The sequence below is a fragment of the Carboxylicivirga linearis genome (assembly GCF_018271995.1).
In the GTDB taxonomy this organism is placed as follows: domain Bacteria; phylum Bacteroidota; class Bacteroidia; order Bacteroidales; family Marinilabiliaceae; genus Carboxylicivirga; species Carboxylicivirga linearis.
The window spans coordinates 403,701-461,371 of sequence record NZ_JAGUCO010000003.1; the positions used below are offsets into that span (position 1 = coordinate 403,701).

At 36.5% G+C, this 57,671-nt stretch carries 32 protein-coding genes and 2 tRNA genes (2 of these 34 cut by a window edge); 10 read left to right on the forward strand and 24 right to left on the reverse strand.

All coding sequences use genetic code 11. The annotated features are described in order from the left end of the window. Positions 1 to 1,297: the 3' portion of an acetyl-CoA carboxylase biotin carboxylase subunit gene (locus KEM10_RS07160; protein WP_244825615.1), read on the forward strand. Its footprint begins 194 nt before the window's first position; only the last 1,297 of its 1,491 coding nucleotides appear in the window; its start codon lies beyond the left edge, outside the window; its stop codon occupies positions 1,295 to 1,297. A gap of 3 nt (positions 1,298 to 1,300) precedes the next feature. Next, positions 1,301 to 1,816, forward strand: coding sequence for a biotin/lipoyl-containing protein (locus KEM10_RS07165; RefSeq protein WP_212215296.1), 516 nt, complete (start codon positions 1,301 to 1,303; stop codon positions 1,814 to 1,816). Between the two features lie 813 nt (positions 1,817 to 2,629). On the opposite strand, the gene KEM10_RS07170 is transcribed toward KEM10_RS07165, so the two are convergent. Together KEM10_RS07170 and KEM10_RS07175 are read right to left on the reverse strand one after the other, a co-directional pair. Further along, positions 2,630 to 2,702, reverse strand: a tRNA-Lys gene (locus KEM10_RS07170). A gap of 53 nt (positions 2,703 to 2,755) precedes the next feature. After that, a tRNA-Lys gene (locus tag KEM10_RS07175) sits at positions 2,756 to 2,828 on the reverse strand. 213 nt (positions 2,829 to 3,041) lie between these two features. Between KEM10_RS07175 and amrB the strand changes: the two genes are divergently transcribed. From amrB to KEM10_RS07190, 3 genes are all read left to right on the forward strand, one after another. Then, positions 3,042 to 4,463 (forward strand): AmmeMemoRadiSam system protein B, encoded by a 1,422-nt coding sequence (amrB, locus tag KEM10_RS07180; RefSeq protein ID WP_212215297.1) that lies wholly within the window; start codon positions 3,042 to 3,044, stop codon positions 4,461 to 4,463. Between the two features lies 1 nt (position 4,464). Next, positions 4,465 to 5,472: an AmmeMemoRadiSam system radical SAM enzyme gene (gene amrS / locus KEM10_RS07185; protein WP_212215298.1), complete on the forward strand. Its 1,008-nt coding sequence runs from the start codon at positions 4,465 to 4,467 to the stop codon at positions 5,470 to 5,472. Positions 5,473 to 5,683: 211 nt separating this feature from the next. Next, on the forward strand, positions 5,684 to 6,775 hold the full coding sequence (locus KEM10_RS07190) for a MaoC family dehydratase (protein ID WP_212215299.1): 1,092 nt from the start codon (positions 5,684 to 5,686) through the stop codon (positions 6,773 to 6,775). A gap of 156 nt (positions 6,776 to 6,931) precedes the next feature. Here KEM10_RS07190 and KEM10_RS07195 read toward each other — a convergent pair whose 3' ends face one another. Genes KEM10_RS07195 through KEM10_RS07205 form a run of 3 tightly spaced genes read right to left on the reverse strand, consistent with a single transcriptional unit; the run spans position 6,932 to position 10,905 of the window. Then, entirely contained in the window at positions 6,932 to 7,258 is a 327-nt protein-coding gene (locus KEM10_RS07195) for a hypothetical protein (protein WP_212215300.1), read from the reverse strand. A gap of 12 nt (positions 7,259 to 7,270) precedes the next feature. Continuing rightward, a complete protein-coding gene (locus KEM10_RS07200; RefSeq protein WP_212215301.1) occupies positions 7,271 to 7,903 on the reverse strand; it encodes a DsbA family protein in 633 nt (210 codons plus the stop codon). 2 nt (positions 7,904 to 7,905) lie between these two features. Then, positions 7,906 to 10,905, reverse strand: a complete 3,000-nt coding sequence (locus tag KEM10_RS07205) for an AsmA family protein (RefSeq protein WP_212215302.1) — start codon at positions 10,903 to 10,905, stop codon at positions 7,906 to 7,908. Positions 10,906 to 11,319: 414 nt separating this feature from the next. Between KEM10_RS07205 and KEM10_RS07210 the strand changes: the two genes are divergently transcribed. Next, positions 11,320 to 12,942 (forward strand): hypothetical protein, encoded by a 1,623-nt coding sequence (locus tag KEM10_RS07210; protein WP_212215303.1) that lies wholly within the window; start codon positions 11,320 to 11,322, stop codon positions 12,940 to 12,942. A gap of 18 nt (positions 12,943 to 12,960) precedes the next feature. Here the strand turns inward: KEM10_RS07210 and KEM10_RS07215 are convergent, their stop codons facing one another. The 8 genes from KEM10_RS07215 to KEM10_RS07250 all read right to left on the reverse strand — a co-directional run bounded on the left by KEM10_RS07215 (position 12,961) and on the right by KEM10_RS07250 (position 21,202). Next, positions 12,961 to 13,299, reverse strand: coding sequence for a hypothetical protein (locus KEM10_RS07215; RefSeq protein ID WP_212215304.1), 339 nt, complete (start codon positions 13,297 to 13,299; stop codon positions 12,961 to 12,963). A 433-nt stretch (positions 13,300 to 13,732) separates the two neighbouring features. Beyond that, the gene (locus tag KEM10_RS07220; RefSeq protein WP_212215305.1) at positions 13,733 to 16,222 is read right to left on the reverse strand and encodes an endonuclease MutS2; all 2,490 of its coding nucleotides are present in this window, start codon (positions 16,220 to 16,222) and stop codon (positions 13,733 to 13,735) included. 328 nt (positions 16,223 to 16,550) lie between these two features. Continuing rightward, positions 16,551 to 16,931 (reverse strand): hypothetical protein, encoded by a 381-nt coding sequence (locus KEM10_RS07225; protein WP_212215306.1) that lies wholly within the window; start codon positions 16,929 to 16,931, stop codon positions 16,551 to 16,553. 168 nt (positions 16,932 to 17,099) lie between these two features. Beyond that, a complete protein-coding gene (locus KEM10_RS07230) occupies positions 17,100 to 17,720 on the reverse strand; it encodes a response regulator transcription factor (RefSeq protein ID WP_212215307.1) in 621 nt (206 codons plus the stop codon). Next, positions 17,717 to 19,441, reverse strand: coding sequence for an ATP-binding protein (locus KEM10_RS07235; RefSeq protein WP_212215308.1), 1,725 nt, complete (start codon positions 19,439 to 19,441; stop codon positions 17,717 to 17,719). The genes KEM10_RS07230 and KEM10_RS07235 overlap by 4 nt, the downstream gene beginning before the upstream one ends. A 90-nt stretch (positions 19,442 to 19,531) precedes the next feature. Beyond that, on the reverse strand, positions 19,532 to 20,101 hold the full coding sequence (locus KEM10_RS07240) for a hypothetical protein (RefSeq protein WP_212215309.1): 570 nt from the start codon (positions 20,099 to 20,101) through the stop codon (positions 19,532 to 19,534). A 95-nt stretch (positions 20,102 to 20,196) separates the two neighbouring features. Then, a complete protein-coding gene (locus KEM10_RS07245) occupies positions 20,197 to 20,616 on the reverse strand; it encodes a hypothetical protein (protein WP_212215310.1) in 420 nt (139 codons plus the stop codon). A gap of 10 nt (positions 20,617 to 20,626) precedes the next feature. Continuing rightward, positions 20,627 to 21,202 (reverse strand): RNA polymerase sigma factor, encoded by a 576-nt coding sequence (locus KEM10_RS07250; protein ID WP_212215311.1) that lies wholly within the window; start codon positions 21,200 to 21,202, stop codon positions 20,627 to 20,629. A 225-nt stretch (positions 21,203 to 21,427) separates the two neighbouring features. Between KEM10_RS07250 and KEM10_RS07255 the strand changes: the two genes are divergently transcribed. Both KEM10_RS07255 and KEM10_RS07260 read left to right on the forward strand, forming a co-directional pair. Beyond that, positions 21,428 to 21,769, forward strand: coding sequence for a DUF6249 domain-containing protein (locus KEM10_RS07255; protein WP_212215312.1), 342 nt, complete (start codon positions 21,428 to 21,430; stop codon positions 21,767 to 21,769). Positions 21,770 to 21,895: 126 nt separating this feature from the next. Further along, positions 21,896 to 22,711: a hypothetical protein gene (locus KEM10_RS07260; RefSeq protein WP_212215313.1), complete on the forward strand. Its 816-nt coding sequence runs from the start codon at positions 21,896 to 21,898 to the stop codon at positions 22,709 to 22,711. Between the two features lie 68 nt (positions 22,712 to 22,779). Here the strand turns inward: KEM10_RS07260 and KEM10_RS07265 are convergent, their stop codons facing one another. Beyond that, a complete protein-coding gene (locus KEM10_RS07265; RefSeq protein ID WP_212215314.1) occupies positions 22,780 to 23,739 on the reverse strand; it encodes a glycoside hydrolase family 43 protein in 960 nt (319 codons plus the stop codon). 178 nt (positions 23,740 to 23,917) lie between these two features. Between KEM10_RS07265 and KEM10_RS07270 the strand changes: the two genes are divergently transcribed. Together KEM10_RS07270 and KEM10_RS07275 are read left to right on the forward strand one after the other, a co-directional pair. Further along, positions 23,918 to 28,264 carry a hybrid sensor histidine kinase/response regulator gene (locus tag KEM10_RS07270; RefSeq protein ID WP_212215315.1) on the forward strand — a complete coding sequence of 1,449 codons (4,347 nt, stop codon included), beginning with the start codon at positions 23,918 to 23,920 and terminating at the stop codon, positions 28,262 to 28,264. Between the two features lie 7 nt (positions 28,265 to 28,271). Beyond that, positions 28,272 to 30,755: a glycosyl hydrolase 115 family protein gene (locus KEM10_RS07275; protein WP_212215316.1), complete on the forward strand. Its 2,484-nt coding sequence runs from the start codon at positions 28,272 to 28,274 to the stop codon at positions 30,753 to 30,755. A 297-nt stretch (positions 30,756 to 31,052) separates the two neighbouring features. On the opposite strand, the gene KEM10_RS07280 is transcribed toward KEM10_RS07275, so the two are convergent. From KEM10_RS07280 to KEM10_RS07325, 10 genes are all read right to left on the reverse strand, one after another. Next, positions 31,053 to 33,875 carry a glycoside hydrolase family 2 protein gene (locus KEM10_RS07280; RefSeq protein WP_212215317.1) on the reverse strand — a complete coding sequence of 941 codons (2,823 nt, stop codon included), beginning with the start codon at positions 33,873 to 33,875 and terminating at the stop codon, positions 31,053 to 31,055. 6 nt (positions 33,876 to 33,881) lie between these two features. Beyond that, a complete protein-coding gene (locus KEM10_RS07285; protein WP_212215318.1) occupies positions 33,882 to 35,327 on the reverse strand; it encodes a glycoside hydrolase family 28 protein in 1,446 nt (481 codons plus the stop codon). An 18-nt stretch (positions 35,328 to 35,345) separates the two neighbouring features. After that, positions 35,346 to 38,126 carry an alpha-L-rhamnosidase gene (locus KEM10_RS07290; RefSeq protein ID WP_212215319.1) on the reverse strand — a complete coding sequence of 927 codons (2,781 nt, stop codon included), beginning with the start codon at positions 38,124 to 38,126 and terminating at the stop codon, positions 35,346 to 35,348. Then, on the reverse strand, positions 38,110 to 38,859 hold the full coding sequence (locus tag KEM10_RS07295; RefSeq protein WP_212215320.1) for a rhamnogalacturonan acetylesterase: 750 nt from the start codon (positions 38,857 to 38,859) through the stop codon (positions 38,110 to 38,112). The genes KEM10_RS07290 and KEM10_RS07295 overlap by 17 nt, the downstream gene beginning before the upstream one ends. A 27-nt stretch (positions 38,860 to 38,886) precedes the next feature. Then, positions 38,887 to 42,000 carry a glycoside hydrolase family 88 protein gene (locus KEM10_RS07300; protein ID WP_212215321.1) on the reverse strand — a complete coding sequence of 1,038 codons (3,114 nt, stop codon included), beginning with the start codon at positions 41,998 to 42,000 and terminating at the stop codon, positions 38,887 to 38,889. A 175-nt stretch (positions 42,001 to 42,175) separates the two neighbouring features. Next, the gene (locus tag KEM10_RS07305; protein WP_212215322.1) at positions 42,176 to 43,663 is read right to left on the reverse strand and encodes a sulfatase family protein; all 1,488 of its coding nucleotides are present in this window, start codon (positions 43,661 to 43,663) and stop codon (positions 42,176 to 42,178) included. Between the two features lie 225 nt (positions 43,664 to 43,888). Further along, complete coding sequence (locus tag KEM10_RS24725; RefSeq protein WP_212215323.1) at positions 43,889 to 48,454, reverse strand: rhamnogalacturonan lyase family protein; 4,566 nt, start codon at positions 48,452 to 48,454, stop codon at positions 43,889 to 43,891. Between the two features lie 65 nt (positions 48,455 to 48,519). Beyond that, a complete protein-coding gene (locus KEM10_RS07315; RefSeq protein ID WP_212215324.1) occupies positions 48,520 to 53,121 on the reverse strand; it encodes a rhamnogalacturonan lyase family protein in 4,602 nt (1,533 codons plus the stop codon). A 295-nt stretch (positions 53,122 to 53,416) separates the two neighbouring features. Beyond that, positions 53,417 to 56,239: a T9SS type A sorting domain-containing protein gene (locus tag KEM10_RS07320; RefSeq protein WP_212215325.1), complete on the reverse strand. Its 2,823-nt coding sequence runs from the start codon at positions 56,237 to 56,239 to the stop codon at positions 53,417 to 53,419. Between the two features lie 58 nt (positions 56,240 to 56,297). After that, positions 56,298 to 57,671, reverse strand: partial view of a RagB/SusD family nutrient uptake outer membrane protein gene (locus KEM10_RS07325; protein ID WP_212215326.1) — the 3' portion only. 372 nt of this gene lie beyond the right edge of the window; the window shows 1,374 of its 1,746 coding nt (coding positions 373-1,746); its start codon lies beyond the right edge, outside the window; its stop codon occupies positions 56,298 to 56,300.

Consider the following 57,671-nt stretch of genomic DNA (forward strand, 5'->3'; position numbering starts at 1 on the left):
AATTGTGGATGCCGCAGTCGATAATAAAATTGATGCTATCCATCCGGGTTATGGTTTTTTATCCGAAAATCCATTTCTTCCGAAAGAGTGTGAGACTAGGGGAATTATTTTTATTGGTCCATCGCATCAGCATATTGAAAAGATGGGAAATAAAGGTGTGGCGCGCGAAACAGCTAAATCGTGTGGTATACCTGTTCCTGAGGGAAGTAAAGGATTAATCAATACAGAGGAAGAAGCTCTGGAAGTGGTCGCCAATATTGGCTATCCGATAATGGTGAAAGCTGTAGCCGGAGGTGGTGGTAAAGGAATGCGTGTGGTTGAAAACGAAGAGATGTTGCCCAAAATGCTTCGTGCTGCAATGAATGAAGCACGGTCGGTATTTGGTAACGGTGCTGTTTTTATTGAAAAGTTCATTGCCCGTCCGCGACATATTGAGGTGCAGGTTTTGGCTGATAAGCACGGAAATGTTGTTCATCTTTTTGAGAGAGAGTGCAGCATTCAGCGTAAGCACCAGAAATTGATGGAAGAGGCTCCGTCACCAGCCTTGTCGCCCGACCTTAGGGAAACCATCTGTACTTATGCAGTTAATTTATGCAAGCAAACCGGTTACTTTAATGCAGGTACAGTTGAGTTTTTGTTGGATGTTGAAAACAATGTGTATTTCATGGAGATGAATACACGGATTCAGGTGGAGCATCCGGTTACCGAGGCAATCACCGGCATTGATATTGTTGAGCAGCAAATTATAATTGCTTCAGGCGGTGAATTAGACATCAAACAAGAGGATATTAAAATAAACGGAAGTGCCATCGAATTCAGAATAAATGCTGAAGATGTGCAGGCTGATTTTGCGCCATGTACCGGTATTATTGAAGATATTACAGTTCCTGAATCCAATTCATTACGTTTCGATACGGGTTATGTAGCAGGCAAAGTGGTTCCGGCTTGTTTTGATTCCATGTTAGCTAAGGCAATTGTTCATGGAGATGACAGGGCTAAAATGCTGAAAAAAGCCGGTGAAGTTTTAAAAAATTTACGTGTAAAAGGTTTGAAAACAACGTTGCCATTCTTTCGTAAAGTGCTGACAATTCCTTCGTTTTTAGAAGGTAATTACTATACTGATTTTATTGAAACCCAAATGGATCAGTTGCACTATCAGCATAAAGATGATCAGGAGGTAGCAGCATGTATTGCACTCACAGCATATCTACAGGAGGTAAGTAAGCTGGAAGAAACACAGTCGGTTGAAACATCAACAAATGCCTGGTTTTTAAAACAAAATCTTAAATCACATTAAGCCATGAAAGCTACAAAATACATATTGGTTAACGGCAAAGCAACTTCGCTTGATGTTGCCAATAATCAGATTGTTAAAATCAATAAAAAAAATGCGATTCCTCAAATTATCCGAAACGAGAATAATGAGTTTGAGGTGGAGTTAAATAATCACACTTTTACAGGTGAAATAGTTCGTTTAAAGCAAAATCAGTGTACGGTATTATTAAACGGTAATACTTACAATTTTACTATCGAAACAGAAAAATCATTTAAACGAATGAAGAAAATCGCCAAAAAGAATTTGGTTAGTAAAGTGGCTATTAATGCCATGCTTCCAGGGGTGATTTGCGATGTGATGGTTGAAAAGAATCAAGCTGTCCAGAAAGGAGAGGTTCTATTGATTTTAGAAGCCATGAAGATGCAAAATGAGATAGTTTCACCCATTGACGGGGTTGTGAGTCAAATTCATATAAAATCGGGTGATAATGTACTGAAAGATCAGATAATGATTGAGATTGATCCGAAAGTAAAAAAATAGTATGGATCATTTTAAGGAGAAATGCGAATCAACAGTTGAACCCACTTTGGGGTTCCTTTTATAATACGTTCATATTCCACGGGTTCCACCCGTGGCTATTTATATAAAATCCTTTCAGGATTTTAAAATGTCCAAAGGACATTAACAATAATAGCCTTGTGCGGAGCGCGGGGTGGCTATTTGACTAATGATACAACCCCGAAAGTGGGTTGAACTTTGCTATAAAACAATTTGAACTATTGATTCGCATGAGAAAATAAATTCAAATTAGGATCTGCCATAATCCATTTAAATAAGAACCTGTAATCAATAAAGATTGCAGGTTTTTCTGTAAAAAAGAATAATAGCATTCTTCGCTCAAGCCGCGTTCCGATCATTCGGAATTTCTTTTTTAGCAGTCAAATAAAACAAAAGTCCAACTACTACAGAACTCATCTGCCGAATTGAGCAAGGCTTCGGGAAAAATTTAAAGATTTACAGAATATATCTCAAAATCCGATAAAAAAATGATGACGAGGTGTTTTTGTTGTTACAAACGGTTGGTAAAAGTTTTGACGCCATGCTTTTTGATGAATAAAAGCACTTAACTACAAAAAAGTAAACGCTTTCTTTCGTTAAAAAGCATATGAAAAATAAAAAGCAGTCGTAAAGGTTTTTTTCGAATAGTATGTAATAAATAGTAATACTGCTAATGTTTCCGTTTTTATGATATCGAACAATTAGGTTTTTTCATCTGAACCCAAATTTTTTTAAAAAGGACAGAAGAGGAATAAAAAAAGCGACCAAAACATTGTTTTGATCGCTTGTAAGCTGTGATTCAGCTGGGGTTCGAACCCAGGACCCCATCCTTAAAAGGGATGTGCTCTACCAGCTGAGCTACTGAATCAACGCTGATAAAAAAACGATTAAAACTTTATTTTAATCGCTTGTTGGTTTGAGTGATTCAGCTGGGGTTCGAACCCAGGACCCCATCCTTAAAAGGGATGTGCTCTACCAGCTGAGCTACTGAATCATCCTTGTTTTTCTCAATTGCGGTGCAAAGATACGCGCTTTTCTTTTTATTCCAAATTCTACTACAAAAAAACTTTGCTGAATTACTTGCTTTGGTTGGTTTTTATGGGATATATGTGTCTTATCTAATTGTGTTTCAGGAGTACATTTGAGGATGTTAAAAAATCTTATTTGCGCTATATTCTTTGTATCTTTAATGAAGAACCGCATTGATATGGAAAGATTAGATATTCGAAAAGCATCGGTAGCGGGAATGTTTTATAGCGCCAATGCTGATGAATTGGAAAAGTCAATTGAAGCACTGATAAATCAAGTACCCAAAAAATCAGTTGAGAGCAACACTATAAGAGCACTGATTGTTCCTCATGCAGGATATGTTTATTCCGGACAAGTGGCTGCATCTGCCTATGCTCAATTAGATCAGGATGCTCAATATGATAGGATTGTTTTAATAGGTTCCAGTCATCACAACCGGTTTAATGGAGTGTCTGTTAACCTGCAAAACTTTTATGAAACCCCGTTAGGAAAGGTGAAAGTGGATGTTGAACTCGCAAAAGAATTAATTGCTAATTCAAAATACATTGTAAACATTCCAGAGGTGCATAAACAAGAGCATTGCCTGGAAGTACAACTTCCTTTTTTACAAAAATATTTGAACAATGATTTGACGATATTACCTATGGTAATGGGTAGTGATAGTGTGGCGGAAATAAAAGAAATTACAAAAGCTGTAAAACCATTATTTACAGAAAATAACTTGTTTATTATCAGTACAGATTTTTCACATTATCCTGATTATAATGATGCAGTAAAAGAGGATGCTTTGACGGCTGAGATGATATCAAAGAACAATCCCGAATTATTATTTGAGCATTTACAAAGGCTAAAAGAAAGAAATATACCCGGATTGGTTACCGGATTGTGTGGTTGGTCATCTGTTCTTTTATTGCAGTTTATTGTAGAAGATAAAGAAGGATTTGAATATGTTCCATTGCTTTATCAAAATTCAGGAGATAAATTATCTCATAATCATCAACGGGTGGTAGGTTATCAATCATTTGCATTGGTGACAAAGGAAGATTTAGAAATGAATGATGAAGCAAGAGAATATTTGTTGGAAATAGCAAGGCAAAGTATTTATCAATATTTTGATCAAGATTATTCAGTGCCGGACTATTCGCATGAGGGTATCGAAAAATATAGGGGTGCATTTGTGTCAGTTTACGTTAAGGGAAAGCTACGTGGTTGTATAGGTACATTTCAGCCAAATCGAAAACTTAAAGAATTAGTAAGAAAACTTGCCGTTGATGCTGCCATGCATGATTATCGCTTTAAGGTGATCACAGAAAAAGAACTGAATCATCTTTCATTGGAAATTTCGGTGCTTGGACCGTTGAAGATGATTAACTCTATTGACGCAATACAAATAGGTAAACATGGAATTTATCTGCGCAAAGGTTTTAAAACGGGTACCTTTTTACCTTTAGTCGCCATGCGAAATGGATGGGATGCTAAACAATTTGTTTTGAATTGTGCTATGAAAAAAGCTGGGATGTCTGAGCAAGAATTAAAAGATGCTGAGGTGTTTATTTATGATACGATAGTTTTTTCTGATAACCACGAAAAAAGTATGTAAGATGAAAGAAGCTGAGTATTATGTATCCCGAAACAAAGAAGTGACTTGTTTGCTATGTCCTCATGCCTGTACTTTATCCAATGGGCAAAGAGGAAAATGTCAGGTTCGGAGAAATGTAGAAGGTAAGCTTATTTCAGAATCATACGGTAATGTGTCTGCACTTCATGTTGATCCTATCGAAAAGAAACCTCTTTACCACTTTCATCCTGGGAGTAAATCGTTTTCAATAAGTACTAATGGTTGTGTGTTATCTTGTTTGAATTGTCAAAACTGGCAAATATCTCAGAGAGGCATAGATATTAAGCCAGATGAGTATTTGCATCCTGAAGGTGTGGTTAAAATGGCTGTTGATACAGATTGTAAAAGTATTGCATATACCTACACCGATCCGGTTGTTTTTTATGAGTATATGATTGATATGGCCAGAGTAGCACAGACACATGGATTAAAAAATGTATTAATATCATCGGGTTATTTAAATACAAAACCATTGAAAGAGCTCATACCTTTTATAGATGCGGCCAATATTGATTTAAAATGTTTTGATGATCAGTTGTATCGAAAGTTGAATGGAGCAACGCTTAAGCCAGTTCTGCAAGCATTAAAGAATTTAAAGCAATCAAATGTATGGCTTGAAATTACCAATCTAATTATTCCAGGTTGGACAGATGATATGGAGATGATACGTAAAATGTGTAGCTGGTTGGCTTCAGAAGGATTTAACGATGTTCCTTTACATTTTAATCGTTTTACCCCAGCATATAAATTAAATTCATTGCATATTACACCTGAATCAACATTACAGGAGGCAAAAATGATTGCAAAAGAGAATGGATTAAAGTATGTGTATATAGGGAATGTTTATGGCCACGATTATACTAGTACTTTCTGTTTTAAATGCGGAGAATTGTTGATTAAACGATTCAAAGGAGTTAGTTTGATAGGTTTGAGTGAAAATGGAGTTTGTGTAAATTGTAATGAAACGATTGTTGGTGTTTGGAATGAATGAAAAGTGTAGAAATTGTAAGAAGGGGTATTTAAATTAGGGGGATAATAAAGAAAAATACACTTTATGGTTCGTTTTGCTTTAAAATTGAAATTTAAAATAGATTTATTTGTGCATAATTGAAAGGGGAGTTGAAAAATAATGTTCTAAGTAGGATGTGAGTGTTTGATTTGGCAAGAATTACCCTATTTTTGTACATAATAAAAAGGATTTAATGCAAGATTATATCAGACCCAATAAAAAAGTTAATTATGGTCTTGATCTGAGTAAGGTTGCTGTAGGTCAGGAGATTATTAGTCAGTTTAATATTACGGTAGATGAATCGATTCATAGCTTATGGAGTGGTTTTATGCCAACCTCATCTTATACTGAGAATAGTCGTGAATTTGCTGGTATTCTGGGGTTTCATGAATTATTTCTTCCCTATGGGTTTCTATTAAATCTGACATTAAGTTTGGGGGTCGAGGACTTTGCTCATTCAAGTCTCTTGCATCTTGAGATAAGAAATGCCTTGTACTTAAATCCTGCTTTTGCTGGTGACACCTTAACATGCGAGATTACCATTAAATCTGTTCAGCCTACTTCTAATAACAGGTATTCTATTATAGTATCGGAACATGTACTGTCCAATCAAAAGGGTGAACCTGTGTTTTCTTTGGATAGAGTGACTTTATTTCCTTTTATTGAAGGATGTGGCAGTGGGATAGAAGGTAAGAGTAATTTTAAGAATCATCATTTTAAAGAAAAAATATTAGCTCGCGTTCGAGGAATTGAATTACGAAATAAGATTAGTGATTTTGAACACGGAGATTTACTCTTGCATCCTTTTGTAAGGCCAGTAGGAAAGAGTGAAAACCTTTATTGGGCAACTTACTTTAAAAATACACACCCTATTCATTATAATTACCAAAGGTATAAACCGGGTGAGATAGTTGTATCTGGAGGTATAGTTGTATCAATGGTTTTAAGTATTGCCAGCAGAGAATTTCGTCAATTACTCTCGCCAGAAATTGTCAGAGCGTTTCATGTTGTGCCTGTTGTTGCCGAAGATAGAATTGGAGCATTTAGTTTTGTGAAAGAAGTGGTGCAATTAATGCCCGGTTTCGAAGAATTAGTGCTTTTAACCTTTGGTGTAAGAAATATCGATACAGAAATGGATTTAGGAGATATCTCTTTTCCTAAAGAATTATTTGACGATGTTCAGCGTCCCTCTGAAGTAGAGAAAATATTAGAGGAAAAATGTCCATCACTACACGGAATTATCTGTTGTGTTGCTGAGTGGAAAGTGTTGAGAAAGGTTGAGTAGGAGTGCTGTATTACCTCTTTTATAAACAAAAAGACTACAAGCGGCCCCTTTACATTTATCAGATCATCTTAATGCTGTAGGTAATTACAGGTTGATAATCACAAATGTAAAGTATACAAAAAAGCAGGGGATATAAATTCCCCTACCTATTCTGTTTTATTTGCAAATAGCTGCAGAACGAGCTTCGTCTATTAATTGAGAAGTAAAAGCATCCAGCTGTATTTTAATGGAGTTAATATCTATTGTGCTGGCTGATGCACAAACTGTTGCAATATCAGTAACATCGTCATAGTTTGTTCCTTGGTAGATGTAATAGCACGAACCTTCATCGTCGCAGCAAACCGTAATATCATCTGCCGAACAAGTACCGATGTCCTGATCTGGTGTTTTACAGGATTCCGGATCATCTTCACTGCAACTATAGGTCGAAAAAGCGAATAAACTCATAATTAAGTAGGCTGATAATTTGATTTGTAGTTTCATAGCTAATTATTTTTAGTATTCTTTAATTATATTTTTTAGCTCTTCTTCAAAGAAAGAGTAGTTTTTGTATCCTATTATTTTTTTATTGTTAATTACAAAGGTAGGAGTTCCTTTTGTCTTAAGCTGCTGGAATTGGAAAATATTTTTTTTAATAGCTTCATCATCTGAATTTAAAATGCACTCTGCAACATTGGCATTTGTGTTGATGTAATCGTCAATAAGTTGTTGAAAATGTTTAGTGTATATTATTTTTGGTTCGTGTAAAAGCAATCGATGTAACTTATTAAACTGTCCAAATTTATTAATGCATATTACTGTTTGATATGCCTTTGTAGCAGCAATGTCATTTGATTTACATACAGGTCTTAATATCAGTGTTGCCAAATTCTTATCTAGAAAGTTTGATTTTAATTCAGGATAAACATTCTCAAAGAACTTGTTACAATATTTACAGTTATAATCAAAGTATAAAACAATAGTTGCTTTTGTATTAGGATTACCTAAAATTATATCATTATCATTTATTTGGATGATGGTGTTAATGAGTTCTGTATCGCCCTTTTTATTATCACTTAAAAAATAAAAGATAATTAAAGCAATAATGCCTATAGCTATTACAGAAATAGTTAGATGTATCTTTTTCATTCTTAATCTTCCTCCATGCCCGTTGAATACTTTATAATTAACGGATGAAATTGAAGTTTTAGCATAGCTTCTTTTAAATTTACATCAATTTTCATGTCAGTTCTAGCTTTTGAGCTTTCTTTTTCTAATGTGCTTTTAACTGTTTTGCCATCTTCTACTTTGTAGATGGCAAATAGAGATGTTAATCCTTTAGAGCCTTTGAAATCATTATTCTTTTTTGACTCTTTTTCTTGTTTTCTTTCTATTCGGTCTGTTTTTCCTCTTCTTAAAATCTCTTTTAGGTAAAAGCGTAAATGATATTGGCAATCAAGATCGAATGCTTGTTTGCCAAAAAGACTTATGTCGAATGTGTTTGTTTTGATGTTGGTAAGTGGGGCATAAATAACTCCTGAATAAATAAATATTTTAGTGTCGATGGTTTTAAACTGCAAACTGTCTAGGCCATCAATTTTATAATCGCGGCCCATTTCCTGTGCAATCGGATATTTATCCAATAAACCATCTTCAAGCAATAAGTCAGCACTCATCATAGTTGAATCTACAACCATTGAATCTCCTTTAAACAGGAGATAACCATTTAAGTTATCCGTACTGAATGTTCCACTTAATTGATCGTGATTGATGTAGTTATCATTTCCGTATTCTTTAAAGTCATCAAAGTCAACTAACAATTGATTGATGTCAAGACTATGAGTGCTGTTTTTAAAGTAAATTTTTCTGCTATTATCATGCATTTTTACCTTGACTGATGTGTTAGCATGTCCTTTAAAAGCATCAAATTTAAATTGATCTATTACATATTCATTATCTGTTAACTTGTACAAACTACTAATGTTTTCAATCACTGCGTTATCGTATTCAAAACGGTCAATAGCGAACTTACCTCTAATATCAAATGAGTAATTAGTTGGTTCAGCTGGAATAGTGTCAGTTAAGGCTATTTCACTTGTATCTGTAGCAGGTATTAATTTTTCCAACTCGGCATAATCAATATTGCCCAGATGAACAAATCCCAATATTTTAACTGTATCTTTCTGATTTAGAAGAACACTATTGTAAGCATTAATAATACTGGTTGAGTCAGCAGAGAAATTGATTTTATTAAAGCTACCACTAATATTTTCTAATGAAATAGAATCATTGTTCATGTATATTTCACCATTAAAAGCATCAATTTGATATAAATGATCAGGTGTATATAGAGTGATATCTTTACTGGTTAGTTGAAGTTCACTTTCCTTAAATAATATCCTCATGGCATCATCAGTGATGGAGTCCATGTTTATAGCTCCGGCTGACACAAAATCAGTAATTAGTTGGCCGCTGTAATTAGATATTAAAGTGTCAGGAATAAATGCACTCCAGTCGGTAAGGTTTATAACTGCTTTTGTTTTTGTTTTGTAATATGGTTTGGTGCCGTTTTTTAAATAAGCTGTTCCTGTTAACAAACTACTGTTTGCTTTTAGGTCAAAGGTATCAATTGAAACTGCCAAATGATCAATATCTGAAATACTTCCAATGTATTTTCCTTTAACATTGGATGGCAAAATGGATAGGTTATAATCAGGTAGTTGGCAACTTAAATTAGTAAGATCAAAACCTTGATTCTGATAAAATGCACTACCATTTAAGTTTTTAAGGTTGATAATTGAATCCATTTTAACTGAAAGATCAGTAAAAAGCAGGTTGGTTGAACTATGATTTAAAACAGTATTAATGTAGTCCATTGTAACAGAATCCGGAAGAGTTCCATTATGGTTCACATTCGCATTAATTCTTCCGCCAAGCATTGTTTTTAAATCTTTTGGAATAAGGTGGTTGAATTCATCCAACAGAATATCAGCATCAGCACTTAAAGAATATTCAGGCCTATCGAGATTAAAAATATTGACATTGGCCTTTATGCTACTGTGCTTGGTGTACAACTGTAATTTTTTAATGTCAACACCCGACGATGCCATGGTTCTTTGTTCTCCATTAGTAAAAGTAAACTCAGAACTAAACTTTTTTATTGCAGGATAATCCATCGCGGATAATTCTACGTCCTTAAAATTGATTGTTGTTGTAATTTGTGGTAGCATAATAGTGTCTAATAAATCACCATTTATATATGCTTCAGCTGAAATTAGTCCACCATTTATCAATAGTTGATAATCGTTAATTAAAGAGTCAGGGATGTATTTACTAAGTTCCTTCAAATTAAACTGGGCATCAGATATTTTTAAATCGGAAGGGAACTTTTCTTTCACTCCAATCCATCCTGAGGTACTTATTTGAATGCCATCGCTTTGTAATAGAGCTTTTTCAAGATGAAGTGTGTCGTTTAAAAATCTAGCTTTCACATCCATCTGTGTTTTATCCATCAGATTTATTTTTGTATTAGGGTAGTTAACCTTGCTAAGGGTAACAGTTCCTTCAACATTAGCAGATATTCCGGTTTGCTCTTTCAAAAAAACAGAAGATAAAGCATTTAGCATTACAGTTGCTGTTATGTTCTCATATTCATCTTTGTAATGTAGCTCAACTCCGGATATTTTAATCAATGGTGCTGAAATATCTAATGGAGTGGAAGAGGTGTCTGTTTCAACTTCTTCTTCTGATTTCGGAATTAAAAAATCAATATTTGATTTCTGGTTTTTATAAACTTGATAGTTAGCAATTCCCTTTTCTAATCTAACCTCAATAATGTTGACCTCACTATTAAGTAAAGGAATCATTTCAGCCACTACATAGAGGTCCTTTAAAACCAAAATATCGTTCAATCCAGTCGAATCACTTTTTAATTGTACATTCTGTAACTGAAGTTGAGCATTAGGAAAATCCTTTAACAGCGAAAACTCTATGTTCTCAACAATTAAATCCGCTCCTAACGATTCATTAATCTGGTTAATCGCAATTTTTGAAATTGGCTTTTCTGCAAATTCGGCTATCAAAATCAAGGTAATTATCAAAGCAAAAAATATAATTCCTAGATATTTTATGGTTTTCAAAAAGAGTTTCATCTATTTTAATTTGATGAGTTTGAGTAAAGTGTAATCAGTAAAATACGCAAATATGTCGGAAATCGATACTATGTAAGCGGCAAAATTAGTTTATTTTTCTTCTTTGGTAATAAGAAATTATCCGTATTTCTTGACATAGAAGCATTGTTTTTGTAATTTACTTTTGTCCTAGGATGTAGGCTGCGTAAGCAGGTTGGGAGCGAAAAGCTAGTGCGCCTCGCTATAATAAGGGTACGAGGATCCTGGCAAAGTTAGGCCATTTAATGGATAACGAGAGATGCAAAAGCTTTTCATCCCTTTTTACCACTATAGATAGTGGTTTTTTTATTGCCTCTTCTTTGAAACCCTAGACTAATTAAGGCGTATAGCAAGCTTAACTCTTTTTGTTATATTCGTATTTCAATCCAAAGTTTTATGATGAAGCTTAAGTATGTATGTCTTGTTGTAGTTTTGTTAATGAGTATTCATTCATTTGCTCAGTTGCAAAGCCATTACGAAGATTATCAATACTCTCCTTTTGAACGATACGTTTACCAGCCGGGTAATAATTTTCATTCTTCAGTTAGGCAATATCGGATGGATGAGTTGAATAAAATGTTTAATACCGACTCTGTTTTGTACGATGGTTTAAGAGTTCCTTCGGGTAATTTGAACTTCTGGAAACGTATATTCAATGATGATTTGATTCAATTAAAGAAGGATGATATTCATATTGTAATTAATCCATTATTTAATTTCGAATATGGAAAAGAAAATATTGAAGGTAAAACAACCTATTCGAATACTCGAGGATTATTTATAGAAGGAAATATTGGCAAACACCTTCATTTTTATACCGATTTTCTAGAAACTCAATCAGTAGTTCCGAATTATATAGATGACTTCGCCAATGAGTACAATGTTATGCCAGGCTGGGGTAAGCGCAAGAATTATGGTGAAAATGGTCATGACTTTGCAAATGTAACAGCGTACATAGCATTTGATTTTGCCAAATACTTTAGTCTGCAATTAGGAAATGGTAAGCATTTTTTTGGAGATGGACACCGTTCGATGTTATTGTCAGATGTGGCATTCAGCTATCCTTACGTAAAACTAACAGCTGACTTTTGGAAGATTAAATACACCGTTTTGTACAACAAAATGTTGGAATACGACGAAACAAAGGTGCCCAATGACTATAGATTTCCGGGTAAGTATGGAGTGTTCCAGTATCTTGATTTTAATATAGGTAAACGAGCAAGCTTAGGTTTCTTTGCCAGTGTTGTATATGCCGAACAGGACACTACTGGTTATAGAGGATTTGACTGGCATTATCTTAATCCGGTGGCTTTTATGCGACCTGTTGAGTATGCTTTAGGCTCGCCGGATAATATAACATTGGGTTTTAATGCCAAATACATTGCAGCCAAGTGGCTGACTTTTTACGGTCAGTTTGTGTTAGGTGAATTTAAAGCCGATGAAGTGTTTGGTGGGACTAAATGGTGGGCGAACAAAAATGGGTTTCAGCTTGGATTTAAGACCTTTGATTTATTTGGTATTAAAAAATTGGACGTGCAGGCCGAATATAATCAGGCGCGTCCGTATTTGTATTCGCATTATACAGGTGTTTATTCTAACTCGCATTATCAGCAACCATTGGCTCACATATTGGGAGCAAACTTTCGAGAAGGTTTTGGATTAATAAAATATCGTCACCGTCGTTGGATGTTTAAAGCTGAATTAATGACAACTATGTATGGTGAGGATTATGGCGATGGAGTAAGCTGGGGTAAAAATGTGATTGTGGGAAGTAACAATAGACCCAAGGACGAAAACGGAAGGTATATTGAGTATGGACATGTAATTGGTCAGGGATTAAAAACTTATGTTTACAATGCTGATTTTAATGTTAGCTTTTTAATTAATCCTCGAAATATGTTCAATATTGTGGCTGGAGCTCGCTTACGTAAACTCACAAATGACTTATATATTGAAGAAACCCAACACTTTTATTTTGGTGTCAGGACTTCAATAAAAAGTATCTATAACAACTTCTAAAATAACCTGGAGGATGAATTAATCATCTTCCATGTCATCCTCTTCAATTACTTCTTTCATGTAATCTACATCGGCATATTTTTCTGAGTAATCTTCTTTTGCGCTGCTTTTCAGATTTCCATCATCATTGTAGTCATCATCATCTTCAATGATTTGTTCTGCTTCAACAGTACTCATTTTTACCAGAAAATAACTATCATCTGTTTCAAAAGGAAGCGCGCTAATCATTTGGCCATCCTTGTAGGAAAATCTGATAAGATTTTCGCTGAAGCCATAAGGGTAAGTTAATTTTATTTGTTCCTTAATGGCATCGTCCAATTTTTTGTAGTCCTTTATTATTCTTGGTTTGTTGCTCATAGCTATACAATTAATCGATAAACATGTTTCTCTTTAACACTGAAAATTAATAGATTGCTCTCTTAGCTTGCCTTTCAAGCTTTTATTGTTTTACTATACTACTTTATAAAAGGTTTGTGATTTTATAAAATATTCAGGTAATCAAATCAAATTTAATTACCATTCATTTTGGGGTAAGGTTTCTAAATAAATTTAATGAATAAAAATCAGACATTAGTTAATTACAATTATGCGTTTAACTTAAAACATCACTTTCCTCTTTGAGTGAGGAAATAGTTAATCTTAATTAGTGTTTCGAACGTATTGTTGTATAGTTGTTTGACTATTACTAAAGTGTTTATTTAATATTAAATTTATCTATCAACAAGTAATAAAAAAAACCTGTAGCACCAAATAGGGCCACAGGCTTTTTTTGAAAAAATTATCAGTTTTTTTATTCTAGTTCAACAATGGTAATTCCACTTCCTCCTTCCTGAATATGGGCATCGCGGAACTTATGTACAAACGGAATGGTAGCCAATTGTTCTCTTATTAAAGTACGAAGTATACCATTACCTTTACCATGAAGTATTTTTAACTCGTGAGCTTCGCAAATGACAGCCTCGTCAATGTGATTAATAACCATTTGAATAGCCTCCTCGGCACGATATCCTCTCAGGTCAATATCGGGTTTAAAGCTAAGTTTTCGCTCCCGTACCTTGTTTGATACATTGGAAATAGTTTGATTATTGGTTTGTGAAGATGGTTTTTTGCCCGTTTTCACTTTTTTAAGGCGATTGACTTTTACCTTGGTTTGAATATTACCAAAAGCAACAGTTGCTTCTTTACCATTTACAGATAGAACCTCACCCGGAAGAGATTGGCCTTCGAGCTTTACTGTATCTCCTTTAACAATGGTTTCAACTACAATCTTTTTCGGTTTGTTGATTGGTTGTTCAGCTGCTTGTTCTTTCTCGTCTTTTCGTTTAGCCTTGCGCTTTTCGCGATCTTGTATCTGACGAATTTTCTTCTCTATTTTAGCATCATTCTCCTTTTTGTCTGATGCTTTTTCTTTAAAATCATCCAGTTTCTTACGAGCCAGCTTAGTTTTTTCTTTTTCAGCTTGAGTTTCTTTAATGGTACGGATGGTTTTTTCAATTTCTTTATTGGCATTTGACAGAAGCTGATCAGCTTCCAGTCGGGCCTTTTCCATTACATCTTTTCTTTCTTTCTTAATATTCTGAAGCTCGAGCTGGTAGCGTTCTAGAACATCGCCAAGCTTTTTTTCATTAATGCGGATGGTATTTCTCTTTTGCTCCCAATAGCGTTTGTCACGAACTATTTCACGCAAGTTTTTATCGTAATCAACATGCTCCTGACCAATTTTATCTTTGGCACTGCTAAGAATACTTTCCGGTAGTCCTATTTTACGTGCTATTTCAAAGGCAAAAGATGATCCGGGTTGAGCTATTTGTAATTTATACAACGGCATTATTCTACCGGTGTCGAAAAGCATCGCTCCATTTTCAATGCCTTCAGTTTGTGAAGCCATATGTTTCAGATTGGTGTAATGGGTTGTGATAACTCCATATACACCTTGTTGGTTCAATTGCTCCAGCACACTTTCGGCAATGGCTCCACCTAACATAGGCTCAGTACCTGTACCAAACTCATCAATCAAAATCAATGTTTCTTTTTTACTGTAACGTAAAAAATGTTTCATATTGAATAGATGAGAACTGTATGTACTTAGGTCGTTTTCAATGGATTGTTCATCGCCAATGTCGATAAAGATATCTTGAAAGAATCCCATTTTTGATCCTTCGTGCATGGGCACCAAGCAACCACATTGAAACATGTATTGAAGTAAGCCAACTGTTTGCAAACAAACTGATTTACCACCTGCGTTAGGACCAGATATTAATAGAAGACGCTGTTTGGGATCTTTTAATTCAATATCCAGCGGTATAACTTCTTTTTTTAATTCTTTAAACTGTAGATGCAGTAAAGGGTGCTTACTCTCGCGCCACTCAAAACTCTGACTATTATGAAATTCTGGTAGAGTTGCATCAATATTTAGGGCAAACCTGGCCTTTGCTCTAATGAAATCAATGGTTCCCATAAAACGGTATGATTCCAGTAGATCATTGATATAGGGACGTATCTGATCAGCTACTTCAATTAAAATACGAACAATCTCACGACGTTCGGCATATTCTAATTCACGTACTTCATTATTAATCTCTACAATTTCTGTTGGCTCAATAAAAGATGTTTTTCCGGTGGCTGATTCATCTTGTACAATCCCTCCCAGCTTTCGTTTGTTGGAAGATGGAATAGGAATAACAGAACGTCCGTCTCGAATGGCTACATTTACGTCTGCTTCAACAAGGCCATCTTTTTTTGCCTTCCGTAATATGGCACTTAATTTTCTGGAAATACTGTTCTGTTTCGAAAGAATTTCTTTTCGAATTCGAGCTAATTCGGGCGAAGCGTTATCTTTTAGCTTGCCAAACTTATTTAATAAGAAATCAATTTTATCCTGCAAAAAGGGAAAAACAGCGACATTGGCTACCAATGCTTTCAGTTCGGGATATTCTTCGTCTTCTTTTTTATTGAAAAAGCGTACAATATCGCTGATGGTTGTGAGTGATCGAAGTAAATCAAACAGTTCCGACTCTTCCATAAAGCGGCCTTCAGTGCGTATGCGAAGTAAGGGTTCGCGAACATCAATAAAGTAACTTAAGGGAAAGTTATCCTCTTCCAGACAAATTTTTCTGAATTCAAATGTTTGCAATTGATTCTGACGTGTCTCATCAAAATTGGTACTAAACTGCATTTCATCTACCACCTCTTTTCCAAGGCTACTCATGCAGTTGTTTTTGATGTACTCGCGAATGCGATTAAACTTTATCTTCTCTTCGAAATTAGCAGGATAAATCACTGTACTTATTTTTTTGCAAAAATAGAAAAATAAAACAGCGTTTAGGTAATCAATGTTTCGGCATTTAGCTGAATCAATAAAAAAGACAAAAAAATCGTATTTTTTTTGGATAAAGGTATTGACATCGCATCAGGAAGGCTTTAATTTTGATATTGCAACTTAAAAAAAAGGCTCTCCTGGTCCCCAAATATAGAAACATTCGGATGTGTGTGAGGTTTAGGTTAGAATTTTTTTCTTAGAATGTTTCTCGCCTGTCTCCCAAAGACAGGCTTTTTTTATGTCTAAATTTTAGTTTAGAGCAAAAAAAAAAGGCCCGAAGGCCTTTCTATTAGTCAATTAATATTTCGTTTTGCTGATTTGTTGAATCGCTGTTTTCAACCAGATTTTGTTCCAGCATCTCATCCAAATTAATGGTTTTCTTTTGATAAGGTTTGTAGTTTTTAGCATTCGGACCTTTCAAAGCCATCTTGTTTTCATCGGCTGAAACTTTTACAGTTTCTGATTCATTGTAATTCTTTGCCCAAACCTGGTTGTTCTTTGCTTTTCCGCCGGTTACTGTTTCATTATTATTGGTAACTACCTCACTTTTGTTTGATTTATTAATCCATACTTTTTCGTTTTTGGCCTTAGGACCATATACTCTGTTTTGATTCTGAGCAAAAGATAAAGATGCGATGCTTAATAAAGCTACTACTAAAATACTTTTCATATCTACTTATTTTTTATTGTTATTTTCTGATGTAAAAGTAGATGTATAAGGTGCGCACATCAATTCCACCTTTTTGGTATATTTTAATACGCGTAAGTCTGTAGGGAATTATCCGTATTTATACTGAGTTTAATTGTTGGGTGTATTTTAAGTGACAGATAATGAGTGTTATAATAATCCTAGTTGCGTAGCCTTGGTAATCAATTCTGCAGTATTTTGTACGTCAAGTTTCTTTAAAATATTGCTTCTGTGTGTTTCAATTGTACGTTTACTAACAAATAATTGATCGGCAATTTCTTTGGTGGTTAATCCCTGTGCAACCAGTTTTAATACCTCTTTTTCGCGCTTTGAAATTTTTTGAGTATTGCTTTCAATGTTTACCGCCTCAATCATTAGATGTGATACATCTTTATTAAAGTACTTTTTACCATTAAATACCTGTTCAATCGCTTCGGTTAATTCTTCCGGACCACAATCTTTAAGAAGATAGCCGTAAGCACCATTTCTAATGGCTTGAACCACATATTGTCCTTCGTTATGCATGGTTAATACAATGCTACGGATTGAAGGATGTGATTTTCTTAGTAACAATAAAGCCTCTAAGCCGTTTGTTTCGTTCATTGAAATATCAAGCAAACAAATATCAACTTCCGATTCATCAAGTTTATTCAGTAATTCTTCAACAGAAGCCGTTTGGTGCACCACTTCAATAGTATTTGACTTTTCAAGTAGCATAGCAATGCCGCTTCTAAATAAATCATGGTCGTCGGTTATACTTACTTTTATCATAGTGGTCGATTTGTTTCAAATTCAATTTCAATAGTTGTACCTCTTTTATCAGATGATATATCTAGATGACCTTTAAACATATGAACACGTTCTTTTATATTCATCAGCCCGTTACCCAGGGTAACCTTATTCATGTCAAATCCAATACCATTATCTGCAATATATATATTAACCTGGTTAACAAATTCGGTTATTGATAATTTTATTTCAGTGGCATGTGCGTGTTTGAAAGCATTGTTTATCGATTCCTGAATAATACGAAAGGCATTAAGTGATAATTCTAATGGTATATTCGATTCATCTTCTTTATCGGACATAAAGATGATTTGACATTGGTTGGTACTGGGAAGTTGGTCAATAAAACTTTGTGTAGCGGCTATCAGTCCGAAATCTTTTAATACGGATGGCATTAGATTTACAGATATTTTACGCACTTCTTCAATAATGTTTTGTACCCGTTCCTCAACTATTTTATTATTAATATCGGTTTGTGAAATCAAAAGCTTAAGGTTCGTAAGTAAAGGTCCAATGCTGTCGTGAAGCTCCTTACTTAAACGACCTCGTTCTTTTTCTTCGCCGGCCATTAATAATCGCTGACTTTTATTTTGCACTTGTCGTTCACGCTCTTGAATCTCAATCAGCTGGTTTTTCATGTTGTTTAAACTACTAACCAATCGATCATCAGCACTGCGCATTACCATGTTTTTATTGAATTGGCCATTTGCAATGTGATTAGCAAAATCAATTATTTCTTCGGTGTTGTTTATTAATGATTCAAGCGTTGTGAATAAACTACCAATTTCATCTTTTGCCTGGTAAACCGGAATAGTTGTTTTTTCTCCTTTTGATATGCTGGTAATAGCTCTTTTTATTTTTAGTACCGGATTAACTATGAACCATGCAATTATGCCGGATAAAATAAATATGCCTATGGCAATAAGCGCCGAGATAAAATAGATACGCCTTTCCATTTCCTTTAGCGGCATAAGAGCTTCGTTTACATCAATTTCGGATAGGACAATCCATTTTAATCCATGAAAATGAAATGGAGAAAAGGAACTGAACACTTCTTTGTTTCTGTAATCTAAATGTCTGGTGACACCTTCACCATTTGATTGAGCAGTGATAAAAGCTTCGGTTCGGCTTTCAATTTTTGTTGGAATAGAGTCTATCCAAAAACGAGATTGGCTTCGCATGAAACCATCATTACCCACAATGTAAGTTTCACCTGTTTCACCCATTCCGGTGCGTTCAAATAGAACATTCTGTATAGATTGAGGAGTAGAATAATATGTATAAATAAGATTTTGCTGTGCAAGATGATAGGCAAGATGTATTTTCCCATCATTAACCTTTGCACTAATATCTTCAATAATGATGGAATCGTTTATGAGAGTCATTTTCTCTGCCAGTTCATTATTGATGATGATGGAATCGATATGTATAAAACGGTCAGCTGCCAAAGCATCCAAATAATCGCTGTTATCGATATGTGAATGCATGGTTTGAATTTCCAGGATATGACTATTTAATATTCGTTCTATTTGAATGGTTTTTAAATGTCTGATGGAAGAAAGCTGCAATAAAATACGTTCCTGCAATGCATTTTTAAACTGCTGAGCTAAAACTACAGAAACCAATGCTATTATTGAGATAGCAAAAATATTTAGCAAAAGTGCTATCTTAAATCGTATGCTTAAGTTTCGTATTTTTCTTAGCATTGGGCTGTGTTTGTGGTTTTATTGTTCAGCTGTAACAATATAAAATAAAAAGTTGATATTTATAAGCAGTTGTTAGACTTGGCCCCATCATTATGGGTTTAAGATTCTACCGGCATAGTTATCGAGGGCTTCAAATAGCTTAAGAGGAGATAGTGTTCGCCATTTGACAGCTGATAACTGACCGCCGTATAGCATATAGTAGTTTAGGTTGATTTTATCGAATTCGGCCATTACATGTTCTCTAAAATTAACCGCCATAATCCAGCCATCTTCAATGTCATTGAACCAATCTTCGTAGTAGGAGTCGTCAGAGTAATGAAAGTTCAGGATGTTTTCTCCAATGAGTACAAATTTTTGAATTCCATTATCTTCCAGATGTTCAATAATATTACGTTTGAGGTGCATGATGTCGTTGTACAGGCAATCGTTCCATTCGCCCATTAATTCAATAATACAACAATTTAGTTCATAATTGATATATAATATTTTAAGGTATAAGGTGGAAGAACCAAACTCATCCCATTTGGGGTGGATGTAATGATCGTAAATAGTATTTCTGCATAAATACTCATCAAATACCTGACCGTAGAATGGTGAATTAACATCTTCGTTTGCCTTATATATATTTTCCCAGCGATTGTATGGTTCTATATTTTGCATATGGCAAAAATAATTAAAGTCAATGGGGTGTCAATTGGTAGATAATAAAAAAGCGAACCCCATAAGATTCGCTTTTCTATGTTTACTTTTTTAATTTACAAGTTGGCCAGGCGATTTAGAATTTTATCTAAACCTAAAAGAAATACTATTCCAATTGCCACGAAATAAACCATTGATGGTATTTGAGCGAAAATAGTAAATACCTGCTTAAAGCTTTTGTTTAAAGAGCTAATGTCAAGTGTTTTAGTGTTAATTCCAAATTCGCCTAAGTATTGTTGAATAACAGTAGCGTCAGCTAAAAAGGTAATGGCCAAAACAGCCATGGCAGCAATAATAACCCACCATCTGTTTTGCTTATTTATAATTGGCTGATAGGTTTGAGGCTTTTCAACCCAATCATGTAAAACCCGATTCATCGCGTTTTGCTTGATGGAGGCTGGAGCTTCCTCAGGAGTGAAATCCTTAAACAGATCCCGTATCAGCTTATCTTCATCGTTATTTATCTTCCTATTCATCATCTCAAATTTATAAAATTGAGTTTAATTCTCCTCTCAACAAAGTATTTAATTCGTTCTGCATTTGTTTTCTACCTCTGTGCAACTTCACTTTAATGTTAGAAACAGATAAGCCTGTTGCTTTGCTAATTTCTTCAACACTTTGTTCTTTATAATAGTATAGAATTAAAATAAAAGCATCATCTTCTTTTAACTTATTTAGTGCTTGTTTTAATACCTTCTTACGCTCCTGTAACTCCAGCCTATGCATATTGTTTTCTGCATAGTCAGCTTCGAATTGAACAGCTTCTTTGCTATCCAAATCTTTGGTGGCGGGTTTTCTGCCACGCAATTTTGAAATAGCAGTATTATAAACAATCCGATAGAGCCAGGTTGAAAAAGAAGCTTCCCCTTTATATTTATTTAATGATTTATATGCCTTAACAAAAGCATCCTGAGTAACTTCTTCAGCTTCTTCCTGATTTTTAACAATTCCCTTTGCCAGTGTAAATGCCATATGTTGGTATTTATCAATAATCTGTGCAAAGGCAGCTACATCACCTTTCTTGATGTTTTTTATAAGCTCTATGTCGTTATTGTTGCTCATTCAAAAAATAGGACGCCTTGAATTAAAAAATGGTTACACCTATAATGCAAGTTATTTGGATTTATTAGTAAGGTCAAGGTATTTAGTGGAATAGGAGATATTGGAATGGTAAAAGATAAAAAAACGAATATTTTTTGTAACCGGTTATTTTTAGCTGGCGTCATACGAATGAGCGCTCCGGGAGAGTAAACAAATAAAAAAATGTAAAACTTAAAATATTTAATCATGGAAGGACCATTAGCAATTATCTTTATTTTCGGCGGTATTCCTGCAATAATTATTGCACTGGCATATTTCAGAACGCGCAGAATAGAACGCACTGCTTTAATAGCTGCAGGAAAAGATGCTTCAATTTTTGAACAGTTGAATAGTAAACCCAAACATTATTTAAGTCTGAAATATGGCATTTTTATGGTTGGATTAGCAATTGGAGTATTGATGGGATCTGTACTACAGAATTATACAATGATGAATGATGCAGCTTCGTATTTTTCTATGGTATTGTTATTTGGAGGATTAGCTTTAGTGCTTTTTTATATGATTCAAAAAAAACTTAATGACGAATAAATTAAGGTATTATAAAAGGGTGTATGAAAAAAGACTGTTTGTATAAGACAGTCTTTTTTTATTTAATCAAAACTATTTTCTTCTTTTCTCGTATTCTGATCAGGAAAACAACAAACTATTAGTAAAATGAAAAAGAGTGTATTGGGGATTATTACTGTATTGTCATTATGGGGGCTGAATAGTTGCGAACTTGAGGAGAAGATTGAACAATTTAATTCGGTGGATGACGGAATAGAAGCTTTACAAGAATATGCAATTGTTAGTAAGCAATTTCAAAATGCATCTAATAGTTGTGATGAAGCAGTTTTAAGTGCAGAAGTGCAAGAGACAGCAGAATTAAAAGCCAATTTACAAGGGCCTGTCATTACTGTCGAAACCGATGGTGTTAATGAATGGCCAAAATATATAACCGTTGATTTTGGAGGTGGTATCACTGGCTTGGATGGAGTATTACGATCAGGTAAATTACATATTGAATCAACTAATTGGTATCGCACTGAGGGAAGCGTACATACTACTACTTTTGAAGATTATTACCAAAATGGCTATAAGGTAGAAGGTACACATATTGCAACTAATAATGGAAATGCAGAGGGAGAAGGCCTACAGTTTAATGTTGTAATATCAGATGGCAAGGTAACAAAAGACGGAGCTGTAATTGAATATCAACAAAACTCAACACGTACCTGGAAAGAGGGAGCAGATACTCCTTTTAATATTTGGGATGATGAATATGCGCTGGACGGCACACAAAAAGGAGTTAGCTCAAAAGGTGTTGAATATGCACTTTCTATTACCGAACCTCTTTATTTTAAAGTTTTAACAAGAGAAATTACAGAGGGGAAGATGGCAGTAGTTATTGAAGGATTGCCAGGTATTGAATTAAATTACACCACATCTACAATATGGATTGGAGAACAAAGTTTTCCAATGCAAAAATAAGTAAGGGAGACAGATGGATTAAGGAGAAAAAAGACTTGCCCGGCCGGGCAAGTCTTTTTTTATTGTGGTTACTGTGATTCTTCAGTTAATACAAGGAGTTTATTTAAAATGTCTTCCGATACTTTAAAGGCCGTTCCGTGACGAATACCTCTGGGTAGATTGATCATCTCGGAAATATCTTCCCAGTTCTGTCCATCTTTTGAACGTAAAGCACCGTATTTCTTTTCTCGATATTTATCGAAATAGATGTACATATACTCTCCAATTTGTAATGGAGTAGGACCTTCAACCCACGATTTTCCTGATATGCTTTCTGATACCTCAGTTGGGAATCCTTCTTTTAAATCTTTCGTTCTGGTTATGCGCAAATTCTTTTCAACCGGAACAGACATTTCGTTTTTAACAACCATCAGGTAATCCGAATCCGTTTTTAAGATAGCAGCATCAATCACACTAAAACCCGGATCGAAGAATAATTCCGTTGGAGCAAAAGTTTTGAAATCTTTAGTAGTTGTATAATATTGTCTGTGATTTAATCCTTTTTCATTGGCCGATGTTTCAATTTCAGGATACAACTCCGGAACAGTAGAAGCCCAAATAATATAGAATAAATCATCTGCTTCATCATAGAATACCTCAGGTGCCCAACTATTTCGGGTGCTTTCCAAATGCTCCATAACAGGAATATTCTGCTGTTCCGACCAATTAATTAAGTCTGTTGAAGAGGCGTAACCAATACCCTGATCCCACCAACCGGTTGTCCAAACCATATGAAATACACCATCTTTACCTTGCGCAATACTTGGGTCGCGCATCAAACGATCCTTACCAACCATTGGTTTTAGAAGTGATTGGCCGTTATTTATTGTTTCCCATTGATGTCCATCATAACTATAGGTAAGATGCAGGCCATCTTGACCGTTACCAACAAAATAGGAGAAAAGGTAAACATCTTTTGAATTGCTGGCGCAACCAGTCATAAAGATAAAAAGAATGACGCTTAGTTTTATTAAATTCTTCTTTAACATGTTTGTTATAGATTATAAAATTTAAAGTGCAAGGTACTTTTACATGCACTTTTATTCATGGATTATTATACAAAGAACTGAAAAAAATGACATATTCTTCGGCATGTTTATTATATTATATACTTTTATTTTTTCGTAATATTTGGAAGCTCATTTTATGTCCAAATTTGCATTTACTATGAATAAAATGGTGAAAAGGGAACGGTTCGGTTTAGCTTTTTTTATATTCTATATTTTTTGGGGATCGGCATTGTGTGCTCAAAAAACAATTACATTTAGTCAGATTAGTACAAAAGAAGGTTTATCTCAAAATACGGTGAGAAGTATTTTGGTGGATAATAAAGGCTTTTTATGGGTTGGAACACTTGATGGTTTGGTCAGATATGACGGAAATAGATTTATAACCCATAAACCTGATGCCAATGTTGCCAATAATATTCCTGATCAAAGAGTAAAAGGAATATTTGAAGATGATAATGGCTTCATTTGGATTTTAACCTATGCGAACTCGTTTAGTTGTTATAACCCCAATGATGAAACATTTATTGAGTTCTCATACGAAGACCGAAATATACCTTTACCCTATACTCACTTTAAGCAAACTTCTGATGGTGCCGTTTGGCTATGGGGAGGTAAAGGTTGTGTGAAGTTAATATTAGGAGAGAAGAATATTCCTGAAGTAGTCTTTCATTCCTCATATACTGAAGAGCCATTTACGAATGAGAATGTATACTTTCTGTTTGAAGATTCCTCTTCAAACATATGGATAGGAACTGAAACAGACATAAATAAAATAGATTCTAAAGGCCAAATTGAACAGTTCTTTAAAAACGATACCAATGGTATTTTCGGTCAAGCTATTGAGGATAATGGAATCGTCTATTTTTTAACTTCTAGCGGAACAATCTATCGCTATAGTACTACCAGAAAATCTTTTTTAGCACCGTTTAGAAGCCCGGTTGATGATACATTTCTTGATTTGAAGAGAATGAACAAACAATATCTTGTTGTTTCCACTCTTAATGAAGAGCTATATAAGGTAGATATTGAATCGGGTGCCTATTTAAAAAATGCTTTTAATCTGAAACAAGGTTTTAAGGGAGCACCTCAATTTGTTGTTGATGAGCGAGATGGTCTGTGGGTGTATGATTATTCAGGTAGAGTATTCTATTATAACTCATTAAAAGATGAAGTCAAACAGTTTCAGCTGATAAAACCTGAAGTAGCTAATGTGATTGACGATGGTCGTTTTAATATTTTAATAGATGCCGAGGGTATTTATTGGATAACGACCTATGGGAATGGATTGTATAGATATGATGTAGAAAATGACCAACTTCGCAATTATTCGTATGATCCGTTAGAGAATAGTCCTGCATCGGATTACTTATTGTCTATTGTTGATGATCAGTATGGTAATATATGGATCGGTAGTGAGTATGCCGGTGTTATAAAAGTAGTTAAGAAAAAATATCATACCGAATACATCAGACCGGAAAAATCAGGATCTATAGGGACCAAAAATAATGTTAGGATCATCTATCAGGATTCGGATTCTAATATATGGCTTGGAACCAAAAATGGTAGTTTATACCTGTATGATAGCCAGATGAATTTTAAGCGAGTTGTTGAAAAGAACATTAACCCATATACCGTTTGTGAAGATGACAAAGGTCGGATTTGGGTTGGAACAAAAGGAAATGGAATTTATGTAATTGATAAAAAAACATTTAAGCATTATCGCCATTTTACCGCTAATGAAACAGATGACGCAAGCATCAGTCACAACTCAATCTTTGATATCATTCAGGATTCCGAAAAAAGAATTTGGATTGCTTCATTTGGTGGAGGTATTGACCTTGTAGAAGAGGCAAATGGAAGAATTAAATTTAAGAATTTCCTTAGTGGAAAAGGTAATGTAAGCTATGTGCGTTGTCTGATTCAAGATAAAGAAGGCAAGATCTGGGCCGGTAGCTACGATGGTTTAATAAGCTTTACCTATGATGAAATAATTATCAATCCTAATGCTTATACTATATATTCATACAATACCGGACATCCGGTTGGCTTAAACTGTAACGATATCAAAACAATTTATGAGGATAGTTCGGGACAGTTATGGGTTGGTACTGCGGGTGGTGGTCTTAATTTGTTCGACCGTTATAGTCCCGACAGGCAAGGAGCATTTATCAAATACACTAAAAAAGAGGGCTTGCCTTCCGATATTGTTACATCTATTCTGGAAAGTGAAGATGGTGTGATTTGGGTAGGTACGGAAAATGGTTTGGCGCAGTTTGATCAGGAAACCAAGACATTTCTCACGTATTATTTCTCCAATAGTTCGTACGGTAATTTTTATGGTGAGAATGCTTGTTTGCGAAATAATAATGGAGATTTATTGTGGGGTACTTTGGATGGTCTATTAGTATTTGCTCCCGGTGAACTAGATAGTGATAACAAAGATGTTCCTCAAGTACAGTTAACTGATTTATTTGTGTTTGATCAACGTATTGAAAAAAAGCAAAATAAATCTCCTTTAAAGGAGTCGATTAGTAATGCTGATGAAGTAATTTTAACGAGTGAACAGAGAACCTTCTCGCTATATTTTGCTTGTTTAGATTTGACAGATCCGAAACGGAATAAGTACTCTTATAAGTTGGAGCCATACGATCAATTTTGGAGTAAGCCTAACAGTAATAATTGGGCAACTTATAAGAATATGCCAGCTGGTAAGTACACTTTTAAGGTAAAAGGTGCTAATGCGGATGGAATCTGGAATAATGAGGTAACTACCTGCCAAATTACAGTATTGCCTACTTTTTGGAGATCGATATATGCTATTATTATATATGTAACTGTAATTGCTTTGTTGGGTTTGATTTTTGTACGTTTCCTTTTTCGCATTAATAAACTGAACTCGGCGGTTAAGATGGAAAAGCAACTGACAGATTATAAGTTACGCTTCTTCACCAACGTTTCGCATGAATTTAGAACTCCTCTGACTTTAATAAAAGGGGCTTTAGAAAGTATTAACGATCAGAAAGACTTATCCCCAGTTGTTATGCGGCACCTTGGTTTGCTGAATAGAAATACTCAACACATGTCTCGTTTGATTGATCAGTTGTTGGAATTTAGAAAGTTACAGAATAACATCCTGACCTTAAACCTGGAAAAAACAGAAATAAATGAATATGCACTGAATGTGTATTATGAGTTTAAGGAGATTGCCTTTCAAAAAGAAATAGATTATCAATTTGAAGGATTGGATGATAAGTGGTATTTCTATGTAGACCGTAATAAGCTCGAAAAGATATTGTTTAACCTACTATCAAATGCTTTTAAATTTACGCCTGCCAATGGACACATTGTGTTTAGTTTGAAAAAAAATGAGAATGAAAACAAGTGTGTTATTTCTGTATCCGATACTGGAATTGGAATTCCAAATGAGAAAAAAGATATGCTCTTTAGTCGTTTTAAGCAGGTTAATTTTTCGGCTGAAGGTACGGGTGTAGGCTTAGAATTAGTAAAGGAATTTGTTGAAGCTCATCAGGGGAAAGTAAGTTATGAACCCAACGAAGGTGGAGGTTCTGTTTTTAAGGTTGAGTTGCCAACCAATGAAGAATTATATAAAGATGTTCGCTATGTGAATTCAAAGCCAACAGTTGAAAACTCAGATAAAATATTAGAACAAAAAGTAGAATCAGATATCAAACGTCCTTCAAGTCCTTCAAATTCAAAGTTGCTAATTATTGATGATAACTACGATATAAGGGAGTACCTGAGTGAGGAATTAAAGCATCACTTTAATATTGAATTGGCCGTTGACGGAAAAGATGGCCTTGAAAAGGCAATTGCTATCAATCCAGCATTAATTATTTGTGATGTTAAAATGCCAGAGATGGACGGATTGGAAGTAACCCGCAGATTAAAGGAGAATTTCGAAACCAGTCATATTCCTATCATTCTGCTTACTGCCATGTCGTCTGATACCATTAAATTACAAGGGAGTGAGAGTGGAGCAGATGCCTATATTATGAAACCATTTAGCCTTAAATACTTGTTGTCAAGAATTTATGGTTTGATTGATCAAAGAGAGAAGTTGAAAAAACGTTTCTCTGTAGATATTGATGTGAAGATTGGAGCACTTAGTGAAGAAAAGAAAGATAAAGAATTCTACACCTTAATTAATGATATTGTAGATCAGCACTTGGCAGATGCTAACTTTACTGTAACTGAGTTTACTGAGTTGGCAGGTCTTTCGCGAACTATCTTCTATAAAAAAGTGAAGGGTCTAACAGGCTATTCGCCAAATGAGTTAATTAAGATAAAGCGAATGAAAAAAGCCGCTGAACTACTGGTTGAACGTAAACACACCGTTTCAGAGGTGTCATGGCAAGTGGGTATCGAAGATCCGTTTTATTTTAGTAAATGTTTTAAGGCACAGTTTGGATGCGCTCCTTCAAAGTTCGGAATTGAGGATCTGAAGACTGCTAAAGCAAATGAAATGAAATCATCCAAAAAATAAATTACCAATGAACTTTAAATGCTTTTTATGGATCATCTCTTTGATGAGTATGTTTAGTCTTTATGCTTGCTCAGGTACTTATCAATCCGATTTTATACTCTCAGCAGAAGATGAGGTTCCTGTCATTGTTATTAATGAAGAGGAAGATGAATTAATCCATTGGGCGGCAAATAGTTTGGCTGATGATGTTGAATCTATTCTGGGAGTTAGACCTATAGTTCAGACTAAAGTGAATACAATATCGAATAATAAACCTGTAATTTATATTGGTCAGAAGGACTCTAAAATTGGAGAAGAAGAATTATCTGGTAGCGAGTCAGATAACGGAGAGTGGGAAACCTATAATATATTTAAGAAGAAAAATGCTTTGTATATTATAGGTAGCGATATTAGGGGGACTGTATACGGAGTTTTTGATTTAGCCGAGAAAATGGGTGTATCACCCTGGCAATGGTGGGCGGATGTAACCCCATCAAAAAGTAAGGAAATAAGAGTGGAAATTCCAGAAGAAGGTATCGTTTCATCACCATCTGTTAAGTTTAGAGGGATATTTTTAAATGACGAAGATTGGGGACTACAACCATGGGCCGCAAAGACTTTTGAGCCAGAAACAGGAGATATAGGTCCAAAAACATACGAAAAAATATTTCAGCTGTTATTGCGATTGAAAGCCAATACCATTTGGCCTGCCATGCACCATTGTACGCAAGCTTTTTTCTCGGTTGAAGGAAATAAGGAAATGGCAGCTAAGTACCACATTATATTAGGTTCAAGTCATGCAGAACCAATGTTGCGCAATAATGTAAGAGAGTGGAATAAAGAGGAGAGAGGGCAGTTTAACTACTTTGCCAATAGAGAAAATGTTAAGCAATATTGGCAGGAGCGAATTAATGAAATAAAAGATGCCAATAACGAGAGTATTTTAACCATTGGAATGCGTGGAATACATGATTCAAAAATGGAAGGTGCTAAAAGTATAGAAGATATGGTGTCAATAATGGGTACCATATTTGATGATCAGCGTGAACTAATCAGCACTACATTGGGAAAAACAACAGAAGAGATTCCGCAAGTATTAGTGCCTTATAAAGAGGTGTTAGATTTATATAACAGAGGTTTACATGTGCCGGATGATGTTACTCTTATGTGGTGCGACGATAACTACGGATATATACGTCGATTAAGTAATGAGGAAGAGCAGAAAAGAGCTGGAGGAGCAGGTGTTTATTATCATATCAGTTATTGGGGACGTCCACATGATTATTTGTGGTTAAGCAGCACACAGCCTGGTTTAATATGGTTTGAGATGAATAGGGCTTATCAAAATGGTGCGCGTGATATGTGGATTGTAAATGTGGGAGATATCAAACCTAATGAATATAACATGGAGTTGTTTTTAGACATGGCATGGGATATTAACAGTGTTACAGAAAGTACCATTCATAACCATTTAAAGGCATATTGTGAACGTGAATTTGGTAATAAAAATGGCCAAAAAATTGCTGGAGTATTAGAGGAATATTACCGGTTGGCTTTCTTGCGTCGTCCTGAGTTTATGGGCTGGAGCCAGACAGAGCCCACAACGCCTACTCATCTGTCAGATTTCTCATCAACGGCTAACAACAATGAGTTGATGCGTAGAATTGAATGCTACGCAACTTTGACGGAGATTATTGATGAAGTAAAATCCAAGATATCGGAAGAGAAGAAAGATGCATTCTTTCAGTTGGTTGAATATCCGGTAAAGAGTACTTCGTGGATGAATCGTAAGTTTTTATTTGCTCAATTGGCCGAGGAAGCCACATCAGCCAATCAAAAATCATTGTATAAGAATAAGTCTGAAAGGGCTTATGATCAGATACAGGAATTAACCATGCATTATAATACATTGGCTAATGGAAAGTGGAAAAATATGATGAATGCAGCACCTCGTAATTTACCTGTATTTCATATGCCTAAAATATCTGAAGAATTGGCCGTTGTGGATTCGGTAGAGGAATATAAAGGTGAAGAGCCAATATTTTTGCAGGCTGCTGACTTCAATAATGTGCTTGTCGATGATGAATATAGCTGGCAAGAGGTTAATGGTTTGGGGTATAGTGGCAAGGCTGTAACATTATTTCCACTAAAAAATGTAACTTTTAATGATGAGTGGCCATCGTTAACATACGATTTTAAAGTACAAGAACCCGGTGATTACATCGTAGAAATTAGGTGCTTACCAACTCATGCTAATAATTTCGATCATCAATTAAGTGTGCAGGCAGATGATGAAGAGGCTGTGGTTTATGATTTGAATACAAGGGGAAGAAGTCGTGATTGGAAAGAAAATGTATTACGAAACGCACAAGTGATAAAACATCAGATTACAATTAATGAAAAAGGGAAACATCAATTAATAGTAAAAGTAAATCAAACCGGTATAGTGTTAGATCAGATTGCTATTATTCCAGCTCAATATCCCAATTTTTATGAGATACCTGTCGAATAACAAGATTAGTATTGAGATACTATAAAGATGAAATCAAAAAAGGATGATAGCCGTTGCCATCATCCTTTTTTATTAACCTAAACCCAAATCTTGAAAAAAATCTACTGATAGGTATAATGCAAGTAGTGTGCCACAATAGTGTTGAAGAATCTTATCTAGTGTTAATTAAGGTTGAAGGCGAAAAGATGTGGCATCTATTTATAAATAAAAAAATCAATGGCAGCATTGTAATATCGTTCATAAAAAAAGGATGAAAGCCGTTGCCATCATCCTTTTTAATTTTTAACTAAAACTAATTTAATTCCTAAAATCAAAATCCAGTATCATTCGTATTCCTTCATCTCCAACTTTAATTCGGATATTACCCGGTTGGCTATGAGGTCCCTGATGGGCAATGGGTTTAAAGGATTGAATTGCTGGTATATCATACAAAAATGAAATATCACCTTCAGGAAAATGTGGCATCGTTCTTCTCTGTCTACCTTTAGGTTCTTCCGGAGTAAATACTCTCATAAATACACCATCGGTTTCGGCATAAACCGTAAACGGAGCATCATCTGATTGAATAGTAGCCCAGTATAGGTTCGCATGGTATCCTTTAAACTCAGGATATGTCAAACCATAATCACTTTCTCCTGTAATGGTGTTGTTATAATCTTTTTGCCAAAGGTTGTAATTGGTTCCTTTGATGCGGTTTTTCCATACCCGATATGGTCCACGACCAAACCACTGCATCCCTTTTGCTTTTTCTTCAGGGTAGGAGAATGATAAGCCAAAGTTACGTATCTCATCATCTGTAAAGGCATCATCAAATCCTTCTCCACCACGAGTTCTATTCAACATTACCGCATTCATATTTAGTAAGCCTTCAGAATCCATTGACCAAACAATTGAGTCGATGGCTCCCAGGTATTTGGCTACAAACATGGCAGAATTGTCTTCTTGACGAGTATAACATTCTTTGAATTGAATTTTCATACCCACAGCTACAGGACCATTGTTAAATGGAATGATGCCGGCATCATTTTTAACTTCCTCCAGTTGCCCATTTTCGTTGTTAAAAGTTACTCTTACTCCATTTGCCGATAAGGTGGTTTTACCTGTTTGTTCCGTTATGTTTACAGCGTTTGAGGGTTTCTTTGAAGAAGCTTGATTAGCAAAGTATTCGTGTGCATATTTTACAGGCCACGTCCAAGTACATATAGATTTACCATGTTTATCAAAAGCTTCAATTTCCAGTACATCTGCAGTAAAGAAATTGTCTGGTATATCTATTTTAGCCTTCCCGGTTTCGCCCGGATTAAGAGCAGGAAACTTAACCGTACCTTCACTGATGGTTGTTTGGTTTGCTCCTTTCAAAGGAGAATCTATTTTGTATAGTCTATACTCAGCCTTACAATCTTTCAGGTTAGTATATAAATAAGTGTTCGAAACAGTGAAATCACCTTTAAATGATGGAGTGATAAACAATTGCTTGAACTGGATTGGAGCCCAAACTTCACGAACGGTAAATACACTTCCTTCTTTTTCGCGATAGGGGCCTACAATACCATCCGGAGCACGGAAATCATCAGAGTCGAGTTTTCCATCTCTATCGGAACGAACTACAGCGTTATCGCAGAAAGCCCACATAAAAGCACCTGCAAACAATGGGTGAGAAGTCCAGTTTAACCAGAAATCTTCCAAGCCGGCACCGTGCCCTTGGTCGTACATGCCATGCATAAATTCAGTAGGCATAAACACTTTATAGCCATTTGTAAAACGAGCTACACCAGTAAGGTATGCAGGGTAGTGGTGAGCATCAACATCGTTAAAATCAGCCCAAGGGTGAATTACGTGTCTGTTTTGAGGATCGTAATCAGCAAAATGAGCATCTAACTCATAATTCCATCCCCCTTCGTTACCATTACTCCAAATCACAATACTAGGATGATTCACATCGCGGGTCACCATCTCTTTTTGTATTCCAGGACCAACTTTTGAGTCGTAACCGTTTTGCCAGCCACCTAGTTCATCAATTACGAATAATCCAATAGAATCGCACATTTCAAGGAAATGCGAATCCGGTGGATAGTGAAAACGAACCGCATTAATGTTCATTTCTTTCATCAATAACACATCCTGCTTGCTTATTTCGCGGTTAGTAGTTCGTCCTCCATCAGGATGGAAAGAGTGACGATTGATACCCTTCATCACAATTCTGGTGTCGTTTACATAGAAACCATCTTTAACGCGAAACTCAACGGTACGAAAACCAATACGTGAATTCCAGGTATGCAGTGTTTTATTTTCCTTGTCAACCAATTTTAGGTCTAAAACATATAAGTTCGGATCCTCAGGATTCCAGTTTTTTACTCCATCCCACTGTGTGTGGATGGTTTGTTTTAGCTGATTATCTTTTAATGGAAGGCTAACTTCTTTGAATGACCCACTTCCTGTTAATGGAGTGATAGAAGCTACTAATTTAGCATCGGTTAGTTCTTTTGAAAGTTCCACTTCAGCATTTAATGTGCCATCAGCTTTGGCATCCACTGCCACATGTGAGATTGCTTCCAAAGGTTTAGCTTCCAGATAAACCGGGCGATAAATTCCACCAAACAACCACCAGTCAGCCATTCTTTCGGCACGATTTATACTTCTGTTTTCTGAGTGTTTATGAACAATTACCTCCAGCTTGTTTTTCTTTCCAACAATTAGTTTATCGGTTATATCGTATGAAAAACGATAAAAGCCACCTTGATGTGTTTTACCGGCTTTATGGCCATTTATAAACACTTCAGTGTCAGTCATGGCGCCTTCAAAAACAATTGAAACCTGTTTATTACTCCATGATTTAGGCATCTTAAATGAGTGTCTGTAAGTACCTGTCTCTTTTGATACTTCCTCATTTTTTTTGTACCAGCGACCATATGTGTATTCTCCATAGCCTTGGATTTCCCATTGAGAAGGAACTTCTATTTTTCCCCATTTTCCACTATTGATACCATCGGAGCAGTAAAAATCCCATGTTACAGTGTTGCCTAATCCTTTCCCCGAAAGATAAAGCTGTTCGGTTTGCTGACCGAAAGCAACTAGAGGGAGTAGAAATATAGTGCAGATTATTAGTAGGTTGCGTTTCATTTTATATTATTTTGTTGTTGCTTGATTAACAAGATTAACGTATTCTATTTTTACTTTTTTATTATTCTCCAATTGAGGGTCGTCTAAAGCATTAATTGTTAATGTATTGGTCTCCCAATTTTTGGCGTGTTTAATGAATCCTGATTTTTCACCTGAAATGGATACATTCTCAAAGATAAAGTTATCAATGGTACTTTTTTTGATTCCGCCAACACGAATACAAACTTCAGCTCCTTCAGCGGTTAAATCTGAAAATGTAATATTCTTAAATTTAGGAAGACCATCTTTAGGATCAACAGGTTCTAACATTTTATTCCAGTGTACCGGTACTTCGTCGGCATTATATCCTTCAGGAAGAGTAGAGTAGCTGTATGAAGGATTCCAATTTAAATCAACTGATAATGGAAACCTAACACTTTTCATTGTAATATTAGAAAGGTGGATATCTTCAACGGTTCCTCCACGGTTGGTAGCACTCTTAAAACGTAATCCATAAGTAGTATTTTCGGCAGTAAGATTATAAGCCACTACGTTTCGAATACTACCTGATGTTTCGCTACCGCATGTGAATAATCCTGCACCAATGCCGGCATAACAGTCCCTGATAACAATGTATTCGCAAGGTCGATTAACTCGCAGTCCATCGGCATCACGACCCGCCTTTAAGCAGAAATTATCATCGTTACAATTAATCGTACTATTCTGAACCAATATGAAATCTGAAGAGTCAATATCTATCCCATCGGTGCTTGGTCCATGACCTTCAATATTATTGCTAATAACCATGTCATTTACCGTTACATGACTTGAATACAAAATGTGCAGACTCCAAAAACCTGATTGGTATAACACAATGCCGTCGATGGTTATGTCTTTGCTGTCAGAAACAAGAATTCCTCTTGGACGTTTGCAGTCATAATCAACAATCCAACGCAATCCTTTGGGTTCGTATTCTTTGCGCATTTTCCAGTATTTATCCCAAAACACTTTGCCTTTTCCATGAATAGTGCCCACACCTGTTATAGCTGCGTTGTTTTTACCAATGATATTAACTAAGGCAGCAGGCCATTCCATCTCAAGTCCGGCAACACGTGTGTCAATCAATTTATAGTCTTTCAGTTCCTGGCTACCCAATAACATGGTTCCTTTGGGAATATGAAAATTAACATTATCTCCAATAAATATTGATCCGGTTAGGTATATTCCTGGCTCAAATGAAACTATACCACCACCGGCATCTTCCGCAGCATTAATAGCCTTTTGTATTGCTTCGGTATTCATTTCCACAGCATCACCAACGGCACCATAATCATTCGCTAAAAAAAGCTTTTCGCTGTTGGGGAACGTTTTTGCTCCCACTTCTTTCATCCATTTATAATTAGGAATGGATTCTTTTTGCTGTGCAAAGCTGTTGAGACTTACTAGTAATAGTATGATTGATATTATTTTCATATTCCTGCTTCTTTTCGACTAATTAGATAAGTTAACTGGTACCAACTTCACTTCGCTGTTTAATCCCGAAGGCATAACTTCCCAATTATCATATAGGTTTCTTGAATAATTAATGTCTACTAAATTAATTTCTTTGAATTTCCTCCATTTGACACCATCTCTATCCATTTGTGCAATGCGGTTAGCGGGTAAATTGGTAACTTCTACTTCAAGTTTGTTAAGTCCATCTTTTAAATAGGATCCAATCCGCAAACTATATGGTACGCACCATAATGTGTCAATGGCTATTCCGTTAATTGAAATACGAGCAGTCTCACGTACATCGCCTAAATCCAAAATCCAATCATCCGCCATTTCTTTCCTGGTTGAGAAGGTAGTGGTGTATTTAGCAGTTCCCATATTAACTGATGCATTTTTATCAGGTAACATTGTCCATGATTGAAGGGCTGGAAGATTAAAAGTATCTTTTATTTCTGGTATACTTTGGGTAAAAGATAGCTGCCAGTTATTCTTCAGCAAAAATGGAGATTTTAACTCATCCACGTAAGCCCATTTTTCAATGGAAGGAGATTTATTATCAAATGTTTGTAATATCAATGATTCACCTGATGCCATTTGAAGACGGACCTGTTTTGTTCCATTATTATCCCGGGTGGCAGCTTTACCTATTTTACCACTTAGTGGGTCAAAGATGACTGCTGACTCAAATGGTACAGCCAGATTAATCCAGGTATCGGTATCTGAATCTTTTAATGCGCTAATAAAATAATGATGACCATTTTTATTGCTTCGGCGGATGTATGATAAGCCATGTTCTTTTTTAAGTTCTTCAGCTTGTACTCCGGTCTTACTTAAGGTTGATTTAAAATTGGATCCTGTAATGATAGCTCCTTCTCCAAACGAATACTTCTTACTTTCTTTAAAGGTACTTTGTGGAAGCTGCATTAAATTGTCTTGGAGGGCCTCGCGTCTTTCAGATAACTGATGAAAACCGGGGACATCCAAAGGGTAGTGATCCATAAATATAATCTCAGCACCATTTTTGGCTAATTGAATCAGGTGCTGAAGTACATCGGCTGGTATCATTTTGGCTGCAGGAACAATCAACGCTTTATAAGCCGAGTTAACAGATGTAACCAACTCTCCATTGATTGTTTTGGTACCTCTGATAAACTCATCAGAGATATAATCCATATCGTATCCGGCCTTATTAATTTCGTGTACTACCTGAATAAATTCAGGAGCTCTTTGTTGCATTTTATGAATGTCGAACATTAGCAAACGGCCGTCTTGCTCATGCCACATATCATAAAGGGGCAAGTATACCAAAAAGTCGTTATCGGGTTGTCCCATTTGCAGGAATGACTGAGTGCGGGAAATGTATTTGAAAAAAGAACCAGCATCTTCCCATAAAGGATTGGTTGGACTCATATCCACAGAAGCATAGAATTTCCATCCGGGCCATTCAGCTTCCTTGGGGCTGTATGTTGTTCCGTGAAAATAAACCCTGTTGACACCTGATACAAACATTAAATCCAAATCGGGTTTACATTGCGATAAAGAGGTTCTAAAATGCTCAGTTAACCATGTGAAGGTCTCGGATGAAGTATATTGTTTTCCTGAAATATGGGCTGCTGAGGAAGCATATTTCAGCATGGATAAATCAGAATCGTTATGACGAGTTAAAGAGTCATGCCTCAATCCTTTAATATGAAAATCAGACAAACCAAATCCCTCGCATTCGGGCACATCCACGGCAGCATACAAATCAATCAGGTTGCCGGGTGATCCATGTGCCTGACTTCTTGTCTGAGCTCCTATGTTATGGGCCCACTCAGTCCATTTCTGAGTAAAATTGGTAAGTAATAATTCACCTAGCAATTCACGATAATCAGTAATGATACGAGCTACCGTATCGTTTCTTTCTTTACTTAAAAAGTAGGGAAGATAATCTTGCAATCGGTACTGATACCTGTCTTCAAAAGACTTCAATAACCCAGGTGTCCAGTCGGCTTGATAGACTTCATAAGAATCGGTAAAGAAAAAGCCGGGTGCCGGAGCATTACTCTTTTTGAAAGATTCATCAAATCGTTCCAGATAGTTAGGTAGGGCTGTTTCTGAAAAGTGATCAATAACTAAACCTTTACCTCCCGGGGCAGCTCTTTTTACCTGTTGAAAAGTATGCCCTTCAAATAATGCTATGATATGCCAAGTGCCATTAGGAGCATTCCAGTTGAGCTGACCGTTATCCACATTACCTGTCAGATCTATGGGCTGGTTATCTTCTCCAAAAGCCATCACGCATATAAGCTTAGCATGCTCTGTCTGTCTTTTATCATCAGGTGCAATTACTTCATCCAATCTCTTACCCGATTTAAGTTGATATTCTTCAATGATAAGCTTAGTTGCAGCATCTTCGGGTTTTACCTGTGGACCGCCAAAAGGCCAGCCTGTACCGGTATTCATATCAACCTGCATATTCAGCCTTTGTGCTTCGGTTTGAGTGTGCTTATATACTTCCATCCATCGATCAGATAAGAAGTCGATATTGTTTTTATCATTGTTCTGAACACCATAAATAGGTGTTATTTCCAATGCTCCAATGCCTGCTTTTGAATATTCTTCGAGGTTATATGTAAGATTAGCTTCATCCACAGCACTACCTAACCACCACCATCTGGCTCCGGGTTTTGTAGTAACAGATTCTTCAGGCCACTTTACCTCGGGCTGACAAGAAGCACTTAATGAAAGAATGAGTGCTACAAGAAAGAGCTTATATTTTTTAAGGTAGTAGAACATGGGAAGAAAGATTATTTAAATTTAATTTCTTAATCTCTTCAGCTGCTAACTTAGCAATAGCAGTGGCTCCGGCTTCTCTTAAATGAGTGTCGTCTTCAGATCCATCCGGACGAATAGAATCCAACCCAGGTCCAAACCACATATACAATTCTTTGGATGGTTCATCACCTAGCATAATAATCATATCACGGCTTCGAGAGTAAATATCGAGTAAAGGAATATTTAATGAGTCTGCAACCTGGCGGGTAATAACAGGATAACCTAATAAGCGGTCATCAACTAAAGCTTTGCCTTTAAAAGTACGCATCACAATGGAAGTGGCTAATATTGGGTTGGCCTGTTTGGCTTTTACATCATTAACCATATTAACCAGATTCTGACGATATTCAGGATATGATGCATGGCGCTCGGGACGCGAAGAAGCATCGTTGTGCCCAAACTGAATAACTACGTAATCACCTGGTTGAGTTTCTTCAATTACTTTAGCCCATCGTTCTTCTGCAATAAAACTTTTAGTACTTCTACCGGCTTTCGCATGGTTTTTAACAGTTATGGTACTATCCAAAAATTGTGGAAGCATTTGAGCCCATCCACGCATAAGCGTTTTAGTGGTGTTGTAGGATTGAGCTGTTGAGTCTCCTGCAATTAACAGACTAACTGGTTGATCTTTCTCTTGCTCACAACTTAAAAACAATACGATCAGAGGAAGTATGAATAGAAATTTTGGTTTCATAATGGTTTTATTGGACTGTTATGCTGATTATTTGTTATAAACTAAGTTGATTTTTACAGGTTTGTTACGATCGCAAACTAACTCCCCATTTAAATATTTCAGTTCACCAACCTGTATAGAAGTGCGTCGGGTGTCAACAGTATTTTCTTTTGCTTTTTCACCTACTCTTCCAGGATGTGTAAAATAGAAGATATAAGCTCTGTCGTTACTAACTACTACATCACAGTGTTGGCCGTGTACTCCATCATCTTTACCGGTACCGGGTTGTTGAAGAATGTGATCTTTCTGACGAGTCCAGTTAGTTAAGTCATCTGATGAATGAATAGCCAAACCTCTCCAGGTATCAATTACCATAAAATATTTGCCTTTCCATTGGAATACTTTTGGTCCTTCGCCGCGTTCAGCTATAATTTTACCTTTGTCTTCCCATTTGTATAAATCAGGGCTGTCGGCATAATAAATGGTTTTACCATCTCTTTCGTTATTGTAGAACATTCTCCATGTTCCATCGGGCTTTTGAATAACACCGGCATCAATTACTTTATCTGATGTTAATTCTATTTTAGATTCGAATTCCCAATCCAATAAGTTTTTACTTGTTAGGTGTACAATGTGACGAGGATGACGCCAATCGGAGAAAATACCCGGAACAATAGTTAAATACATATGGAAAGTACCTTTGCTTTCAACAATATCAGGAGCCCAGTAGGTATATTCATTCACACCGTAATTGATATTGGCTTCGCCTCTGAAAGTCCAGGTTGCTCCATTATCAGCCGACTCGGCAATGTTGATTTTGGTTCCATGTACCCAATCAACGCCGTTTGGGTTTTCCATATTAGCTCTACGATTCGTGTAGAACATAAACCATTTTTGTTCTTTTTCGTTCCAAACCAGTTCTGAATCAGCAGCACCATCAAAAATAGGATCGCGATACAATGGTTTGGGGGCTATTTTACCTTCGCTGGCTAAAGTTTTAGCTTTGATATATTTTTTTAGATCACATTTATCAAGGTCTAGAATAGCTTTGGCTAGTGTTTTACCATGAAGGATAGCGCCGTCATAAGATGTGTGAACTCTATCTTTAAAATAGGGTTTTGTGGTTTCGATACCTAAGGCTTCGTATTGATCAGCACATAAGTCGTTATGGTCGATGTAACAGATGCCTTCTTCTTCTGCTACTTGTTTGGTCCAGGCTGCAAAAGTATCTGTGCAACGATTCATTTTATCATCAGTCCATGTATTCCCAGGCGTGTGTGATAAAGCAATTACATTAACACCGTGAGCTTTAGCCTGGCGTATATAAGTACGCATGTAGTGCCCATATGAATATACTGTTTCAGGGCCACCGGTACGTTGCATAATTACTGTTTCTGATTCTTCGCCGGCACTGTGTAACGAAGCTCTTGCACGACCTGTATTTAAAGGTCCACCATCGTTATGGCCAAATTGAATAATCAAATAATCACCAGGTTGCAGGCCTTCCAGGACACGTTGCCATAGTCCTTCCATCAAAAATGATCTACTACTGCGACCTCCAAGAGCGTGATTTTCAACTGATAATTTAGTAGTGTCAACAAAACGGTCGAAAAAACTTCCCCAACCCCATTGACCTCTGTCACCTTTGCCACTTCCGTTTTTAACAGTAGAATCTCCAATAATGAACAATACTGGATTCTTACCTTTACGAGTGCTTCCGGCTCTTAAATAGGGCGGACGTGATGGATTTTCAATATCGAATATAGCCTCGTTGTGGTTCTGAGCGATTTTATAAAAATGAATAGCGCTGTCATTCATTTTAGGATGCCAGTTCTTAAGTAGAGTAATCATTTCAGCACCGGCTAATAAAGTTGGGCCGTAGCCATGTGCTGCATTTGCACTTACCGGACGATGATAATAAAAAGCAGCATCGAAGCCCATGCCTGTACCGACACATGTGCCTTCCACTTTACCATCACTTGTTATTTTTTCATTCAAGGCATTCCATCCTAAAACGGTTGCTGGTCCGTAAAGAGTACCACTAATCCATCCTTTATTGATACCATGGGCTAAGGCATAAACAAAAATCGCTGTTGCTGAGGTTTCAAGGTAGCTGTCATCTTTATCTAGCAGTTGATGCCATAATCCGTTAGCTGATTGATGGCTAACGATGGATTGGATATGCTCTTGATATATTTTTAGTACATTGGAGTATTGAGGATTGCTTCGGGGAAGCTTATCTAGTGCTTCACACAGGGATAAAAGAGCCCAGCCATTAGCACGAGCCCAGTAGAAATCTGGTTGAGGGTCTTGTCCTTCCACCCATCCATGACGGAATAAACCTTTTTCAGGTACCCACATTCTTTCAATAAATTGTTTCAGTTGTTTGGCAGCTTCATTATTGAAACTAAGGTCTGTATCGTATGGTGCTTTTTGTAATAAAGCAGGAATACTCATAAACATATCATCCGTCCAAACCGAATTATGTTGCGGACGATTGCGGGCAAAAGTGCCATCGTATAAACGCTGTTGATGATACATGATATAATCGATATAAGTATCAATCATCGATTGGTAATTTTTTAAATTACCTGTTTGACGACCTGTTTTGATAACAGCGGCACACATGGCTCCGGCATCATCCAATGCTTGAGGATTAACCACCTTATTCATTAACGGATCTATTTCTCCTGTTTCTTCCAAAATTTCTTTGAAATGAGGAGCTGTTTCAGCTAAGAAATCCAATCGATCAGTTACATACTTAAGATATTGTGGATTTTCGGTTGCCTTGTTCATGTTAAGCATGCCAGCGTAAGTAACTCCCCACTCATAAGAAGTAAGTCTGAAATCGCCTTTTTGAAGTTGGCAATTACGATCAATTTGTGAATAATCGGTGATAGTTTGACCGCTCTGCTTATTTACGATAGCTGCAGGCGTTGAGTTGGAAAGATATTGCAGAATACCATCCATTTTATTTTCAACCTCAGAGATGGTTGGTACATGGTAATTGAAATTATAATCGGGTTGCAACAAATGCAACGGAGTATTTGAGTCAGTTATTTCAGCCTTCTTTTTTGAAGCTTTTTTTTGAGCTCTTGAGATGAGCGGAAGAAAGGTTAATGAGATTATTAATGCTATTAAAATTCCTTTGTTTGTTTTCATGGTATTATTTCAATATTCTCTATGAGCACTGCTCAATTATTTCAATGTAAAAGTACTTTTCAAAAAAGAAGCAAAAATGGAAAATAGTGCAAAGACCTTTAAATTTTGCTATCGGTTTTGAGCATCAAAAACAGCTATGATGCATTAGTATTGGTTTATTTTATTTTAAGGAGTTTTATTCCTGCGACTTTATTTGATGTAATAGTTCATTTTTCATCTTTTTTAATACCGGATTACCAACAGAAGTCGCATACAGATTATTCCATTCTTGTGGATCATTCTCCAAATCGTAAAATTCACCTGATATAATATCTTCCTCGGTATAATCGGAAATATTAGCTTTTCTATTCATTACCAGAATTAATTTATAAGGGCTGTTCCTCCACATAAAAGAAGCCTGATTCTTCTTTTCATGCAAAGCGCAAAAGGTTCCTTGCCTGTTTTGGGTAGTGTCGAGCAGATTAATGCCCATTGCCTTTTTAGGGTGATCAATACCAGCAGTGGAAAGTAAAGTAGGAAGTACATCCACCAGTTCAACATTTCTATCATCAAGTTTGCCTTTCAACTCTTCTGGCAAGGCATTTCCTGATAAAATAAATGGTACCCTAACACTTGATTCGTATAAACAATATTTATTAAATCGATAAAATCGTTCACCCAGCATCTCACCATGGTCCGATACGTAAATGATAATTGCATTATCCAGTATTTTTTTGTCTTCTAATGCAGCAAGCGTTCTCTCAAACATATGATCTATCCAAGAGCAGTTAGCTTTGTAACGCATGGTCATTTCTTTCCACTGTTCTTCATTGGCATCTTTCCAGAAATTGATATACATATCACGTCGGTTAACACCTTCGGCATGCTCCGAGTGGTCTTCTTCCCATGGAGGTTGTTGTGCATATTGGGTGTTTTTTAAATCGTAGAAGTCTTCGTAGCCTTCTGGAACATTATGTCCGGCATGTGGTTTAAGAAATGAGAGATATAAGAAGAGTGGTCTTTCATCATTTCTCTTATTGATGTATTTAATGCACTGGTCAAATACCCAACCATCACGATGATCTCCTTCGTCAATCTCACTTGTTTTACCAATGTAGCCAATAGGTCTTTCTTCGCCGCCGCCGTATTCTTTTACTTCTTCGTTATAACGCTCTTTCTTTGCAGGATCAGCATCAATCATCATCACTGCATTTTGTTCTCGGCACTCACCAATATAGCGTGTTTCAAATCCTCTGGTTGATGGAATAAAAGGCTGCGAACTGGTTCCCCAATGAGTTTTACCAAATCCGGCAGTTTCATATCCAGCTTCCTGTAAGAGTTGCATCAAGGTTTTTGCAGGCAATAAAGAATCTTGTAAACCGTGTTGGTTCCGAACTATTCCTACTTGGTTTGGATAGAGGCCAAACATCATTGAATTGCGGCTTGCAACACACATGGGAGCCTGGCATACAGCCTGAGTAAACCGTACACCTTCCTTCGCCAGTTTGTCAAGGGCCGGGGTGTGCATACTTGAATCAACCACACCTAATGCATCCCATCGATGTTGGTCATCCATTAAAAAAATGATATTGGGTGGTGCTGTAGGTTCTGATTTTTGCACTGTTTGACAACCGGGAAAAATAAGGATTCCCAAGAACATGATGATTCCGATATAGCTTTTCACTATACATTTCTTTGTATGATGTAGTTGTTTCATATCCTGGATTCGTTAATATTCTTCTCAATAACAAAGCTGTGTTGTAATGAGAGAAGTAAAAATAGCTGCAATTATCTGCTTTCGGAATGGATATAAATCCTTATCCATGTAATTGAATACAGTGCAAAAAAATAGGCTTTTGGTAAGTGTAATATCTCAACCAAAAGCCTATTAATATGTAAGAAATTCGACTTATTCTTTAACTATTTTAGTAATGTATGATTCATTATTGACTGTAATAGTTATGAAATATACTCCATTGGAAAGAGAAGAGAAATCAATTTCAGATATACTACTTTCAATAATTTGATGGTTAATTAATCTACCTGACATATCTCTGGTTTGAATTATTGCACTATTAAATGCAGAATTTATGTCGATATGTAATAGGTCTTCAACCGGATTTGGGTACACTGATATGTTGGCATTGTTTTTAACAGACGAAATGGCTGTTGGTACATCTGTTACTTTAATAATACCATTGGTATACAAATCGGAAGTATCCCAATATAAACCATCTCCCGGTGTTTCAGGACTGATAGCCTCAAAGCTTCCAGATATAATGTTAGCATCAATTACCTGATACGATTGACCATTAGTGAAGCTTCCTCTAAGGTTATTGATATTTAAAGTTCCGTTAGCAATGAGACTTCCATTTACAACCAATTTATCACAAGAGCCTGAAGATGCAAGACATTTTATAAAGAAGTTACTTCCGCTCTGCATAGTTACCGAATTATTGATAGTTAAAGAACCAATTTGAGTTAACAAACCAGGTCTTAGATTACCACCATTGCTAACTGTTACAGCTCCGGAAATAGATCCATCTCCAGCCAGCGATCCTGCAGATTCAACTGATACGGAACCTGTTCCAGTACCACTGCCGGTTGTGTTGGAAACAATTAAACTGCCTTCTTCAATGATGGTTCCTTGTGTATAAGTATTAGAATTAGTTAGAGTCCATCGGCCCGTACCAGTTTTTACGATGGCAGTTTGAGCGCCAGCATTTTTATAAGCAGTGTTAGTAATTCTACCATCAAATGTGGCATTAGTGCCTAAGTTACCCACTTTCCAGGTGATGGTTGTTGCTCCTCTTTCGCCAGAACCAAGTTCTGAGGTTGAAGCTCCTGATAGCTCTCCAATTTCAATTGTTGCATCGCGTCCATGTTGCCATACACCAAACACATTATCGCCTAAGCTAATTGAAGCCTGAGGATATCCCTGATCATTACCACATATAAACCATCCATTATTAGTGGTTGTAACATTTATTTGACCAGTGAAACCGGACCAGTTGCCTTGAAGGTGTGCCCGGTTGGCAGGGCTGTTTAAGTTAAGTGTTCCTTCTCCAACAAGAGTGCCGTACATATCGCAACGGCTATCAAGATTTATGGATGCAATATACCCATAAGGTACTTCAATATTCCAGTTAATACTACTGTATGTGCCTAAATTGTTGAGCATTGATAAGGTGGCATCTTTAATAACTACACTATTTGTACCAAATCCATCTGAATTAGCAGCCTCGGTAAGTAAATTTACGTTTCCTTCACTAATGGTGAATGTACCAGCTAATGTATTGGCAGAAGAAAGGTTAAGCAAGCCAGAACCTCGTTTGTTAAAATTACCATTACCTGTTATAACACCATCCAATGTTAATGTTTTACCTGTTGAAACATTTATTTGTCCGTTATTTTCACCTATAGTAATGCCTCTGTTTGTTGAACTGCTTGTACCGGAAAAATAGATGCCGGCACCACTCAAAGTAATACTACCCGGATCAGTACTTCCGTATCCAAAACAACTTGGATTTCCTATATTATCCAAATGAGTCACAAACGTAAATCCTGAGGTTAACTCCACATTACCTGTAAAAGTATTGTTTTCATTTAAGGTAAGGTTACCACTACCAGATTTGATTAGTCCTCCTGAACCGCTAATTGAACCTTTGCCTGAAAAAGTATAAGCAGAAGTAGAATTTACTTCCATACTGCCAATTGATACTTCATCGCCAACAACCACCTCATGGTTTCCTGTTTCATCAAATAAAACGTTATCACCAAAAGCAAAAAAGTCAATTACACCGTTATTAATCCAATTGGTATTTTGCAACAAATTCCAAGTGTTATTGTCACTGCCACTCCAGATAATAGAAGCAGGTTCGCGAGGTACCTCTGTATGCAAGACAATAGTTTGATCAACAACTTCAATACTGGTAATTAATTCGCGTAAGCCAATAATTTCAATATTTTCAATTGCCCCAGAGAATGTGCCGGTAAAGCTAAATAAGGTATATGTACCACCACTTAAAGTACCATCTGGCTTATTCACTGTGATGGTGATGTTATTGCCAATAGTTAAATCTCCGTTAACAACAACTTGATCATTGGTCTTAATTGATCCTGTTGGATCATCACTCAGATCGAAATTAAAATTGGCATTGTCCTCTGCAAGTAAATTACCATTAATAGTGGTAGTTGCAGCTTCGGTATATTTACCAGCCCATAAAGTTGCTTTCTGAAGTAAAGAGACATCTCCCAATACGCCAGATCCTGAGATTGCACCTCTGCTTTCAATAGTCGCTACGCTGGTTTCAATATTTCCTGAGACGATTAGTATACCTTCAGATACGAGTGTTTTTCCAGTATAATTGTTAGTTGTTTTTATGGTCAGGCTACCCGATCCACTTTTAATCAATTGCATATCACCGCTGAGCGATCCTGTTCCGGAAAAAGTGTAGTCATTGGGACTAATGATAGATACCTTGGATGGTTCAATGGTTTGATTGATCAGAATATCAGATGTATTGTTACCTGAGATAGAAAACAAAACATCATCTCCATTAGAGAATACAGAAGTTGTTCCGTCTTTCAAATTCCAGTTTGCTGAATTATTAATATCCCAGTTAAAACCTGATGCACCGTCCCATTTTAATTTAGCTTGAGAAATAGGGGCCAGGGGAGGAGTATCCATTCCTGTTCCTAGAAAAAATCCCGGATGAGGTGGTTGGTTGTAGCCAACATTCTGCCAGGCAATAGCTAACCGGTATTGTGGATCGTGCATTAATGTTCTGAAACGATGACTTGTTTCGTGTGTAGTTGTGTAAATTCGTAATTTCGTATTGTCTGATGTTCTGAAGATTACCTCTTCTCGCCAATCACCTAATATATCGGCAGATAAATTAGGGGTTGCTTTAGTGCTGTTATTTGATTCACAACCATATGCAGTTAATAAGTTTCCAACATTGTATTTGCTAATAGTAATACCATCTAATAATTCCCTGGTTAGGTCGCCATCCCACCAAGCTAAAAAGTTCATGGCTGTTTTTCCTCCTATTACTTCACCATCTACATTATATGTGCCTGCTCCGGTAGATGACCATCTTTCATATCCTCTGTGATCAGGGCTAATATCGGCCGCAACACCTCTACCAACATCTTCACCTGGTGCCCTTATTTGCCATAGCACTTCACCTGTGGCAGCATCGCGATAAGTCATTCCATTTCCTCCATCTTCATGAGGCATAAAAACTTCCAATCCAGGACGATCGGGATCCATATCTGAAACATGTAAGGCATCTCCATGTCCTAATCCAGTTGAATATAAACCAGTACCATCATTGTCAATAGTACAGGAGCCGTAGATAATTTCATCTTTCCCATCGCCATCAACATCGGCCACACTTAAGTTATGGTTACCTTGTCCGTAATATGCCCCATTACCCGGATTATTACTATCAAATATCCAACGTTGACTCAGCTGAGTTCCATTCCAATCCCAGGCAGCTAAAACAGAACGGGTATAATATCCACGAGTCATAACTATACTAGGTTTTTCTCCGTCGAGGTAAGCAACACAAGCAAGGAAACGATCTACTCTGTTACCGTAACTATCACCCCACGAACTGACAGAACCACGTGGTGGTTCGTAATTAACCGTAGCCAATTCAATTCCTGTTTCGCCGCTAAAAACGGTCAAATATTCCGGCCCGGATAAGATGTAACCACCTGAATTTCTGTAGTCGGCTAGGTGGTTGGTTGTAGCTGCCGGTCCGGTGCTTAAATAATTTCCCGAATTATCTTTTGTACCCGGGGCTGTCTTACAAGCCAATTCAGCTATGCCATCACCATCAAAATCATATACCAGAAACTGTGTGTAATGAGCTCCGGCTCTGATGTTAATTCCTAAATCAATTCTCCAAAGCTGAGTTCCATCTAATGTGTATGCATCTAAATATACATTACCCGTATAACCTGATTGAGAATTATCTTTTGCATTGGAAGGATCCCATTTGACAATAATCTCATATTGACCATCACCATTCAAATCGCCTACACTACAGTCATTAGGAGAGTATGAGTAGGAAACTCCATCAGGAGTTGTTCCACCTGTTGGTCGATTAAGGTTTACTTCTAAATATTGGTTGCCCCAAATAGGTGCAGCTGCTGATTTAGCCTGTTCAACACCATTTACTATTGCCGCAACAAAGTACTGTGCATCAGCAGATGAATTATCAATGTAATTGGTAGATTCAGAGATTGGTTCAGCATTGATTTTTGTGTCATCACGATACAGGTTGAATGAAACGTCATCATCTTCTGTTCCCAGCCACCGCCAGCTAACAAATACTTCACTGGTACTGGTTCGAACAGCAACTACTCCGCGATCAAGATCTTCGATTTGACGCTGAGCAGATGAAAAAACAGGAAAGAGTATTAAAAGCAATCCTGTTAATATTATCGTAAAGTTTACTTTCATAGATAAAATAGATTTAGCATAGTAAATACCCCTTGATTAAATCCTCAATCAAGGGGTAATATTCTTTAAGAGATGATGATTTTATTGATGTAATATTCGTTGTCTATCTGAACCTTAATAAGGTAAACACCTGCAGAAAGATTTTCTAATGAAACAGGCGCTATTTTGCCACCTTCAATATTATCGGTAAATACTGTTGTACCACTTAAATCCTCCACAGTGATGATACCATTTCCATAAATATTGGAAAGGTCTATTTGAATCTGTCCATCCGTTGGGTTTGGATAGATTACCAGTTCAGTATTGTATTCATTATCCAAAATTCCGGTTGGAGTATCAGAAACTTTGATTACACCAGATGTGTATAATTCAGATGTATCCCAGTATAATCCATCAGCTGGATTCTCAGGTGAGATAGAAGAGAATTGGCCTGTAATTAATGATGCATCCATTATAGTAAATGATTGCCCGGTAGAATAACTGCCTCTTAAATTATTGATTAATAAGTTGCCACTAATTGACATAGAGCCATTTACTTCTATTTTGTCTGAAGAGGAAGCAGAAGCTATTGCTTTGATGTATAAGTTACTATTTTGTTCTAAAATAAGGTCGTTACTAATAGTTAAGGTACCCAGCTGCGTGGTTAATCCGGGCCTTAAATTACCGTCGGCGGTTATGGTCACCAGACCAGATATAAAGCCGTTACCCGCTAATGAACCATTAGCATCAACGTAAACATCACCTGTTCCGGTTGCACTACCACTTGTGTTTTCGGCAATTAAGGTACCTTGTTCAATGGTTGTTCCTCCCGTATATGAATTTGAGTTTGTTAAACTCCATCTTCCGTTTCCAGTTTTTATGATGGCTGTTTGGGGACCCGAATTCTTATAGTATCTGTTAGAAATTTTTCCATCAAAAGTAGAATTGGTCCCTAAGCCCCCAATTTTCCAGGTTAAGGTTTCAGCACCTGCTTCTCCGGATCCTAACTCTGATGAAGCAGAACCTGTTAGTTCCCCTATTTCAATGGTGGCATCATACGAATGTCTCCACACACCAAAAACATTATCACCTAAATAAACCGATGAGTTGGGGTATCCATTACTGTTTCCACAAATAAACCACCCGTTGTTAGATGTGTTGACATTAATTTGGCCAGAAAAAGCAGACCAGTCACCATCTAAATGAGGACGCACATAGGGTGTGTTAAGGTTTAAAACTCCACCACCAGTTAGTGTTCCATTAATGGTTGATCTACCATCCAAATTTAATAGTCCTTCGTAGCCATACGGAACATCAATATTCCACTGGGTATTTGTTTCGGTTCCGGTACTATTGGCCATTGAAAGAGTTGCATTTTTAAGAGTAACCAGATCTCCCAGTCCGCTTATGTTTGCATCTTCGGATTGGAGAACAATTTTACCTCCATTTATAGAAGTTGCTGAATGTGTATTGATTTCAGTTAGATTTAAGGTTCCATCTCCATTTTTTATCAGGGTACCATTACCGGTGAAACTTCCCCCCATTGTCATACTTGTGGTACCTGACAGATAGAAGATGGCATTGTTATCGCCAATGGTAATATTTCTGTTGGTTGTAAAATCAGCATCGTTAAAAAATAGAGTAGTTCTATTTACAATAAAGTTGCTGGCTTCGCCTGATGCAGCCCCTAGTGGACCAGCTGTGTTGGCATTAGAAATGTATGGTACTTGTACATATCCTCCATCTAAAAAAACAGGGCCGGTAAACTCATTTGTATTATTGATGAATAATCTTCCGGTATTTTTCTTTGTTAATCCACCCTCTCCGGAGATGATTCCCTCACCATTAAATGTGTAGTCGTTACTTGCATCAATGGTCATATTTCCAATTGGCACATTCTCGGTTACATTTATTGTGTATTCAGCAGCATCATTAGTAAAGTAAACGGTATCGTTACCTAAAAACCACTCTTCAACATCGTTATTCAGCCAGTTATAAGCACCTGCAAAATCCCACACATCACCATTGTTCCCTGACCAAAATAATTTAGTATTTTCTCTTACTTCCAATACTTCTAATGAAAGTTTGTTATCAGCAACAATCAGTTGGCATGCAACATCATTCACTCCAAGTAATTCAATGTCCTCAATAGAACCATTGAAGGTTCCATCAAAAGTAATCAGGTTATATGTACCCGGGTCTAAAGTTCCGGCAGTTCTGTTTATGGTTAAAAATGTTTTCCCTGAAACGGTAAGATCACCAGTTACGTTTATAATGTCATTATCTCCAGAGGTTGTTGAAGATAAGTCAAAGAAGCATTTAGAGCCTTCAGTAAGTACTAATCCATTATTGATAGTTCCTGTTCCTATGGATGAAATGTCTGAACCGGCGTATAATTTGCCTTGAGACATAATAGTTACTCCATTAGCAACTGATCCATTCAAGAATAATTCGCCAAACATTCCAACTTCAACCGAACTTGCAGTTAAACTTTCGTTTACCACCAAACTTCCTTTATATACTTTGGTAGCACCGGAATAATCATTGGCATTGTTGATAATTAGTTTACCTGTCCCGGATTTTATTAATTCCATATCACCCGATAATTTTCCAGTACCATCAAATGTGTAATCATCTTGCGAGAATACAGTGAGGCTAGCCGGAGAAATGGTTGTGCTGATATTGACCGAACTGGTATTTTCTCCTGTAAAGTCAAACAGAACGTTGGCGCCATCGCTGTAATTAACCGTGTTTCCATCTTCATCTATCCATGTTGCAGTTCCGCTTCCCCAATCAGGTCCAGACACCCATGCTATTTTATTATTGATAATGGGATAGGGGACAGCTTCTTCTGTTTCCGTTCCTAAATAAATGGCTGTATGTGGAGGTTGGTTATAAGAATTGTTTTGCCATGAGATAGCAATTCTATATTGAGGTTCGTGCATCAGGGTCGGCATCCTGAAATTAGTAATATCCGTTGTAGTATATATTCTAAAGAATGAATTATTGGTACTACGAACGATAAACTCTTCGCGCCAATCACCAAGTATGTCAGCTTGTAAACAAGGATTTCCCTTGGTCCAGTTATTGGATGCAGTGCCAGTTGCAAGTAAAACTCTGTAGGCACTAAGAGTGGTAGGGTTGTATTTTGTTATTTCAGGTGTTCCATAGCCTATTGAGGTTGAGAATCCAGAATGATCGAGAAATTCACGGGTAAGATTGCCATCCCACCAAATCATTTGGCTCATTGCTACATTGTTAGATCCTACTATTTGGCCATCAACATTATACATTGGACATTCTGTAGCAGCCCAAAGCTCCCAGCCTGGGTAGTTTGGGTTGATATCACCTGCAGCAGCTCTACCACAATCTCGGTTTGACCGATAACGAATATGTAACTCTCCATCAGCCGAGCTTCTTAAGGTTGCTCCCCAGGTATTTCCACCTTCTAAGCATTGCCAGGTTTCCAATCCTTTTCTATCCGGATCCATATCACTAACATGAATAGCATCACCATGTCCAAAACGTGTTGAATATAAGCCGGTACCATCATTGTTAATAACCATTGCTCCATAAACAATCTCATCACATCCGTCATCATCAACATCGGCACAACTCAAATTGTGATTTCCTTGCCCAGTATACTCGGTGGCTACTCCGTTAGGATCACTATCCCAGGCCCAACGTTTGGTTAAGTTGGTTCCATCCCAATCCCATGCTTCCATCTTAATACGGTGGTAAATGCCTCGACCATTAACCATACTTGGAGTTTTGCCATCCAGGTAGGCAACTGTCCACATACATTTATTGGCTCGGTGTGCATATTGCCCAAGATGCATCCCGGGAGTACCCCATTGTGATATGGGTGCCATTGCTATATAATTATCCCAGGCTAATTCCTTTCCTGTTTCTCCTTCAAAAATGGAAATATAATCGGGGCCTTCTGTGCGATAAAGGGTAGAATTTTCAACCAGTGAGTAACGATAATTTATTACACCGTCATTATCCCGGTCACCAATATCCACACCAGTTCCATCAATCATTCCATCAGAAGTACGAGTTGCAATTTCAGCTTTGCCGTCGCCATCAAAATCATAAACCAGAAAGTTAATTTCGGTTCCATCGTTCATGTTAGGGCCTAAATTAATGGTCCACATGTGTGTGCCATCTAACTTATAGGCTTCAAGTAAATTGTAATCGGTTGCATATTGACTTTGATCAACAGCAAGTCTTTTAATGATAACTTCATATTGTCCATCACCCGTAAGATCACCGACAGAAGCATCGCTTAAATTATATTTATTGTAAGGATAATCGACACTTGTAATAGGAATATCCAGATATTGATTGGCCCATACACTTACTTCATTGGAAGGATCTTGTTCAACTCCATCAATAATAGCTGAAACAGAATATTTTGAAGAGGCACTGCCAGATGTATCCAAATAGTTGGTAGCTCCGGTAATAGGTGTAGTGTTTAGCTTTACTCCATCCCGATAGATATTGTAGGTAACTTGTCGTAATTCGGTTGCAAGTACACGCCATCCTACGTAAACATCATTTCCTGACTGAACGGCAACAACCCCTCTGTCAAGAGCCTCCATCTTTCTTTGTGCACTTGTATTTTGAAACAATCCTAAGATAAATAGTATCATAAAAGATTGAGTCAAGAGTTTGAAATTTTTCATTATTAATGATTTAGTTTTCATAAAAACAGGTAATGATAACACTCAATTTATTTAAGGACAGAGAGCTTCTCTGTTATATGCTGTAATTGTTGTTGTTACTTTATAATCGGTTGTTTTCTTTTCTTAATATTTTTAAAGCAAGAATGCCTTCTTAAAAGGCATTTCCCATATAAGTCAGGACTTCAGGTTATTTAAAGGTAGGTGGTTGGTTTTATATTGTACGTTTAGAGTTGTGTTTTTGTTTAAAGATTAAAAAGGAAAGCTCTGTGAAGAGCTTTCCTTTAATTGTGATAAATTATTTAACTATAACTCGTTCTACTTTAACGGCTGTACCGGCAGTAACTTTAACAAGGTATAAACCTTTTGTTTTTACAGTTACAGGAACAGCTCCTGCACCAGTTACTAATTGTTTACTAACTAAGGCTCCGGCAGTATTGATTATTTCAATGGTAGCAGGTTCGTTGGAATCAATTTCAATAAAGAAGTTACCATCAGATGGATTTGGATACATTTTAATACCAACTTCTTCATTAGGTTTGATACCTGTAGGTTCTTCATCAACCCAAATACCAACTTCGTTTGTGTAAACAAGATTGTTATCCGGATCGTAGAAAGCGCAAACGATAAAGTGAGTACCAATGGTTTCCCCGTAAGGTTGGTAGGTTTCACCGTTTTCAACAGAACCTGTAAGGTCAGACAAAGAGCTATATGTTTCTGTTCCTTTTGCTCTGTACATCCACTCTACAAGAGTGTAACCAGCTGCATAAGATGCAGTAAGTGTTGTACCTAGCTCTCCAGAAGCAATAATTTGATCGTCAGCTGGTGTGATTGCAATTGGTACAATTGTAATGATTGCAAAGTTTGCAGATTCATCACTTCCATCAGCAATACATTTTACAAAGTAAGTACCAGGATCAGCAAATGAAACTTGTGCTGTTGCTCCTGTAATAGGAGTGCTAAATGATTCGTATGGACCTTCACGGTCTGTTGACCAAACCCATTCAAAAGAACTATAGAATCCTGAATTTATTAATCGTAATGGTTCAGATAGTTGGTTAGCAGCTAATTGTTGTTCTTCAGTATTTTCAATGTCAAAAGCTGTTACATCAAATGCATTAATAATTGTTTGATCAGCATTTACATCATATACCATTTTTGCCTCATAACCATCAGGAACAATGAATTTAGGATATGAAGTATATCCACCTTCACCATCTTCAACTCCGTAAAAGAAATCAGCAATATCACCTCTGGCGTCACCTTCAAATATATATTGACCATTTCCTTCAATGTGCATCTCAGTTTGTCCTTCATTAGGAGAAACACGACCAATGCCACCCTGGAAAATTACAGTACCATTTTCAGAAACATAGATGTGTCCACCTGCAGCCAATGATTTTTGACCTAATAAATAGGTTCCTTCAAAAATAGCAGTACTATTATTTTTAACAGATACATAGGCATTTGCATTTTCTGTTCTAAAGAAGTTTTGTTGTTTAACAAATACTCCGTTTTCAACAATAATTCCACCATTGAACCAAATATCACCTCTTTGTTTCATAGTGTCCTGAAGTGAATTATTAATAGTGAATGTAGCACCTTCCCAAACATCCATACCGTACACTGTAAATACGCCACTTTCTTCCCATACAGGCATTGTTTCAGTATCAGTGGTAACCTTTATATTATTTAGGTTCAGGTGTGCGGCAGGTGTCCAGTTAAGCATGTAACTAGCTTCAGTTGATTCATCACCTTCCCAAACTAAATTTAATCTATCGCTGGCACCGATGATATTAAACTGAACTGCAACAGTACGTTCAACATTGCTATTAATTTCAGCTTCACATACTACGAAATAAATACCCGTTTCTGTAAAGTTGGCATTGAATTCAGGTCCTGTAACAGGTGTGTCAAATGATACAAATGGACCACTTGCTTCTGTTGAATATTTCCACTCAACTGATGTAGCTCCGTCAGTTCCGGAAGCTGTTAACATGATTGATTCCTGATCTAAACGTAAATATTGTGTTTCTGCAGGAGTAACAATTACCACGTTTGAAGCAACGGCAATTTCGATACTGTTACTGAAATAATCAGTACCACCCATGGTTCCTTTTAGTGCAAGGAAGTATTCTCCGGAAACAGGGAATACAGGTTTAATATAAGTATCAGTTTCTGCAGGATCAAAGGTCATTGTATAGTTTCCATCTTCTGTACCATAAACCCATTCAATACTTTCCATACCTGCATAACCATCATTTTGAATTACATATACTGAATCTCCAGCTTCACCTGCAATTAATGATTGTCTGTCAGTAGGTTCAATAACAAATGCTGATTTTAATCTGGTTGATAAAACAGTTCTGTTAGCAAGTGCATCATATTTAATTACAATATCGCGATCTTCTGAAGTTTGAATGTGACCAGCTTCAAAAGCTTCGGTCATAACACCACTTCTGTCGCCTGATGCAATAAGTTTAGCATCATCAGAAATGTAAGTGTAACTGCGATAGGTAGGAAAATCATTTTGCCAACGGAAGATATCTCCCACGTACAAAATGGCATCTCCTTCTAAAATCATTTTACCGCCACTTCTTCCGTTTTTACCCATTAAGAATGTTCCGGTTGTCATTGTACCACCGGTCATGTGTAATTCAGAAGTGTCATTTTCGAGGTAAAAGTTGGCTGAAGTTCTGAAGTTGATGGTACCTGAATTGATTTTGATTTTACCACCCAAGTATATAAACTCTTTATTTGGTTGAACAATGGTCATGGTATCAGCACCAACATCAAAAAGAATTTCTCCACGATCAAGGTAAACAGTCTCAACTCCGTCTTCAACGATTGAATCGTTAGCTGCAACGTATAACATATTAATGGATCTGTTTACACCTGTTTCCTTAAAAGTACAAATGTAGGTATAGTTCTCAGCGTTTGGAATATTAATAACGTTTCCTTCTGTGTCAGTAGCCGGATCCCAGTTAGCTTCAATTCCAGCATCGTCACTAGAGGCACCTAACCATGTTAGGTCTGATTGTGCATTTATGCTTGAGCCTGCTAAGAATAAGGCTGCTGCAATGCTTAAAGTTTTTAACTTGTTTAGATAGAGTTTTTTCATAATAAATGAAATTAGTTGAATAATAATATGTATTAATAGCATTAGCCTTTGCTAATGTTTATTCTTCTTCATCTTTAAGAGGTAACCACCAATTACTTCTGTCTGATAAATAAGTTCTTAATCGGTTTGCTGTGGCCGCGTCTCCTGCCAATTCAAATTTTCTTGCAATTTTCTCAGCCAGAATAGTGTTATCACCACGGCGAAGAGCAATGCGCACCAGGTCTCCCCAGCGATCTCCTTCGAACGCCATTTCCAGAGCATTTTCTTCCAATATTTTATCTTCAATGGTTAGCAAGGAATCAGTTGGTTCGGCCACTGTGAAATTTTGTAAACTAACTCTGTTTCGAAGACCTACATTTCGGTACCACAATCCTCTGTGTACAGGAGGTGTTTGAAGGTTGTTGGTTGTTCGTGCATCAAAGTCATATGGAAATGGAAGATGAGTCATCTCATAATTAAACTGACCGTAAATAGTGTCTTTATTTCCTTCAAAAGCATAATTTGCTTGAATACCATTATTAATTAATGCATAAGCAACTGTATGTTTTCCATCTCTGTTTGCAGCTTCGCTATAACGAAGATGTAAAGAGCTGGCACGCCATTTAAACCATTTACCTGGTTTTTGTAATGGGTTGTTTTCTTCATGATCTGATGTATATTTTGTAATAACAGGATTGTTACCGACCATCATATACGATCCGGTATTACCTGCTTCATCTTCGATGTTTCCTCTGAAGTCACCGATAAAACCATTTAATTGAGTCTGCGAATTCCAGTTCTTGATAGCAGCAGCAGATGGTTTCAGATAATACTCACCATAATCAATGGAAAATAATTCGTAAAAAGGTGAGGGTTCATATTGTTTATGAAAATACATTAACCAAATCCATTCGTTATCGAAATCTGATGTTCCGTATGTGGAGAACATTGTAGGCCAATTGTTCATTGCACTTTCCAGGTCATTTTCGAAGTATCTGGCGTATCGGCTATGATAATTATTACCTGTGAAGAAATCGGTTGGTATTTTATATCTGTCCATATTACCGGTACTACGTTCCATTATATTTTTGAAGTAGGAGGCTGAAGCCAGATAATTACCATTCCAAAGGTTTAATTCGCCTAAAAGGTATTCTTTATCAATAAATGCTAGATTAAATGAAAAACCATCAAAACCTGTAGTCATACCAGTATCGCTATAAGGAAGTTTATAAGGAAGTTCTTCCATAAATTGTAACAATTCGGCTAGCATGTCTTCAATACCTAACACAGGTATATCTGAATTACCAATATTAAGCAAGTCATCTATAGTTTCAACTGGCTCTGTAATATATGGCACTGAACCATAATGAATAATTAGTTGTAAGTAAACATAGGTACGTAATGCTCCCATGTCAGAATAGCGTTGATAGTATTGTTCGCGTGTAATTTTTGA

Coding starts and splice junctions, on each gene's coding strand:
- KEM10_RS07275 (WP_212215316.1), top strand. CDS start 28,272: ATGAACTTTAAATGCTTTTTATGGATCATCTCTTTGATGAGTATGTTT.
- KEM10_RS07240 (WP_212215309.1), bottom strand. CDS start 20,101: ATGCAAAATATAGAACCATACAATCGCTGGGAAAATATATATAAGGCA.
- KEM10_RS07260 (WP_212215313.1), top strand. CDS start 21,896: ATGAAAAAGAGTGTATTGGGGATTATTACTGTATTGTCATTATGGGGG.
- KEM10_RS07255 (WP_212215312.1), top strand. CDS start 21,428: ATGGAAGGACCATTAGCAATTATCTTTATTTTCGGCGGTATTCCTGCA.
- KEM10_RS07235 (WP_212215308.1), bottom strand. CDS start 19,441: ATGCTAAGAAAAATACGAAACTTAAGCATACGATTTAAGATAGCACTT.
- KEM10_RS07195 (WP_212215300.1), bottom strand. CDS start 7,258: ATGAAACTACAAATCAAATTATCAGCCTACTTAATTATGAGTTTATTC.
- KEM10_RS07205 (WP_212215302.1), bottom strand. CDS start 10,905: ATGAAACTCTTTTTGAAAACCATAAAATATCTAGGAATTATATTTTTT.
- KEM10_RS07295 (WP_212215320.1), bottom strand. CDS start 38,859: ATGAAACCAAAATTTCTATTCATACTTCCTCTGATCGTATTGTTTTTA.
- KEM10_RS07290 (WP_212215319.1), bottom strand. CDS start 38,126: ATGTTCTACTACCTTAAAAAATATAAGCTCTTTCTTGTAGCACTCATT.
- KEM10_RS07320 (WP_212215325.1), bottom strand. CDS start 56,239: ATGAAAAAACTCTATCTAAACAAGTTAAAAACTTTAAGCATTGCAGCA.
- KEM10_RS07285 (WP_212215318.1), bottom strand. CDS start 35,327: ATGAAAATAATATCAATCATACTATTACTAGTAAGTCTCAACAGCTTT.
- KEM10_RS07190 (WP_212215299.1), top strand. CDS start 5,684: ATGCAAGATTATATCAGACCCAATAAAAAAGTTAATTATGGTCTTGAT.
- KEM10_RS07280 (WP_212215317.1), bottom strand. CDS start 33,875: ATGAAACGCAACCTACTAATAATCTGCACTATATTTCTACTCCCTCTA.
- KEM10_RS07265 (WP_212215314.1), bottom strand. CDS start 23,739: ATGTTAAAGAAGAATTTAATAAAACTAAGCGTCATTCTTTTTATCTTT.
- KEM10_RS07245 (WP_212215310.1), bottom strand. CDS start 20,616: ATGAATAGGAAGATAAATAACGATGAAGATAAGCTGATACGGGATCTG.
- amrS (WP_212215298.1), top strand. CDS start 4,465: ATGAAAGAAGCTGAGTATTATGTATCCCGAAACAAAGAAGTGACTTGT.
- KEM10_RS07215 (WP_212215304.1), bottom strand. CDS start 13,299: ATGAGCAACAAACCAAGAATAATAAAGGACTACAAAAAATTGGACGAT.
- KEM10_RS24725 (WP_212215323.1), bottom strand. CDS start 48,454: ATGAAAGTAAACTTTACGATAATATTAACAGGATTGCTTTTAATACTC.
- amrB (WP_212215297.1), top strand. CDS start 3,042: ATGGAAAGATTAGATATTCGAAAAGCATCGGTAGCGGGAATGTTTTAT.
- KEM10_RS07230 (WP_212215307.1), bottom strand. CDS start 17,720: ATGATAAAAGTAAGTATAACCGACGACCATGATTTATTTAGAAGCGGC.
- KEM10_RS07315 (WP_212215324.1), bottom strand. CDS start 53,121: ATGAAAAATTTCAAACTCTTGACTCAATCTTTTATGATACTATTTATC.
- KEM10_RS07225 (WP_212215306.1), bottom strand. CDS start 16,931: ATGAAAAGTATTTTAGTAGTAGCTTTATTAAGCATCGCATCTTTATCT.
- KEM10_RS07165 (WP_212215296.1), top strand. CDS start 1,301: ATGAAAGCTACAAAATACATATTGGTTAACGGCAAAGCAACTTCGCTT.
- KEM10_RS07210 (WP_212215303.1), top strand. CDS start 11,320: ATGATGAAGCTTAAGTATGTATGTCTTGTTGTAGTTTTGTTAATGAGT.
- KEM10_RS07270 (WP_212215315.1), top strand. CDS start 23,918: ATGAATAAAATGGTGAAAAGGGAACGGTTCGGTTTAGCTTTTTTTATA.
- KEM10_RS07200 (WP_212215301.1), bottom strand. CDS start 7,903: ATGAAAAAGATACATCTAACTATTTCTGTAATAGCTATAGGCATTATT.
- KEM10_RS07300 (WP_212215321.1), bottom strand. CDS start 42,000: ATGAAAACAAACAAAGGAATTTTAATAGCATTAATAATCTCATTAACC.
- KEM10_RS07250 (WP_212215311.1), bottom strand. CDS start 21,202: ATGAGCAACAATAACGACATAGAGCTTATAAAAAACATCAAGAAAGGT.